A 57671-nucleotide genomic window follows, 5' to 3' on the forward strand; every position below is an offset into this window, starting at 1 on the left:
CCTGCACCGATCCGGTGCAGGGCCCCTCTTCTGTCGTCGGGTCAGCGGTTGATCACGGTGTGCGGATGCGCGTACGGCAGTGAGTCCGCCGGCAGCGGGAACTCGGTGTCCTCGCCGAACGGGGACAATCCGCCCGCACGGCTCGACGACAGTTCGGTCACGGCGCTATCTCCATCGGCGGTTTCGGGCCACCCTGGATCCACGTACTGCTTCTTCGAATTGTTAGCCACGGTGCCATTTTGACAGGAGCATTCGGCGACGTACAGCCCAGGTCTCTAATCTGATAGTCGATGACCGACACCGACGACACCACCGCGAGCACCAACGGCACCGCAGCCTCGTCCCGCGGCGCCGCGACCCTCGCGGACTGGCTGGCCGCGCGCAGCGACGCCGAACTGACGGATCTGCTTCGCAAACGCCCCGACCTGGCGGTTCCACCGCCGGCCACGATCGTCGTCCTCGCCGGCCGCGCCGAACAGCGGGCATCGGTGGCCCGCGCGGCCGACAACCTGACGTCCCTGGACTTCGGCATCCTCGAGCTCCTGGCGCTCGAACGGGCCGACGAAGTCGCCGTGCCGCGGGCCACCCTGCAGGACGCGGTGGGCTCGCGGGCGACGAAGAAGACCGTCGACGCGACGCTGGACGGCCTGCGGTCCGTGGGGATCGTCTGGGGGGACAAGACGTCGCTGCGTATCGTTCCCGCCGTCGTGGCCACCATCCCGTGGCGGGTCGGGCGCAGCGCCGAGCCTGTCGAGACGCTCGACGAACCCGGGATCACGGCCGCGCTGGCCGGACTGCAGAGCGTCGAGCGGGACATCCTCGAGACCCTGTCGAAGTCGAGTTCGATCGGACGGACGCGTGACGCGGCTCCCGGAACACCCCCCGACCGTCCCGTCCAGCGGCTCCTCGCCGCCGGGCTGCTGCGGTGGATCGACGACGAAACCGTCGAACTGCCCTACCAGGTGCGGCAGGTCCTGCGCGGGGAGGCCGTCTTCGACCCCACGTCGCTGGCAGCGCCCACCGTGACCGGCCGCAAGCACAAGCCGGCCGACATCAACGCCGCCGCGGCAGGTGAGGCGCTCGAACTGGTTCGTCACTGCGAGGACGTCGTCAAGGCTCTCGGCGAGGTGCCGGCGCCTGCGCTGCGGGCAGGTGGTCTCGGTGTCCGCGAACTGCGGCGGATCGCCAAGACGTCCGGCATCGACGAGAACCGGCTGAGCCTACTCGTCGAGCTGCTCTCGGCCGCGGGACTGATCGCGAGCGGCACCCCGGACCCGGCCCCGACGTCCGACAGCGGGGAGAACTACTGGGCTCCGACCACCGCGGTCGACAACTGGCTCACTGCGCCGGTCGCCCGGCGGTGGCACGCCCTGGCCGCCGCGTGGCTGGAACTGCCGCGCATGGCGTGGTTCATCGGCATGCGCGATGCCAACGACAAACCGGTCGCCGCCCTGTCCGAGGAAGTGCGCGCGCCGTCCGCGCCGCGCGACCGGCAGGCGATCCTCGGGCTGCTGGCGGAGTTGGGCAGCGGCCACTCGGCGGATCCCGCGGAGGTCAGCCGGCTGCTGGCGTGGCGTCGCCCCCGCTGGGGTGCCCGGCTGCGGGTCCACGCGGTGGAACGCACCCTCGACGAGGCCGCGACGCTCGGACTCGTCGCCCGCGGCGCGCTCAGTTCCCCCGGACGCGCACTGCTCCACGGCGGCGATGCCGAGGCCGAGATGCACGCGTCGCTGCCCGAACCCGTCGACCACGTCCTCGTCCAGGCCGACCTGACGGTCGTCGCCCCCGGCCCGCTGACCCCCGATCTTCTGGAGCAGATCACCCTGGTCGCGGACATCGAGTCCGCCGGGGCGGCGTCGATGTACCGGATCAGCGAAGACAGCGTCCGCCGCGCCCTCGACGTCGGGATGACGGCAGCCGAACTGCACAGCCTCTTCGCGACCCGGTCACGCACACCCGTCCCGCAGTCGCTGTCGTATCTGATCGACGACGTCGCGAGACGGCACGGCCGGCTCCGGGCGGGCGTCGCGGCGTCGTTCGTCCGCTGCGAGGACCCCACGCTGCTCGCGGAGGTCCTGGCGTCGCCGGTGGCTTCATCTCTGGCCCTGCGCGCGTTGGCACCGACGGTGGCGGTGTCGCAGGCACCGCTCCGGGAAGTGCTGGGCGAACTGCGGGCGGCCGGTTTCGCGCCCGCAGGCGAGGACTCGTCCGGCGCCCTGGTCGACCTGCGCCCCCGCGGCGCCCGGGTCCTGACCCGGCGCAAGGCTCCCGCGGGCCGCACCCCGGCTGTCGCCACGGACGCCCAGCTCGACGCGGTCGTCCGGACCCTCCGCGCCGGTGACCTGGCGGCGTCGGCCAAGGGGTCCGGCAGCGTCCGGTCCGACGGGTCGCGGGCCAGCAGCGCCGCGACCATCGCCCTGCTCAACGCCGCGGCGCGGGAACGCACGAGCGTAACGATCGGTTACGTCGACGCGCAGGGCGTGGCGACGCACCGCATCGTCGATCCCGTGAGTGTCGGCGGCGGTCAGCTCGACGCGTTCGATCCGGCGAGCGGCGCGGTCCGGCGATTCACCCTCCACCGCATCACGTCCGTCGCCCGCGTCGTCTGACCCGTGAGTACTTGTCAACCACGGGCGGTTAACAAGTACTCACGGGTCAGATAACGATTCTGCGCAAACGCCCAGGAATTCCGGGGCGCGCAATACCGTGATGCTGGTATGTACCTGGCCGGGGACGACTACCAGGAGGCAGAACCGTGATTTGCACAGCAACGAAGCCGTCACATGGCTGGTTACGAGGCGTCGTCCGGCTCATGGTTGCCGTGGTGATCCTGCCGCTGGCGTTCGTCCTCGTCGGCGGCGGAACGGCCTCCGCCGACCCGTACAGCCGTCTGCGCGAGCACTGGGTCGACGCCCCCGGCGGGGTCGGGCAGATCAAGGTGCGGATGTGGCTCGCGAACAACGGCAGCAACAAGGCCCTCTATTTGCTCGACGGCCTCCGCGCGACCAACGACGTCAGCGGGTGGGAACACGAGACCAACGCCGCGTGGCTGTCCGACCACGGGATCACGGTCGTCGAGCCGGTCGGCGGACAGTCCAGCTTCTACACGGACTGGTACGCGCCCAGCAACACCAACGGTCAGCCGTACACGTACAAGTGGGAGTCGTTCCTCACGCAGAACCTGCCCGACTTCCTGGCGAACAATTACGGCATCAGCCGTACCAGCAACGCCATCGCCGGGCTGTCGATGGGCGGCAACGCGGCGTTGATCCTCGCCGCCTACCACCGCGACCAGTTCACGTTCGCGGGCTCGATGTCGGGGTATCTGAACCTGTCGGCGCCGGGCATGCGTGAGGCGATCCGGTTGGCGATGCTCGACTCCGGTGGCTACAACTCCGACTGCATGTGGGGCCCGCCGTGGGATCCGGCGTGGCTCCGCAACGACCCGTTCGTCGCGGCGCCCCTCATGCGCGGGCTGCCGATGTGGATCTCGGCGGGCGCTGGCCTCCCCGGCCCGCACGATCAGCCGCAATCCGCCATCGACGTGTTCAACGTCGGAACCGGCATGGGCCTCGAGGCCATCGCGCTGGCCCAGAACCGTGCCTTCCAGGTGCGGCTCGACACCCTCGGCATCCCCGCGCACTACGACTTTCCGGCGACGGGAACCCACAGCTGGGGCTACTGGCAGGACCAGCTGTGGGCCATGTTGCCGATGATGAAGGCGTCGATCGGCGCCTGACCATGGCCTCCGGCCCCGTGAGTACTTGTTAACGTCCCGCGGTTAATAAGTACTCACGGGCGGCGAAGCCGCATAGGCTCGCGCCGCGGTGCTCAACCGGTGCGCCGCCGGGACAGGTTCTCGGTTGCGAGCCGGACGCGTTCCTCCGTGGCCAGGTCCAGTGATGCCGTGGCCTCGTCCAGCAGCAGGATGTCGGGGTCCACCAATTCGGCGCGGGCGAGGGCCAGCAACTGACGTTGCCCGGCCGACAGGTTGCGCCCGTGCTCCCCGATCGGCTGCAGGTAGCCGAGGGCGAGCCGGGACACCATCTGGGGGCCCCGACCGCTCGGCTGGCGGCCTCGACCTCCGCGTCGGTCGCGTCCGGGCGCCCATAGGCGACGGCGTCGCGGACGGTGGCGCCGAACAGGTGCGGCTCCTGCGGAACGACACCGAGTCGCTGCCGGAACGACGCGAGGTCCAGTGACCGGGTGTCGATACCGTCGATCCGCACCGCGCCGTCGGTGGGGTCGTAGAACCGGGCGAGCAACTTGAGCACCGTCGACTTGCCCGCGCCGGTCTGGCCGACGAGGGCGACCGTCTCGCCCGGTTCGATGCGAAGCGCCACCCCTCGCAGCGCCTCTCCCTTGCCGGATTCGTACGCGAAATGGACGTCGTCGAACACGATGCCGCCCTGGAGGCGGTCGAGGACGATCGGCTCGCCCGCCTGCGGCGTGGTGGTCGGTGTCCGCATCAGACCCCGCAGTCGGCCGAGTCCGATCACCGCCTGCTGGTAGCCGTCGAACACCTGCGAAAGCTGTTGCACGGGAGCGAAGAACAGTTCGACGTAGAGCACGAAGGCAATCAGGGTGCCGACGGTGAGGGTTCCGCGAGCTGATCGGTCGCCTCGAGCTGAAGCCGGGTGGTCTTGATCGACACGCTGAGCGAGGTTCCCTCCGGAACCTGATCGGGCACAGCGTCATCGAGAGCCAGCCCGCCGGAGGAACCGGAGGTGCAGGACGCGAGCCCGAGCGCCACGACGCCGGCGAAGGCGGTGCGTGTGAGGCGGCGATACCCGGCGGAAGACACGAGTGAACTGGACATGAATGATCCTTCGAAGGATGTGATCTCCGGTCGGGCACACCGGACGTGGTCGGTCGAGTGCCACAATGGAGCGAGAAAGGAAGAACAGAAAGGTATTTCGAGCGTCCGCCGAGGTCAGCGCGGAGACGTCAGATGCGACCCGGTCGCGAGCGGCGACAACAGGACTCGGAGCAACACGAGGATGTACGCACGCTGTCCGCCATGGTGGTGTTCACACCAATATCCTTGCGATCCAGTGCAATCGACGTCAACATAGCTTCCCACCGAATTAACTCCGGACCTGTGATACACGTCACGATATGCCGGCCAACGGCCGCACGAAGCTGGTGAGAGGCGCCCGGTAGAGCTCCGCGAGGATCACGGAGCCGGCGGATAACGGCAGTGCCCGCCCGGGAAAACTGGTGGACAACACGGACCGTGAGGGGTCGTCACACGTCGCCGACGACTCCCCGACTGCTCGCCGAACCGTGTCGAGAGAACCCGGAATCCGGCTCACGCCTTGGTCGCAGACGATCAGGACCTCCGGATTGAACAGGTCGAGCAGACGCGCTGCGACCACCCCCACGGAGTGCGCCCGTTCCTCGAACAGTGCCAGTGCCGCCGGCTGCCGACGTCGACCCGCGTCGAGAAGGTCGCCGAAGATCGGCCGCTCGATGATGCCGAGTTGCATCGCCCTGCGCACCAGCACCCGATCCGACAGGGTGGCCTGCACGCATCCGGTACGTCCGCAGGTGCACTCCTCGACACTGTTCTCGACGGGCACGTGCGCCACCGCGCCTGCCGCCGCGCGAGGACCGTGGTGGACCACGCCTCCGGTCGCGAATGCGGCGTCCACCACGTTCCCGACGAAGAGCTGCACCACGCTGTCCCGCGCCCGCGGCTCCCCGAACAACACCTCCGCGTCGATGAGGGCGCGCGCGTGCGAATCCATCCGGACGTCCAGACCGGTGCGGTGCTCGAGATCCGCCCTGACCGGGTACCCGTTCCATCCCGGGATCGGATGCTCAGGCACCACACCCGATTCCGAGTCGATCCAGCCGCCGGCCGCGAAACCGACGCCGATCGGGACGGATACGTCGCCGTGTCGGGCGGCCAGCGCCTCGAGGGTCGTCACCGCGTTCCGCAGGATCTCGGCCGGTCCCAGCCCGAGGTGCGGATCACGGGATCGCGCCAGCACCTGCCCGCGCAGGTCGAGCAACGCTGTGGTCACGTGGGTCATCGCCAGATGGATGCCGTAGACGACGAAACGGCTGTCGTCGAGGTCCACCGGGACGTGTGGCCGTCCCAGACCGGTGGGTCCCGAGATCTCCGGCAGTTCCCGCAGTAGACCGCGTTCGACGAGCTGTGCGCTGGCGGTGGTCACCGTCGCGGGTGAGAGCCCGGTGACCCGTGCGATCGTGCTGCGCGCGACCGGCCCGCGGTCGAGGACGGTGCGCAGCACCGTGCCCGCGCTGGCGCCGGAACGGCCGGCACCACGCCGGGTGTCGGGCTGGGTTCGCGCCATCGTTCCCACCTTCCCCGTGCGCAGTGATCTCGGTAGATCTCGAACGCTAACGAAGGGGAACGTGCAGTTCAACGGACTCGATTCCCGTGAATTTAACTCCCTGTGAGTACTTACTAACGTCCCGCGGTTAACAAGTACTCACGCGGCGCTAGCCACCCAGATTGACCTCGATGCAGTACGTGCGCTCGGGTTCGGAGAACGCGATGGGGAATGCGGTGTCGAACTCGTTGCACAGGGTTTCGTCGTTCTCGCCGTCCGCGCGTCTGACGACCTTGACGGTCTGCGTGTCGGTGCAGTCGGACGGCACGATCCGGCCGTCGTCCTCGAGCAGGTAGCAGGACCCCTCGATCATGTTCGGAACGAGGCAGAGCGTGGTCTGCACGCCCTCGTCCTCGCTCACGAGGGTGTAGGAGAAGTAGTCTTCCGCGCACTGGACGTCGCCGTCGTTCTTCTGCGCCACCTCGTACGTGGCCTCGCTGTCGGAGCAGTCCCGCTTCTCGTGTGAGGTGTCGGCCGCGGTCGTCGACGCGGATTCGAAGAACAGGCAGTCGCCGACGTCGAGAGCGTTCTTGTCGGCGCTCCTCACGGCGAACACACCGAACGCGGCGATGGCGGCGAGAATCACGACGGCGACGACACCGAGAGTGATGAACAACCCCTTCCGCGATTTCTTCGGCGGCGGCGGGTACTGGCCGGGCGGATACTGGCCGGGCTGCTGCCCGTACCGGCCCGGCGGGTACTGACCGGGCTGCTGCCCGTGCTGCCCCTGCGGGTACAGCTGCTGCGGGTACTGCCCCTGCTGGTAGGGCTGCTGCGGCCCACCTTGCGGGTACGGTTGCTGCGGGTTGTTCGGCGGTTCGCCGGGGACGTTCGGATCGGGACGGTTGGGGTCGTCGGGGGGCTGGGTCATCGCGAGCCTCGTCTCTGGGTCGATCCATCCGGCTGCACCTCAATTTAGGCCCCGACCGCCGCGGATGTGCAGGTATCGCGCCGCGTCGGAGGCTGCGACGTGGCGCGGTGTCGCTCAGATCAGGACAATGGACAGGCTGGCTACATCCGGCACCGCATTTTCGAGGAGGCTTCCGTGACCGACGGACCGTTGATCGTCCAATCCGACAAGACCCTGCTGTTGGAGGTCGATCACGAACGCGCGAACGACGCCCGCCAGGCGATCGCGCCGTTCGCGGAACTCGAGCGCGCGCCCGAACACGTCCACACCTACCGGATCACCCCGCTGGCCTTGTGGAACGCGCGCGCCGCCGGACACGACGCCGAGCAGGTGGTCGATGCGCTGGTCAACTTCTCCCGGTACGCGGTGCCCCAGCCGCTGCTGGTCGACATCGTCGACACGATGGCCCGGTACGGGCGGCTGCAGCTGGTGAAGAACCCGGCCCACGGTCTGACGCTGGTCAGCCTGGACCGCGCGGTCCTCACCGAGGTGACCCGGCACAAGAAGATCGCCCCGATGCTCGGTGCCCGGGTCGACGACGACACGGTCGTGGTCCACCCGAGCGAGCGCGGCCGTCTCAAGCAGTTGCTGCTCAAGGTCGGCTGGCCGGCGGAGGATCTTGCCGGGTACGTCGACGGCGAGGCGCACGCCATCGACCTGGACTTCGACGGCACGTCCCCCGGGTCCGCGGACGGCCAGTGGCACCTGCGCGACTATCAGGAGATGGCCGCCGACTCGTTCTGGGCGGGCGGGTCCGGCGTCGTCGTCCTGCCCTGTGGTGCGGGTAAGACGATGGTCGGTGCGGCGGCGATGGCCAAGGCGAAGGCCACCACGTTGATCCTGGTGACGAACACGGTCGCGGGACGGCAGTGGAAGCGCGAGCTGATCGCGCGCACGTCGCTCACCGAGGAGGAGATCGGCGAGTACTCGGGCGAGCGCAAGGAGATCCGCCCGGTCACGATCGCCACGTACCAGGTGATCACCCGGCGCACCAAGGGCGAATACAAGCATCTGGAACTGTTCGATTCCCGCGACTGGGGTCTCGTGATCTACGACGAGGTGCACCTCCTGCCCGCACCGGTGTTCCGCATGACCGCCGACCTGCAGTCCCGTCGACGCCTCGGCCTCACCGCCACCCTGGTGCGCGAGGACGGCCGTGAGGGCGACGTGTTCTCGCTGATCGGACCCAAGCGGTACGACGCGCCGTGGAAGGACATCGAGGCGCAGGGGTGGATCGCGCCCGCCGACTGCGTGGAGGTGCGGGTGACGCTGACGGACGCCGAACGGATGTCGTACGCGGTCGCCGAACCCGATGAGCGGTACAAGCTGTGTTCCACCGCGCACACCAAGATCGCGGTGGTGAAGTCGATCCTGGAACGGCACACCGACGCACCGACGTTGATCATCGGCGCGTACCTCGACCAGCTCGACGAACTGGGTGAGGCGTTGAACGCCCCGGTCATCAAGGGGTCGACCAAGAACAAGGAGCGGGAGGAACTGTTCGACCGTTTCCGGGCGGGCGAGATCCAGACGCTGGTCGTCAGCAAGGTCGCGAACTTCTCGATCGACCTGCCGGAAGCGTCTGTCGCCGTTCAGGTTTCGGGTACGTTCGGTTCTCGCCAGGAGGAGGCTCAGCGTCTGGGCCGCCTGCTGCGACCCAAGCACGACGGCGGCCAGGCCCACTTCTACTCGGTGGTGGCACGCGACACGCTCGACGCCGAGTACGCCGCCCACCGGCAGCGCTTCCTCGCCGAGCAGGGGTACGCGTACCGGATCACCGACGCGGACGACCTGCTGGGCCCGGCCATCGGGTGACCGCCTGCCACCGGACCGGGGCCTCTAAGCTGGGGCCGTGCGACATTTCGAGTTCACCGTCGACCGGCCCTACGCGAAGTCTGTCAACCAGACGTTCGCCGACATGCGACGCCTGCAGGTGTCGGCGATCGTGGTGGCGCTGCTGTTCGCGGCCGCCGCTGCCGGTCTGATCCTGCTCGCCCACCCCTGGTCGATCATCCTCGGTGTCGTCGTGGCGATCGCCGCGCTGACGTCCGTGTGGGTGGCGTTCTGGGTGCCGAAGAAGGTCGGCAGCATCGAGGAGTTGTACGCGAAGAGCCCGCTGGTGCCTGCGGTCGTCTCGGAGGTCCATCCCCGCGCGGTCACCCTGCTGTCGCTGATCGACGTCGCGAAGCCCTCGGCGGGCCGGGTGTCGTACGCCCTCGTCACTCGCAACGTTCCGATCCGGACCGGTCAGAAGCAGCGGGTGGGCGACAGGGTGCCGTCCGTCGCACTCCTGAACGACCGCAGCACCCGCAACGACGCCGACACGTGGGAGATGGTCAGCCCGATGCCGATCGCGTGGGGCACCCGCGACGCGGCCGTGCGTTCCCGCGCGGAGGACGCCATCGATCAGGTCGAATGGGATTTCCTGCAGAGCCGGATCCCCGAGTCCGAGCAGATCCGGACCAGCCCCGAGCAGCGAGTCGCGGTGTCCGAGCACGACCTTCCGGAGGGCCTGCGCTGATCGGCCGCTAGTCGGGCCAGCCTTCGGCCGGTTGCCGCGGGTCGCCTGCGAGCAGGGCGGCCACCCACGAATCGCGCCGGACGCCGCGCTGCACGAGCCCGGCGCGCTGGATGCCCTCGAACCGGAAGCCCACCCGGCGGGCGACCGCCGCCGAGTCGAGATTGCCGACAAACGCGCGCCATTCGATGCGTTCTAGCCCCAGGCTGTCCGGCCGGAACGCGAAATCGCACACCAGGTTCACCGCGGTCGTCATGAGACCCCGCGACCGTGCCGCCGGCGACAGCCAGTATCCGATCTCCGCCGCCGTCACGTCCCGAGCCATCAGTCCGATCATCCCCAGCACGGGACCGTCCTCGCGTTCGCGCAGCGCCCAGGTGGGACTGCGGTCGGCCCAGCCGGACGGCACCGTCTGCCGCACGAACTGCTCGGCGTCCGAGCGGCCGTACGGCGCGGGCATCGTCGTCCATTCGGCTATCGACGCGTCGCTGCACGCCGCGCAGATCTCGTCGACGTCGGTGACGACCGGCGGGCTCAGCCACACGTTGTCGGCGGCGAGGGTGACGACGAACATGCCCGCCACTCTATGCCCGGTAACGCGGTCCGCTGATCAACGCAGCGCGGGCAGCACTTCGTTCTCGAACAGTTCGATGCCCGAGGTGTCGTACGCGGCTTCGGGGAAGTAGAAGATGCCGTAGGACATGCCCTGCTCCTTCAGCACCGACAGCTTCTCGACGATCTGCTCCGGCGTTCCCACGCCGGGCATTCCGCGGAAGGCTCCCAGCGCACCCTCGGCGGCCTCGGCGCCGACGTGGGGGGTGAGCCGGTCCTTCAGGGTGAGCAACCGCTGCTCGACCTCCGCCTCGGTGGTGCCGATCGCGACGTTGTAGTTGGCCGAGCGGGTGATGGCGTCGAAGTCGGTGCCGACGGTGTCGCAGTGCTTCCGCAGGATCTCGGATTTCTGCGCGAAGCCCTCGGGTGTGCCGTCGAAGTTGGTGTACTGCGCGTACTTTGCCGCGATCTTCAACGTCACCTTCTCGCCGCCGCCGGCGATCCACAGTGGAATGCCGCCTTCCTGCAACGGAAGTGGGCGGACGATGGCTCCGTCGACCTGGTAGTGCTTGCCTTCGAGGGTCGCGGTGCCGTTGGTCCAGGCCTGACGCATGATCTGCACGCCCTCGTCGAGTCGGCCGAGACGCACACCGGCGGAGGGGAATCCGTATCCGTACGCTTTCCACTCGTGCTCGTACCAGCCGCCGCCGATGCCCATCTCGACGCGTCCGCCCGAGATGAGGTCGGTGGTGGCGGCGACCTTCGCGAGGTAGGCGGGGTTGCGGTAGCTCATCGCCGTACACATCTGGCCGAGACGCACCCGCGAGGTGACCGCCGCGAACGCGGACATGAGGGTCCACGCCTCGTGCGTGGCCTCCTCCGTCGGTGCCGGGACGGTATGGAAGTGGTCGTAGACCCACAGCGAATCCCAGGACGAACCCTGATCGGCGCGCAACGCGAAGTCGCGCATCACCGACCACTGATCCGAGGGATCGATTCCGACGAGATCCAGTCGCCAACCTTGAGGAACGAACAATCCGAAGCGCATGAAACGAATGTACCTATGCTTCCTGTTTTTCGAGCGGTGAGGAACCGGGCTCCGACGCGGTCGGCGGTGGCCACGGGGAATAGACCGGGATGAACCGGAACAGGAGTCCGGCGCCGACCAGCGCCGCTGCCCCGATCGCGGCGACGGCAGCCCCGAGCGGAACCACCGCGGCGAGCGTGCCGACGCCGAAGGGTCCGGCGAACATGCCGGTGTCGTGGGTGAGCCGCCAGGCGGCGAGGAATTCGGCGCGCGTCGCCGGTGGGGAGATGTCGGCGCCGAGCGTCATGATCACGCCGTTGCCGAGCCCGTTGCCGATTCCCATCAGGACGGCGACGACACCGATCGACAGGAGGTCGTGCGAAAACGGCAACGCCAGGTAGGACGCCCCGATCACCAGAAGCGACGGCACCGCGATGAACCGGCGGCCGTACCGGTCCATGAAGTGTCCGGCCGGATACGAGCACAGCAGATCGACCGCCGCTCCGACTCCGAAGACGAGACTGACCTGGGCGGCATCGAGTCCGAGATGGGCAGCCCACAGTGGCAGCACCGCCTCCCGCGAGGCGCGGGCCGCCCCCATCAGGAGCGACCCGGCGCCGAGCGTGGCCAGCAACTTCCGGTGCCGGCGCACAATCGACGGCAGCGTCGCGTGGGTACCGGCGGTGCCTGCGGGGCGCCTCGGCGGGTCGGGGACTCTCGACATCAGCCATCCGGACAGCACGACGCCGACGAACTGCACCATGAATCCGCCCCGGGCGCCGACCACAAGGATCACGGCGGCACCGAGCAGCGGTCCCACGAAGAAGCCGAGCCGCCACATCGCCGCGAACGACGACATCGCCCGGGCGCGCAGCCCGATCGGCACGGCGTCGGCCAGGTAGCTCTGGCGGGCCAGCCCCCACACGGCGTTGGCGAGCCCGGTCAGCAGTGCGCCCACACCCAGCATCCACGGTGTCTGCGCGAGCAGACAGACCAGCACTCCGGCGGCGCCGACGGTACTGCCGCCGATGATGGACCGCCGCTCCCCGAACCTGGCGACGATCCGGCCCGCGGGCAGGTCGCCCAGGACGGCGCCGAGCCCGACGACCGCGACGATCAGCCCGGACACGGCCACGGACGCACCCAGTTCGCGGGCCGTCAGTGCCATGACCGGGGCGGCGGCCCCCTGGCCGATGCCGAAGATCGCGGCGGGGACGAAGACGGTGGTGACGAGAGGTTTCAGACCGGTCTCGCCGCTCATGCGCTCGCTTCGTCGACCGCGCCCGCGAACCGGTTACCGACGTCCGTGAGACCGTAGTGACCGCGCAGGGTGGTCGCGGTGTACTCCGTCCGGAACAGTCCGCGCTGCTGCAGGATCGGGACGACACGGTCGACGAAGTCGTCCAGTCCGCCGGGCAGGTAGGGCGGCATGATGTTGAAACCGTCGGCCGCGCCCTGCTCGAACCACGTCTGCAGTTCGTCGGCCACCTGTTCGGGCGTGCCGGCGAACGTGCGGTGCCCGCGTCCGCCACCGAGCAGCCCGATCAGCTGCCGGACGGTGAGCGAACCGTCCGCGGCGAGATCCTTCACCAGCTGGTAGCGGCTCTTGTTGCCCTGGATCTCGTCCAGCGGCGGAAGCGGCGGAAGCGGGGCGTCGAGGGAATGCTTCGTGAGGTCGACACCGAGCATCGTGGACAGCTGCCGCAGCGAGTACTCGGGCGAGATCAGGTCGGTGAACGACTGCTCGAGCGCCTTCGCCTCCTCCTCGGTGTCCGCGATGAACGGCACGATGCCGGGGAGCACCTTCAGGTCGCCGGCATTGCGGCCGTGCTTGACGACACGCGCCTCGAGGTCGCGGTAGAACTCCTGACCCTGCTCCAGGGTGCGCTGTGCGGTGAAGACGGCCTCGGCGTACCGCGCGGCGAACTCCTTGCCGCTCTCGGACGAGCCGGCCTGCACCAGCAGCGGCCGCCCCTGGGCGGACCTCGGCGAGTTGAGCGGCCCCTTGACCCGGAACCGCGGCCCGTCGTGGTCGATGGTGTGGACCTTGCCGGGGTCGGCGAACACGCCGGTCTCCGGGTCGAGCACCACCGCGCCGTCCTCCCAGCTGTCCCACAGGGCGAGCGTGACGTCGACGAATTCCTCTGCGCGCTCGTACCGTCCGCTGTGGGCGGGGATGCCGTCGACGCCGAAGTTCGCCGCCTCGTCCGCACCGGCCGAAGTCACGATGTTCCACCCTGCCCGGCCGCCGCTGATGTGGTCGAGCGACGTGAACTTGCGTGCCAGGTTGTACGGGTCGGAGTAGCTCGTGGAGGCCGTGGCGATCAGTCCCACGTGTTCGGTGGCGACGGCGATCGCCGACAGCAACGTGACGGGCTCGAAGATCGCCTGCGTGTTGTGCTTGATCCGCGGTCCGACGGCGAGACCGTCCGCGAAGAACACGGAATCGAGCTTGCCCCGCTCCGCGATCCGGCCGAGTTCCTGGAAGTGTGCGACGTCCAGAACGCGGTGCGCCTCGGTGCGGGGATGGCGCCACGCCGCCTCGTGATGTCCCACACCCATGAGAAAGGCGTTGAGGTGGAACTGGGAATCCTGTGACATGTGGAGTTTCTTTTCCGGTAAGTGACTAGACCCGCCAGCGGGACAGCCTGCGTTCGATCAGTACGAGAACGGCGTTGAGCGTCAGCCCGAGAACAGAGATCGCGACGATGCCCGCATACATGTTGGGGATCTGGAAGTTGAACTGGGAGGCGGTGATCAGGTAGCCGAGGCCTGCCTTGGCCCCGACCATCTCGGCGGCGATCAGCACGAGGATCGACGACGCCGCCGCCATGCGGATTCCGGTGAAGATGGTGGGAACGGCGGCGGGCAGCACGACCTTCTGGAACAGGCGCACGGGCGACAGTCCCAGCGAGGACGCCGACTTGATCAGCAACGGGTCGACGGTGCGCACACCGGAGATCGTGTTCAGCAGGATCGGGAAGGTGCACGCGTAGATCACCAGGGCGATCTTGGACTCCTCACCGATGCCGAGGATCAGGATGAACACGGGGAGCAACGCCAGCGCCGCCGTGTTGCGGAACAGCTCCAGGATCGGGTTCAGGAAGTCCGACACCGGGCGGTACCAGGCGATCGCGATGCCCAGCGGGATCGCGATCACGACCGCCACGAAGAATCCGATCAGGGCGCGGGAGAGGCTGGCGGACACGTGCTGCCACAGCTCACCGCTCTTGAGCAGATCGAAGAATGCCTCGACCACCGTGGTGAACGGGGGAAGGAACACCTCGTCGACGAGACCGACCCGCGGAGCGATCTCCCACAGTGCCAGGAAGGCGACGATCGCGACGGACGGCTTGAGGATCCGCCAGGCGATCGGACGCAGTGCCGCACCGGCACGCTGGACAGCACCCGGCTGCGGCGGGGTGGAAGCGGGCGACGGAGCCGAGGTCCCGGGTCGATCGATTGCGACGGGAGCTTCCGGTGACGCGAGTGCGCTAGACATGTGCTTCCTCCTTCTCGATTACCTGTGCACGCTCCACTTCGCCGTGCAGCAGCGTCCAGATGCGGTGGCGGTAGTGCCGGAACTGCTCGTTGGACCGGACGTCCTCGCCGCTGCGGTCGATGTCGATGTCCACGAACGTCTTCACCCGGCCGGGCCGCGACGTCAGGACGGCGACCCGCTGCCCGAGGTAGATGGCCTCGTCGATGCCGTGCGTGATGAACAGGATGGTCTTGCCGGTGGCCTTCCAGATGCGTAGCAGTTCGTCCTGCAGCGACTCACGGGTCTGCGCGTCGAGCGCCGCGAACGGCTCGTCCATCAGCAGCACCTCGGGATCGAACGCGAGGCTGCGGGCGATCGCGACGCGCTGCTTCATGCCGCCCGACAGCTCGTGCGGGTACCGGTCGCCGAAGCCCTTCAAGCCGACGAGCTCGAGGTAGTGCTCGGCCAGTTCGCGCCGTTCCTTCTTGGGCAGTCCCTTGGCCTCGAGCCCGAATTCGATGTTGTGCCGGGCCGTCCGCCACGGCAGGAGTGCGTACTGCTGGAAGACGATTCCGCGGTCGAGACCGGGCCCGGTCACCGGCTGCCCGTCGAGCAGGATCCGGCCCGACGTGGGGGTGCTGAGTCCGCCGAGCAGGTCGAGCAGCGTGGACTTCCCGCAACCACTCGGCCCGACGAGGACGAGGAATTCGCCGTCTGCGAGATCGATGTCGATGTCCTCGATCGCGGTGAACTTGTCCTTGGACCCTCGCACGTCGAACTGTTTGGTGACGTGCTCGAGGCGGAGCTTGGGCGTCTGAACCCGATCGGGGTTCGAGGCGGTGGTGCTCATTTCTGTCCTTCCAGTACTTCTCCGTCGGGCCCGCTCTCGGGCTGGAACGTGCCGTTGGCGTACGGGTTGAATTCGTTGGTGTAGAGGTCGGTTGCGGTCAACTTGCCCTCGTCGAGCTCACCGTTGCGGACGAGCCAGTCGATCCAGGTCTGCAGTTCCTTCTCCTGGATCACGGCCCCGGCGACAGGAATCCCGGAGCTGCGCCAGTAGTCGATGGCCTCGTCGCTCTCGTTGCGGCCACGCTTGTCGATGATGCTCTTGAACCGTGCGACGACCTCCTCACGCGGAGTCACCTGGGTCCATCGGATGGCCCGGGCCGTGCCCTGCACGAAGTCCGCAACGGCGTCCTTGTTCTTCGCCAGGAAGTCGTCGCGCACCACGTAGGTTCCGTAGCTGAATGCGCCGAACAGATCCCGGTCCGTGAACAGCGGCCGGATACCCCCACGCTCCTGGGCTGTTTCGCGGAAGATGCCGTTGATGGCGGCCACGTCGATCTGACCTTCGCGCAGGGCCGTTTCGTTGTTCACCGGCGGAACCACGGTCAGCTCCACCTGTTTGATCTCGTCCTGGGTCAACCCCTGCTGGGCCAGCCACTCCCGGACCAGGAACTCGTGGTGCGCACCGAGCGTGTTCATCCCGACCTTCTTGCCGATCAGGTCGCGCGCCGAGCGAATGGGGCTGCCGTCCAGCACGAAGTATCCCGTGTACTCGCCGGCGTCCGCGCCGTAGGAACTCAGCACCGACGTGATCGGTGCCCCGGCGGCATTGAGTTTGACGACGGCTCCGTTGAACGCCGAGCCGAACTCGATGTCACCGGTGGCCGCCGACTGGATGTCCTGCGGGCCGCTGGTGGTGTCGCCGACCCATTCGAGCGTGATCTTGTCGTAATACCCTAGGTCCTCGGCGAGCTCGTGGAATCCCACGTCCCCGGCCCACCCCTGGTAACGCAGGACCGTCCTCCCGTCCTCGATGGTGGCGGTCTCCGACGAGCCGGCGCACCCCGCCACTCCCGAGGCCAGCGTGAACAGTGCTGCGGTTGCCGCGAGGGCGCGCACGGCGCCGCGCCGGAAGTGGGACATCGACATCACTTTCTTCTCGTGGGGATCTGGGGTGGAGTTCACTTGGCGGCCAGCGCTTGTCCGTCGGGGCCGCTGTCGGCGGGGTACGTGCCGTTGGCGTACGGGTTGTACTCGTTGGTGTAGACGTCGGCGGGCGTGAGCTTGCCGTCCTCGAGTTCCCCGTTGCGGACCAGCCAGTCGATCCAGGTCTGAATCTCCTTGTCGGTGATCACGCCACCGGGACCCGCCACACCCGGCGTCTTCCAGTAGTCGACGAGGTCGGTGGTCTCGTTGCGGCCGCGCTTGGTGATGATGTCCTTGTACTTCGCGATCACGTCGTCGCGCGGAGTCGTCTGGGTCCAGCGGATCGCGCGTGCCGTGCCCTGCACGAAGTCCGCGACGGCGTCCTTGTTCTTCGCGATGAAGTCGTCGCGGAACAGCAGCGAACCGTAGGTGAAGGAACCGAAGATGGATTCGTCGGTGAACAGCGGGCGGATGCCGCCGCGTTCGACCGCCTTGTCGCGGAACACGCTTCCGAGCGTGCCGACGTCGATCTGACCCTGCCGCAGCGCCTGTTCGGTGTTCACCGGCGGAACGACGGTCAACTCGACCTGCTTGATCTCGTCGGGGGTCAGGCCCTCCCGCGCCAGCCACTCACGCACGAGGAACTCGTGGTGCGCGCCGAGCGTGTTCATCCCGACCTTCTTGCCGATCAGGTCACGTGCCGACGTGATCGGGCTTCCGTCGAGCACGTAGTACCCGTTGAACGTCTCCTTGTCGGAGCCGTAGTAGCCGATGACGGACGTGATCGGCGAATCGGCCGCGGCCAGCTTCAACACCGCACCGTTGAACGCGCCACCGAAGTCGGTCTGCCCCGTGGCGGCATTCTGGATGCTCTGCGGCCCACTGGTGGTGTCGCCGATCCAGTTCAGTTCGACCTTCTGGTAGTAGCCCAGGTCGGCCGCGAGTTCCGGGAACGAGACCTGTCCCGTGGTCCCCTCGTAGCGCAACACCGTCTTTCCGTCGGCTGTCGTGGTGGTCTCGGAACCGGAGCACGCGACAGCAAGGCTGGTGAATGTGAGAAGGGCGGCCGCTGCGGCCAGAGTCCGCGCGAAACGTGGACGAATCATCGAAGGTCTTCCTAGTGTGTGATGCCCGCCCACGACGAAGCGGCGGGTCCTGCGAGCGCACTCCCGAACCCGCCCGGCGGACGCCGGACGGGTGAGCAGGACGTGCAGAAGAAAAAGGGGTGCGAAAAAGCCAGGTCAGCTACGACAGCCGAAACACTGGAACATGGCAGACTCCCTGGACGTGGTGTGGTCGCCACACCATACGTCCGGACCCACCACCAGGGTCAACGGTTACGCACACGACGGATTTTATGTCTGGACCGCACGTAGGATATCGGCATGCCCACTGCGACGCTGGTAGACGAATTCGAGTCCCACCGGCCGCATCTGCTCTCCGTAGCGTACCGGCTGACGGGAAGCGTCAGCGACGCGGAGGACGCCGTGCAGGAGTCGTGGCTACGACTCGACGACGCGGACGCCGCGAACATCCGCGACCTCCGGCCGTGGCTCACGACGGTGGTCGGGCGGATCTGCCTCGACCGGTTGCGGTCGGCCGCGGTGCGGAGGGAACAGTATGTCGGCCAATGGCTTCCGGAACCCATCGTCACCGGACTGTCGCCGTCAGCCGAGCCGGACCCGCTGGAAGCGGTCGTCCGGGACGAGGACAACCGCCTCGCCGCGCTGATCGTGCTCGACACGCTCACCCCTGCGCAACGGGTTGCGTTCGTGCTGCACGACGGTTTCGGGGTGCCGTTCGACGAGGTAGCCGGGATTCTCGGAATCGAGACGCCCGCGGCGCGTCAGCTCGCGTCGCGGGCCCGCAAGGCCGCTGCCGCAACCACACCCGCCGTTCCCGACGAGGAGCATGCGCTCGCCGTGCAGCGACTGCTCGAGGCACTCGCCGCCGGCGACCTCGACGCGGTGGTCGCGGCGCTGCACCCGGATGCCCTCGTCATCGGCGACGCCAACGGCACCACGAGCACCGCCGTCAACGTCATCCGCGGCGCGGACAAGTTCGCCCGCTTCTTCCTCGGTCTCATCGAACGGTACGGGCCGGCGGTGTTCACCGTCATGCAGCCGGTCCTGGTCAACGGCCAGCTGGGCTTCTTCAGTGCCGCACTCACCGGCGACGAGGCCCACCGCAGCTCGCCGCCGCGAGTGGGTGGGTTCACCGTCCGGGACGGACTCGTCTACGCGGCGTACGACATCGCCAATCCGGAGAAGTTCGGCGGGATCAGGCTCCCGGGCCTTCCTTCGTGACCGCGGCGTCGTCGGCCCACGGCACCCGGCACGAATCGGTGCCGAAACCCTGCTCCGTGATGCCCAGCGCCGAGTACATCCGGGCGCGCATGTTCTCGATGCCGATCTGGTAGGACAGTTCGACGACACCGGCCCGGCCGAACCGGCGCTCGAGGTCTGCCACCTGTTCGTCGGTGACCGTGGTGGGCGTCGCCGTCATCGCGTCGGCGTATGCGATGGCCGCGCGCTCGTCCTCGCTGTACGCGGGCGAGTCGGCGTAATCGGCGATGTGCTGGAGCCGCTCCACGTCGAGGCCGTCGAGGCGTTGCAGCATCGTGCCGAAGTCCACGCACCACGAGCAGCCGATCGTCCACGCCACGCGGTAGACGGCGATCTCCCGCACGTTCGCGGGAAGCACGGTCGACGCCTTCTGCACCGCCAGCTCGTGCCGGGCCGACGCGACGAACAGCTTGCGGTGATGGGCGAGCACGGTGAACGGCTCGGGCACCTCGTCGAACTTGTGGGCAGCATATTTGTAGGCGACCTTCACCAGCGGGCTCGCGTCCGCCGGGGCCACTGCGGGAATGCGGGGCATTGCGTCCTCCATCGTCACCGGGCGCCCTTCGCGCGCCGTCTACAGAGAAGACGAGACAGCCCCGCAGAACGTGACGCGGCCCTGTGCAACCCTCGCCGCCACACCGACTACGCTGCAGTAATGCCCGCAACGCCGCGCAACCGCACCGTCCAGCGCTTGCAGCCGTTCGCGTCCACCATCTTTGCCGAGATGACGGCGCTCGCCGTGCGCCACGACGCCATCAACCTCGGCCAGGGTTTCCCCGACACCGACGGTCCCGCGTCCATGCTCGACACCGCGCGCCGAGCCATCGCGGACGGGCTCAACCAGTACCCACCCGGCCCCGGCATGCCCGTGCTCCGACACGCTGTCGCGGCCGACCGCCTGGCCCGGTACGGGCTCGACCACGACCCCGACTCGGAGGTGCTGGTCACCGTCGGCGCCACCGAGGCCATCAGCGCCGCCATTCTGGGGCTGGTCGAACCGGGTGAAGAAGTGGTGCTGATCGAGCCGTACTACGACTCCTACGCAGCGTCGGTCGCGCTGGCGGGAGCGGTGCGACGCAGCGTGCCGCTCGCCCGCTCCGGCACGAAGTTCCTCGTCGACCTCGACGCTCTGCGAGCCGCGATCACACCGAAGACCCGGATGCTGGTGATCAACACCCCGCACAATCCGACCGGCACCGTGTTCACCCCGGAGGAGATCGCCGCCGTCGCGGAGCTGGCCTGCGAGCACGACCTGCTGGTTCTCAGCGACGAGGTGTACGAACACCTGGTCTTCGACGGCCGAACGCACACCGCCCTGGCCACTCTGCCGGGAATGTACGAACGGACCGTCTCGGTGTCGAGCGCCGCCAAGACGTTCAACGTCACCGGGTGGAAGATCGGCTGGGCGTGCGGTCCGGCGGAACTGATCGACGCCGTCCGGACCGCGAAGCAGTACATGTCCTTCGTCGGCGGCGGACCGTTCCAACCCGCGGTGGCGCATGCGCTGAGCCACGAGCAGCAGTGGGTGAAAGAGCTGCGGGACAGTCTGCAGGCCAAGCGGGACGTGCTCTACGACGCGCTCGTCGCGTCCGGTCTGGAGGTCCATTCGGGCGGCGGCACGTACTACCTGTGCGCCGACATCACCGCGATCGGCGAACGCGACGGCATCGACTTCTGCCGCAGGCTCCCGGAGCGCATCGGCGTGGCCGCGGTGCCGGTCAGTGTGTTCACCGACCATCCGCAGCCGTGGAACCCGCTGGTGCGGTTCGCGTTCTGCAAGCAGGACCACGTGCTCGAGGAGGCGGCGCGGCGGCTCCGGACCCTCGGGGAGCCCGGATCGTGACTGCCCGCACCATCCCCGCCGACTTCGTCCGGCGATCGCTCGAGCTGTCGGCGCGCAGTGGGGTCGATCTCTCCCCCGCGCTGTCGGCGGCGGGAATCACGACGGCGTCGCTGGAGGATCCGCTGGCCCGGTTGACGCCGACCCAGGTCACCGCGTTCACCCAGGCGGTCTGGCAGATCACGGGCGACGAATTGTTCGGGCTCGGGCCGGCCCCGGTCCCCCGCGGCACGTTTCGGCTCGTCTGCCTCGCGCTGATCCACACCGCGGATCTGTCCGCCGCTCTCGAGCGGATGGCCGACATCCTGCGCGCCCTGCCGTCGCTGCCCGCGCTGCACATCGGTCCCGGTGTCAACGGCGGAACCCGGATGACCATCGACATCCGCCCGGCCGCGGCCGAACGGTCCACCGAGGACGTGCAGTCGTCGCTCGAGGCGACGCGGGTGACCACCGATTTCCTGCTGATCCTGCTTCATCGTTTCGCGGCGTGGCTCGTGGGCAAGAGGGTCCGGTTGCTGGCAGTGGAACTGCCGTATCCGGCGCCGCTGCCGCACCTCGCCGAGAACTACGATCACATCTTCGGTGTCCCCGTGACATTCGATTCCGACCTTCCCGCAGTCGAATTCGACAACGCCGTCATGCGGGCGCCCATCATCCAGACCGAGGAGACGCTCGAGGACTACCTCCGAGAGTCACCGACGCTGCTGATGTCGGAGCGTGACTACGACAGCACGGCGTCGGCGCAGGTGCGCCGGGTCCTCGAGCTGGGCATGAAAGGCCGGACGTCGACGGCCGAGGACATCGCGGAGATGCTGTCGATCAGCGTCCCCCACCTGCGCCGCCTGCTCCGGCAGGAGGGGACGTCGCTGAATCAGCTGCGCGAGGAAGTGCTCCGCGACGCCGCCGTGGCCGGGCTCCGACGAGGCGAGACCGTGGAGGACCTGTCGGCGCGACTCGGCTTCTCCGAGCCCAGCGCGTTCCGTCGCGCCTTCAAACGCTGGACCGGCAGCACCCCGAGTTCCTACCGCGGAGCGTGACAGCGCGTCAGCTGACGCAGAACTCGTTGCCCTCGGGGTCTGCCATCGTGACCCACTCGCTCGGTCCCTGGCGGCCGCGGTGCAGCACGGTGGCGCCGGACTGCTCCAGCTTCTCGGCGACCTCGTAGCGGGCGTCGCCGACCCTGATGTCCAGGTGGAGCCGGTTCTTCACCGTCTTCCGTTCGGGAACCAGCTGGAACAGCACGCGCGGGCGCTCCGGGTGCTCCGGATCGCGGATGGCCTGGCCCTCCCGCCAGACCAGGACACCCTCGAACTCCATGGTGTCGGACTCCTGCGCGTGGCCGGCCTGGACGAGCCCGCGGATGAACTCCTCGTTGCTCGGCTCCACCTCCCAGCCGAGCGTCTGCGCCCACCATTTGGCCAGGGTATGCGGGTTCTCCGAGTCCACTGTGACTTGAAATTCATATCCCATGGCCCGACGGTACAGCGGGGCACCGACAGGTCCCAGTGAGCCGAATCCCGGCACCTGCCGGTGTCAGGGTTTGACGAGGATCCGGATGGGGTCTCCCTCGTGGTTCGCGAGCTTCTCGATGCCCTTTGCGACGTCCTCGAGCGGGATGATCTCGCTGATCGACCGTGACAGGTCGAGGCGGCCACGGGACACCAGTTCGGCGAGGGTTTCGATGTCCACGTTCTTGTAGCCGAGGTGGCCGAGTACCTGCTTCTGGGACAGTCCGAACTGCGCGGTGGTGCCCACCGAGGCCTCCTGGGCGCTCAGCCCGACCGCCACGAGTCGGCCTCCCACCGTCAGGCAGTCGAGTGCCTGCTCGAACGTCACTGTCAGTCCGGCCGCGTCGAACGCGACGTCGAGCATCCGGCCGCCCGTCGCGTCGGCGACCTTCTCCTTCAGGTTCTCGTCCCGGGAGTCGAATGCGTAATCGGCCCCGAGCTCCAGGGCACGTTCCCGCACAGCGGGATTGATGTCGAACGCGATCACGGGGACAGCTCCGACCAGGCGCGCCAGCTGCACGATGTGGGTGCCGACTCCACCCACGCCCCACACGCCGACGGTCTCCCCGACCACCACCTTGCCGGTGCGCACGACCGCGCCGAACGGCGTCGACACCGCGTCGGCGAGGATGGCCGCCTGCTCGAACGGAACGTTGTCCGGGATGCGGGTCAGTCCCCCCGCCTGCGCCACCGTGTATTCGGCCCACGCGCCGTCGTAGGCGAACGCCATCAGCTGGATGCTCAGACAGTTCGTGAGGTCCCCGCGGCGGCAGTTGCGGCACGCAAAGCAGGGCCGGCCCGCGGACGGCACGACGCGGTCTCCCTCGGACCAGCCGGTCACTCCGGCACCGAGTTTCGCGATGGTGCCCGACGCCTCGTGGCCCTGCGTCACCTCGGGCAGGAGCGCGGGGAACGTGCCGTCGATCAGGCTCAGGTCGGAATGGCAGATGCCGCAGAACTCCACTTTGACGAGCACTTCACCGGGTCCGGGTTCCGGAATCGGAACATTTTCGACCGCAATGCTTTTCGTGTCGGCATGGAATCGCTGCGCCCGCATGGTCTCGGCCATCTCTCACCCTTCGTCGTCGTCGCTTCCGACGGTACCCGCGAAACATGCTCATGCGTGCATAATTCAGGCCACTGCCGGTTCAGACCGTCGCGGGCCGCGTCCGGTCGAGAGCGAGGTGAACGGCGAGGCCGCCGAGGACGCTTCCCATCACGAACTTCTGCGCACGCAGCCACACCGGGCGTCCGGACAGGAACGCCGCGACAGTTCCTGCGACGCAGACGATCAGCGCGTTCACGGTGAGCGCGACCACGATCTGCACGGTGCCCAGCAGCAGGCTCTGCAACCACACCGGCCCAGCGCCGGGGTGGACGAACTGCGGGATCAGCGCCAGGTACATCACCGCGATCTTCGGATTGAGCAGGTTGGTCGTGAGCCCCATCAGGAACAGCCGGGCGGACGAATCCCGGGGCAGCCCGCGGGCAGGCGCGAACGGCGCGTGCCCGCCGGGCCGCAACGCCTGCCACGCCAGCCAGCCCAGGTAGCACGCGCCCGCCAGCTTCAGCGCGGTGTACGCCTGCGGGACGGCGGAGAACACCGCCGAAATGCCCAGTGTCGCAGCAGCCAGATAGCACAGGAATCCGAGAGCGACCCCGGCCAGCGAGACCAGCCCCGCCGCCCTGCCCTGAGTGATGCTGCGCGAGACCAGATACACCATGTTCGGTCCCGGTGTGAGAACCATGCCGAGGGCGATCGCCGCCACTCCGAGTACCGCCGCCGAATCGATCATGCCCGTGACGATCCCACCGCGGCGACGCGCCGTCGCGGTCCAGTCCGGCCTCGGTGGACCTGTGTCCGGGTTGCATTCGTCGACGACCAGTGGGAACGTCGGAAGAGTAAAGCGTTGTCCAATCCGAAAGGGTGAAACACGAGTTATGCGTACGGCCGTAGCCGACAACTACCCCACGAGGGACCGCAACGAGTGCACGATGACCGTCCGCCAGGACCCGGTCACCTGGTCGGACCAGAAACGGGGTGATACCCGCTCCGGTCCGCTCACCGCGAATCAGATTGCCGACTACGACAAACGCGGATATCACTCCGCCGAGTCGATCATCCCACCACGCGACGTGTTCAACCTGGTCGACGAGATGACCCGCCTCGCCGAGACCGATACGCTGCGCGGCGACGGCCGGGTCGTGCGGGAGAACGGCGACGGCGCCGTCCGTTCCGTGTTCGACGTCCACCGTCTCAGCGACGTCGTCGACGAGATCATCCGCCGCCCCGAGGTGGTGGGTATCGCCCGGCAGATCCTCGGTTCGGACGTCTACGTCCACCAGGCGCGACTCAATTTCAAGCCCGGTTTCTCCGGCGGCCCGTTCTACTGGCACTCCGACTTCGAGACCTGGCACGCCGAGGACGGCATGCCCACTCCTCGCGCCGCGAGTATCTCGATCGCGCTCACCGAGAACTACGGGCACAACGGCGGGCTGATGATCATGCCCGGATCTCACCGCGCGTTCGTGTCGTGCGCCGGCGAGACCCCCGAGGACTACTACAAGGAATCGCTGGTCAGCTACGTTCCACCCACGGGTTCGCCCGATCAGCCGACGCTCACCCGGATGGCGAACGAGTACGGCATCGACATGATGACCGGACCGGCCGGCTCCGCCACCGTGTTCGATTCCAACTGCATGCACGGTTCGAACGGCAACATCACGCCGTTCGCGCGTTCCAACCTCTTCATCGTGTTCAACAGTGTCGAGAACACCCTGACGGATCCGTTCTCGGCGCCCGCCCCGCGCCCCGACTACCTCGGTAGCCGGGATTTCACCCCCTTGCGGTAACGAGCACCATGACGTACCGCGGCCCGCTCCCTGACGTCGGAGCGGGGCCGCGGTCTGTCGATGCCGCGAAACCCGTAGCCTTCGCGCCGTCCTGCATGCGACGATGACTGGGCACGGTTCGACCGCCCGGCCGGGCGCCGGCCGAACCTTCATCTCCCGGAACGGGGAATGATGTTTGCCTACATCGCGCGCACTGTCGTCGCACACCCGTGGCACGTCATCGCGACCTGGGTGGTCGCGGCAATAGCCGTCATCCTGTTCGCACCGAGTCTCGACGACTACACCACCGGCAACCAGCAGACGTTCCTGCCCAGTTCATTCGAGTCCTCCGAGGCGCAGGCCGTCGGAAACGAATACTTCCCGAGCCTGTCGGGCGCCACCGGCAGCCTGGTGGTGGTCCGCGCCGACGCCGCCCCGCTGTCACCCGCCGACCAGCAGACGGCGCTGAATCTCGCGACCACGCTTCAGAATTCGGCGATCCCGGGAGTCGTGAGCGTGCAGGGGTCGCCTGCGTCGCTGTCCGCCGACGGGAAGGCCGCCGCACTGCAGGTGGTGTTCGACGGACAACCCGGCGACGACCAGGTCAACGACGCCGTGCCGGTCATCCGGGGCGACGCCGAGCAGCAACTGAACGGCACCGGCCTGGTGAGCGGGCTGACCGGGAACGCGGCCATTCAGGTCGACACCACCGCCGCCTACGACAACGCCGACAAGGTCATCACGATCGCCACGGTGATCGTCATCCTCACCCTGCTCGGCCTGATCTTCCGCAGCCCCGTCATCGCCGTGCTGCCGGTTGTCGTGATCGGTGTGGTGCTGTCGGTGGTCACCGGACTGACCGCCGTGCTCGCCGATCTGTTCGACTTTCAGGTCAGCACGTCGCTGCAATCCATACTCGTGGTCGTCCTCTTTGGTGTCGGCACCGACTACATCGTCTTCCTGCTGTTCCGCTATCGCGAACGTCTCCGGCAGCAGGCCGCGGCGGGGTCCACCACCGACACCCATCGAGAGGCCCTCGTGTTCTCCACCGACGTCGTCGGGCGCGTCGTCGCGTCGTCGGCGCTCACGGTCATCGTCGCGTTCGCCGCCCTGCTACTGGCGAAACTCGGCTCGCTCACCACGCTCGCGCCGGGACTCATCGTCGCCGTGGCCGTCATGCTGGTGACGGCGTTGACGCTCATCCCCGCCGTGTTCACCGTGCTGGGCCGCCACCTGTTCTGGCCGCTCGGACCGGGGCACGACAGCCCCCACACCCCGTTCGCCTCGATCGGCGCCGCGATCGGGCGCCGGCCAGCCGTGTTCGCCGTCGCGATCGGCGTCGTGTTGATCGCGCTCGCCTCCTTCGCGTCCGGCTACAAGTCGACGTACAACACGCTGGGGGAACTGCCCTCCGACACGCCGTCACAGCAGGCCTTCGACACCCTCGATCAATCCTTTCCCGCGGGTGCGCTGAGCCCGACCCAGGTGTACGTCGTGGCTCCCGGACCGCTGGATCCCGCGTCGCTGACCCCGCTCGTCACCGCTCTCACGCAGGTGCCGGGCGTGTCCTCGGTCGCCCCGCCGCGACCCAGTCAGGACGGTCGAGCCGCGCTCGTCAACGTCGTACTCGCCGACGACCCCTACTCGAACGCGTCCCTCGACCTCGTCGAGGGACCGATCCGCGACGCCGCCCACGGAGCGGTCCCCGGCTCGGAAGTCGTTGTGGGAGGGCAGACATCCACGTTCGTCGACGTCCGCGCGCAACTCGCGGCGGATACGCGCCTCGTGTTCCCCGTCGCCGCAGTCGCCATCGCGCTGATTCTCGCCCTGCTCCTGCTCGCCGTGCTCGCCCCGCTCAACCTGCTGGTGTGCGTCGCACTCACGTTCGTCGCCACCCTCGGCGCCGTGGTGATCCTGTTTCTGCACGGCCTCGGCTACGACGGGATCGACTTCTCGATTCCGATCGTGCTGTACCTGTTCGTCGTCGCGATCGGCACCGACTACAACATCCTGCTGGCCTCGCGACTGCGCGAGGAATTCCGCAACGGGTACACCCCGCGTGAGTCCGCGCGGATCGCCGTCTCCAACGACGCTCCCACGGTGGCCGCCGCCGGTCTGATCCTGGCGCTGACCTTCGCTTCCCTGACCCTCACCGGACTGGCCAACCTCGCCGAACTCGGCTTCGGTGTCGCGATCGGTGTCGCCATCGCCGCCTTCGCGATGGCCCCGATGCTGGTACCGAGCCTGGCGGCACTCGAACGTCGCGCCTTCTGGTGGCCGAGCAGGCAGAAGGCGACCGTCGACACCGGCGACGACCGCGAGCCTGCGGTGCCGCGGTGACAACCGCCGCCGTTCCCCGGGCTTCCGTGTAGACGCACCACTTCTCCGCAGCCGCACTCCTTCCAGGGCCCCAAAAGTAGTGCGCGAACCAAGAAGGGGTGCGTCTGAGCGGCGACTGCCGCCTCGAGAAAACAGTGGGAACATACGTTCGAATATCGGGTAGCATGGCGGCATGACTTCCGCGGATGCGCGGTATGCGCTCCAGGCCTCACTGTTCGACGACGCGTCGTTCGGTGTCGATCTAGGCGCGCTCGGGTCGACGGTGCAGCGTCGCATGCTCACGGCGGGAGCGTGGGTCGACGTGCGGCCTGGGTGGCTGACCGGTTCCGACGAGCTGTTCACCACGCTCGCGGAGACGGTGCCGTGGAAGGCGGAGCGGCGCCAGATGTACGACCGGGTGGTCGACGTCCCACGCCTCGTCCGGTTCTACCCGGAGGGTGAGCCGCTCCCCGACCTGCTGCTGGTCGCGGCACGCGACGCCCTGAGCACGCATTACCTGCCCGAACTGGGCGAGAAGTTCGCCACTTCCGGACTCTGCTTCTACCGCGACGGCTCCGACAGCGTCGCCTGGCACGGCGACGACACCGGCCGGAGCCGCACCGAAGACACCATGGTCGCCATCCTCTCGCTCGGCGCCGCGCGTCCGCTGCTGCTGCGTCCGCGCGGCGGCGGGCACTCGATCCGGTACTCGCTCGGCCACGGTGACCTGCTGGTGATGGGTGGTTCCTGCCAGCGCACCTGGGAGCATTGCGTACCGAAGAGCACCCGCCCGCTCGGACCGCGGATCAGCGTGCAGTTCCGCACGAGAGGCGTGCGGTGATCACTTCCGACGTGCGGCCACTGCCTGCGCGAGACGGTCCAGCTGCGCCGCCGTCGTGTTCCAGTCGATGCACGCGTCGGTGATGGACTGGCCGTACGTGAGGTCCTCGGCCTTTCCGAGCGTGAGGTCCTGACGACCGGCTTCGATGAAGCTCTCCACCATCACACCGACGATCCCCTTCTCGCCTTCCTCGAGCCGCACCGCGATGTCGTTCAGCACGTCGACCTGCCTCTCGTGGTTCTTGCTGCTGTTGCCGTGGCTGGCATCGATGACGACCCGCTCCGGCAGACCGCCCTTGCGCAGCCGGGCGAGCGTGTCCGCCACCGTCTCCGCGTCGTAGTTCGGTCCGTCGCTGCCCCCGCGGAGGATGACGTGGCAGTCGGGGTTACCGACCGTGCGGATCAGCGCGGCCTGCCCGTCGAGGTCGGTGCCGGGGAACACGTGGCTCGCCGCGGCGGCGCGGGTGCCGTCGACCGCCACCTGCACGTCCCCCTCCGTCGAGTTCTTGATCCCGACCGGCATCGACAGCGCGCTGCACAGCTGGCGGTGCACCTGGCTGGCGGCGGTGCGGGCACCGATCGCGCCGTACGTGACGAGGTCCGCGATGTACTGCGGCATGATCGGGTCGAGGAACTCGCAGCCGACCGGCAGGCCGAGCGAGGACACGTCGAGCAGCAGCTTGCGGCCCATGCGGATCCCGGTGTCGATGTCGAACGTGCCGTCCAGATGCGGGTCGTTGAGCAGGCCCTTCCAGCCGAGCGTGGTGCGCGGCTTCTCGAAGTAGACCCGCATCACGATGTGCAGGTCGTCGCGCAATTCCTCGGCCTTCGCGGCAAGCCGGCGGGCGTAGTCCATGGCGGCGTCCGGGTCGTGCACCGAGCACGGGCCCACCACGACGAGCAGTCGATCATCGTCGCCGTTCAGCACGTTCACCGTGTCGGCGCGGCCGGAGCGCACGGTCGCGGACGCGACGTCGTCAGGGGCGTGTTCGAGGCGCACGACCGACGGGGCCACCAGCGGGCTGATGCTCGCGGTGCGCTGGTCGTCCAGCCGATCAGTGCTGGTAGTGGTGTCGAGGGTGACAGTCATGGGTTCGGGTTCCTGTTCTCAGGCCGGCCCTCGAAGACTGTGGAGATTCCCGCGAGCCGGTCTGTAATCCGGCTCTGGGGTGGAAGAAGTCAGCGCGTGGTTACGCCGACCGGCCCACCCGGGGCCGGCCTGCTAAACCAGAAATATGCGCGCTGCATGGCGCCCACAGTAACGGCTGCCCCCGATCGGCGCCACACCTACCCCTGGCCCCTGACATTTGTCACGGTGAGGTCGTGACGGACGTGTGGGGGTCGGCGGCCGTCGGGATCGCACGCTGATTGCATGACATCGACAGCGCTCCACACCTCCACGAAGGCCTCCGCGTCGCCGGCTCCGGCAGTCAGCCTGCGCGGCGTCCACAAGAACTTCGGTGACGTTCACGCCGTCCGGGGCCTGGACCTCGAGATCCGGCCCGGCGAGATCGTCGCGTTCCTCGGCCCCAACGGCGCCGGCAAGACCACCACCGTCGACATGGTCCTCGGATTGTCCCGCCCCACAGCCGGTGAGGTGTCCGTCTTCGGCACCGATCCGCGCACCGCGATCGCGCAGGGTCTGGTCTCGGCGGTCATGCAGACGGGCGGCCTGCTGAAGGAACTGACCGTCGAGGAGACCGTCCGGCTCACCGCGAGCCTGTTCGCCGACACGCGGCCGGTCGGCGAGGTCCTCACCCGGGCCGGCATCGCCGATCTCGCAAACCGGTTGGTGGGCAAGTGTTCCGGAGGTCAGCAGCAGCGACTGCGGTTCGCGATGGCACTGCTCTCCGATCCCGAGCTGCTGATCCTCGACGAGCCGACCACGGGCATGGACGTCGAGGGCAGGCGGGACTTCTGGTCGGCGATCCGCGCCGACGCGGACAGCGGCCGGACCGTCGTCTTCGCGACGCACTATCTCGAGGAGGCCGACGCCCACGCCGACCGGATCGTGCTGGTGCGCAAGGGAAAAGTGGTGGCCGACGGCACCGCTGCCGAGGTGAAGGCATTGGCCACGGGACGCACGGTGCGCGCCCACCTCCCGGGCGCCGACAGGGAACAGCTGTTCGCGATTCCCGGCGCCGACAGCATCGAGGTGCGCGGTGACAGCGTCCTCGTCCACTCGACGGACACCGACGCCGTGGCCCGCCACCTCCTCACGCAGACGCCTGCCTGCGACCTCGAAATCGTCTCCCGAGGACTCGAAGACGCGTTCATCGCGCTCACCTCCGACGACTCCGCCACGGAAGGATCGAACTGATGACCACCCTCGCCGTACCCCGCCGCGTTCCCCCGCTCGGCGGCCTCAACGCCACCCTCCTCGGACTCGAACTGCGCCGGCTGCTGCGCAATCGGCGCACGATGATCATCACTCTCGTCATGCCGGTCGTCTTCTTCCTCATCTTCGGCCTGAACCCCAGCTACTCGGGTGAGAGCGCGGGCAACGGGAACGTCTCGGCGTACGTGATGATCAGCATGGCGCTGTACGGCGCGATGATCGCGACGACGAGCGGCGGCGCGATGGTGTCGGTGGAACGGGCGTCGGGATGGAGCCGGCAGTTGCGGCTCACCCCCTTGTCCCCCGGGGTCTACATCTTCGTCAAGGTGCTCGTCGCGATGATGCTCGGGCTCGGGGCCGTCGGCGTCGTCTACCTCGTGGGCGCGTTCACGTCCGTCCGGATGGACACGTCCCTGTGGTTCGCGACGGCCCTGATCACCTGGCTCGGATCCGCAGTGTTCGCCGCGTTCGGCCTGTTCATGGGGTACCTGCTGCCGAGCGAGAACGTCATGCAGATCCTCGGCCCCGGGCTCGCCGTGCTCGGCTTCGCGGGCGGGCTGTTCATGCCGCTTCAGGACGGTTCGGTGTGGGCGTCGATCGCGCAGTTCATGCCCACGTACGGGCTGAGTCAGCTGGTGCACGCACCGCTCACCGGTGAGGCGATGCAGTGGACGTGGCTCCTCAACGTCGCGGTGTGGCTGGCGATCTTCGTCGGCGGTGCGGCGTGGCGTTTCCAGCGCGACACCGAGCGAGTGTGACGGCGGTATCGTGACTGCCGTGACCACCCCCGACGGCCCCGTCGTGACCAGGCGATGGGGCCGTTTCGGATTCATTTTCGCCGCCGCGTGGACGGTCTTCCTGTTCCAGCCGTTCCTCGACGGGTGGGCCGCCCGCGATCAGGTCCGGGGCTGGATCGGGATGATCGCCACGCTGGCATTCGCGGTGACGTACCTTGCGATGTTCCGGTGGTCGCATACCCGGCGCGCGCACAACGAGTTTCGGCCACCGCTGAACCAGGCGGTACCGCTCGTGTTGGCGTTGTTCGGGCTCGCAGCCGTCATGGTGGTCGCCGTCGGGTCGTCGGGGCTGTCCGCCGGCGTCTTCCTCGCCGTCTCCGCGGTCATGCTGTTCCCCGCGTGGCTCGGCGGGCTCACCGCGCTGACCGTCGCAGTTCTCGTGGAAGTGATCTCCACGGTGATGGACTGGGGGTCGGGCACCGGGCTCTCGCTGGGCGTGTGCGCGGCAGCATTCGCGATGTTCGGGGTGACCAAGCTGATCAACCGCAACATCGAATTGGTCCGGGAACGGGAAGCGAGCGAACGACTCGCGGTGCAGGAGGAACGCACCCGGATGGCCCGCGACCTCCACGACATCCTGGGGCACTCCCTCACCGTCATCACCGTCAAGGCCGAACTCGTGGGCCGGCTCCTCGACATCGACATCGACCGGGCCCGCACGGAAGTGGCAGACCTGGAACGCCTTTCCCGCGACGCGCTCGCGGACGTCCGGCAGGCCGTGCAGGGAATCCGGGGGCTGTCGCTTCCGGTGGAGATCGCCCGGGCCGGGGAAGCGTTGCGGTCGGCCGGAATCGAGGCCGAGCTGCCCAACAGCACCGAGTCGGTGCCCACCGGCCTGCGCGAGTTGTTCGCGTGGACGGTCCGCGAGGGTGTCACCAACGTGGTCCGGCACAGCGGCGCGACGCACTGCTCGGTCACGGTGGGCGAACGCGAGGTCACCGTCGTCGACGACGGCGCCGGCTGCGCCGAATCCGTGCACGGGAACGGGCTGGTGGGCCTGCGGGAGCGCGCCGCGGCCGCCGGAGCCCGGGTCGTCATCACCCATCCGCAACCGGGCGGGTTCTCGTTGCACGTGCTGAAGGAAGAGGTCCCGTGACGATCCGGCTGCTGCTCGCCGACGATCAGGCACTCGTCCGCGGTGCCCTCGCCGCCCTGCTCGACCTGGAGGCGGACCTGACGGTCGTCGCGGAGGTCGGGCGCGGCGACGAGGTCGTCGCGGCGGCGCGCGAGCACTCCCCCGACGTCGCGCTCCTCGACGTCGAAATGCCCGGCCTGGACGGGATCGCCGCGGCCACGGCACTGCGGACCGAGATGCCGCAGACCCGCATCCTGATCGTGACGACGTTCGGTCGTCCCGGGTACCTGCGCAAGGCACTGCAGGGTGGTGCATCGGGGTTCGTCGTGAAGGACACCCCGGCCCGGCAGCTCGCCGACGCCGTCCGGCGCGTCCATGCCGGACTGCGCGTCGTCGACCCGGCTCTCGCCGCCGACAGTCTCGTCAGCGGGGAATCACCGCTCACCGACCGGGAGACCGACGTGCTGCGGGCGGCGCGGGACGGTGCGCCGGTCGCCTCGATCGCTGCCGCACTGTTCCTGTCGGCAGGCACGGTACGCAATCACCTGTCTTCGGCGATCGGCAAGACCGGCGCCAGCACCCGCGCCGAGGCCGTCCGCGCCGCGGAGTCGAACGGCTGGCTGTAGGCCCTCCGGGCTCGTGCGCCTTTTTGGTAGTTGGGGCTACCAAAAAGGCGCACGGGCCGAAGGCCTATGCTGGCCGGTGCAGCTGGTTCGCCCGGCACGGTCGTGAGGAGCCCCGAAGACCGCACCTGGCGTCGAAGCACGTCGGCCTCCCCGGAGTCCGCGTGTGAGAGGGAACCCGGTGATAATCCGGGACTGTCCCGCAGCGGTGAGCAGGAACGACCGCCGTCACCATGCACTGGGCAACCGCCTGGGAAGCGACGGCCACTAGGTCCGGTGTGATGTCACACCGGCTGCCTGCAAGTCCGAAGACCTGCCGACTGTGTCGGGCACGCCGTGCCCGACGGTTACCGCCTCGTGGATTGGGCGTGTAGACCTTCTCGCGCTGCAGCACGTCCCTGGGCTCGAGAGGTGTACCCGTTTGCCGGCGGTAGCCGTACCGCGTACGCAACTGGAGATACCGTGACATTTTCTTTCACCGCGACCGTGCTGGGCTCACCTCGCATCGGTCCGAATCGCGAACTGAAGAAGGCCGTCGAGTCGTACTGGGCAGGCCGCCTCGACGCCGAAGCGCTCGACGCGCTCGCCCGGGATCTGCGCCGTCAGACCTGGACGAGCCTGCGCGACGCCGGCCTCGACTCCGTGCCCGTCAACACGTTCTCGTACTACGACCATGTGCTGGACACCGCGGCGATGCTCGGCGCACTGCCCGACCGTGTCGCCGGCATCGAGAGCGACCTCGACCGCTACTTCGCCGCCGCCCGCGGCAACGACACCGTCGCCCCGCTCGAGATGACCAAATGGTTCGACACCAACTACCACTACCTGGTGCCGGAGATCTCCCCGACGACGACGTTCGCCCTCGACCCGTCGAAGGTGCTCCGCGAACTCGAAGAGGCACGTGCCCTGGACATTCCGGCCCGCCCGGTGGTGGTGGGTCCGGTCACGTTCCTGCTGCTGTCGAAGGCTGTCGGCTCGGACGCACCCCTCCTCGACCGCCTCGACGAACTCGTCCCGCTGTATGCGGACCTGCTCGGTCGGCTCGCCGACGCGGGCGCCGACTGGGTGCAGATCGACGAACCCGCGCTCGTCGCCGACCGCACACCGGAGGAGATCGCGGCGGCCAAGCGGGCCTACGACCGGTTGTCCGCGCTGGAGTCGCGACCGGCGATCCTCCTCGCGTCGTACTTCGGCAGTCTCGGTGACGCACTCCCCGCCATCGCCTCGACCGGTGTCGAGGGAATTGCGATCGACCTGGTCGCCGGATCCGACACTCTCGCCACCGTTCCCGATCTGACCCGCAAGCACGTCGTCGCCGGCGTCGTCGACGGACGCAACATCTGGCGCACCGACCTGGACGCGGCACTGGCGTCGCTCGGCACCCTGCTGGGCAGCACCGGTTCGCTCGCCGTCTCGACGTCGTGCTCGCTGCTGCACGTCCCGTACACGCTCGACGCGGAGACCGGACTCGACAAGGCGCTGCGGTCGTGGCTGGCGTTCGGTACCGAGAAGGTCCGCGAGGTCGTCACCCTCGGCACCGCACTGACCAGCGGTCGTGAATCCGTCGAGGACGAGTTCGCGCTCGCCCGCGCGGCGGCGTCCACCCGCAGCACCGACAGGCGTCTGCACGACGCCACGGTCCGTGCCCGGCTGGACGCGCTCACCGCGTCCGATCCGGGGCGCAGTCCCGCCGCGGAACGTCGGGAAGCCCAGTCGGCGCTGTCGCTTCCGGTGCTGCCGACCACCACCATCGGCTCCTACCCGCAGACGACGCAGATCCGGGTCGCGCGCGCGGCGCGGCGCAAGGGTGAGATCGACGAGTCCGAGTACCTGAACCGGATGCGCGCCGAGGTCGCCGATGTGGTTGCGCTGCAGGAGAAGCTGGACCTCGACGTGCTGGTGCACGGCGAACCGGAACGCAACGACATGGTGCAGTACTTCGCCGAACAGTTGGACGGGTTCTTCGCGACGGACAACGGCTGGGTGCAGTCGTACGGCAGCCGCTGCGTCCGCCCGCCGATCCTGTACGGCGACGTGCGACGCAGCAACCCGATGACCGTCGAATGGATCACGTACGCGCAGTCACTCACGCAGCGTCCGGTGAAGGGCATGCTCACCGGTCCGGTGACGATCCTGGCGTGGTCGTTCGTGCGCGACGACCAGCCGTTGGCCGACTCGGCCAACCAGGTGGCGCTGGCCATCCGCGACGAAACGGTGGACCTGCAGGGCGCGGGCATCCGGATCGTCCAGGTGGACGAGCCCGCGCTGCGCGAACTGCTGCCCCTGCGGGCCGCGGATCAGCCGGCGTACCTCGACTGGTCGGTCGGGGCGTTCCGTCTCGCGACGTCCGGGGTCTCGGACTCGACGCAGATCCACACCCACCTCTGCTATTCGGAGTTCGGTGAGGTCATCGAGGCCATCGCGAGGCTCGACGCCGACGTCACCTCCATCGAGGCCGCGCGCTCGCACATGGAGGTCCTCGACGACCTCAACGCCGTCGGCTTCGATCTCGGCGTCGGCCCGGGCGTGTACGACATCCACTCGCCGCGGGTGCCCGGTGTCGAGGAGATCGCGGCGTCGCTGCGGGAGGCGCTGAAGGCGGTGCCGGTGGAACGGCTGTGGGTCAACCCCGACTGCGGTCTGAAGACCCGTGGTCCCGCCGAGGTCGAGGCGTCGCTGCGCAACCTCGTCGACGCGGCGAAGCTGGTCCGCGCGGAGCTGTAGGCGGCTCCGCCGCCCGTGAGTGGTTGAGGAGTCTCTGGACTCGTCAACCACTCACGGGGCCGAAGGCCCTGCTCTGCGACGGATTCTCACCGAACCGGCGACGGTAGGCGGCCGCGAAGAGGCCGAGGTTGACGTATCCCCACGCGCCGGCGATCGAGGCGACGGTCTCGCCCGGCGATGCGGTGAGCAGTTCCTCCCGGATGCCCTGGAGGCGCTGCTCACGCACGTACTCGGCCGGGGTGGTGTTCAGGTATTTCCGGAACGACCCGGACAGGGTGCGGACGCTGACACCCACCGCGTCGGCGATGTCGGAAGCGGTCGGCAGTTCGCGGGCGTACTCCCGGATGTATTGGACGGCGTGCCGCACATAGCCGGGCGCCGCCGGGCCGGTGGACCTGTCCGGGTCCACTCCGGCGCGAGCCGCCCATTCGGTGAGCAGGTGCCCGACCAGCAACTCCTGCAGGTTGAGTCCGATGCGCCCCTCGGTGGCGTGCCCCGGTAGCTCTCCCGTCGTCCGCATCGCGTAAGCGAGCAGCGCCTGCCAGCCGGATCCGCCGCCCCCGATGGCGCATTTGCGTTGCCATAGAAGATCTCCGGGGTCGAATCCCCACCAGCGCACAGCCGTGTCCGTGAGCAACGCATGGGGAACGGTGAGATTGAGCTGGACGTGGTCGGGCGAGAACTCGACGAGGTAGTCGACGCGACTGCAATCGGCGACGAACGTGTCACCTGCCGGTGTGTCCGCGGTGGCGTCGTGGTCGAGGTGGTGCCGGGCGTTGCCCCGGATGGTCGTGAGAACGAGCGCGTTTCCTGCGTCGGACGAGAAGTCGCCGACCGAGACGGGGATTCCGTAGGAGAACCGGGTGACGGTGATGTCGCCGATCTTCGTGGAGTACATGCTCGACCGGGGTGACAGCCCGACACCGAGCGGACGCACGACGTAGGGCATGTACACGCGGTCGGACCAGAGTTGGATCTCGCTCCAGTCCTCCGACGCTCTGCGCTCGGCGGCCGTCGGCCGTCCCACCGCAAACGGATCCAGCACGACCATGCGTCGAGTATTCCACCCGCACGAGGCCGAAGGCCCATTGCTTATATCGTGAGTATGTGCTCATAATATGGGTGTACCTGTGACGCCAGTCACTACCCCGCCTCCTCGATAAGGACGCGCACATGTCAGACGTAGCAATCCTGATCAACACCACGGTCGCCGTCGCGGCGGTCGTTCTGATGATCGTGCGTTTCAAGTTCAACCCAGTGGTGTCACTGGTCGTCGGATCCGCCTACCTCGGACTCACGACGGGACTCGGCACGGCCGAAACGGTGGAAGTCATCAGCACCGGTTTCGGCGACATCATGGCCGAAGTGGGACTTCTGATCGCCTTCGGCGTCCTGGTGGGCGCCATGTTGAAAGAAATGGGCGCGATCCAGCGCCTGGTCGGAACACTTCTGCGGGTGTTCGGGCCGAAACGAATGCCCTATGCGATGTCGCTGACGATCGCGACGTTGCTGCAGTCCATCTTCCTCGACGTCCTGCTCGTCATCTCCGCCCCGCTCGCCCGCAACCTCGCACCGAAGGTCGGCCGGGTCGGGACCGCACGCATGGCCACCGCCCTCGCCATCGGCCTGGAGTGCGGCATCGTGCTGATGGTTCCCGGTGTCGGCGCCCTCGCCCTCGCCGGACTTCTCGGTGTGCCGCTCGGCAAGATGCTGATCTTCGGCTTGATCCTGGTGATCCCGACCGTGGCGATCTCCGTCGCGATCATGTCGTTCCTGTTCACCCGCGGTTGGTGGAACCCGGAGAAGGACGAGGAGCACTTCCATCAGACGGTCGTCGACGACGAAGAGGACCAGTGGACCGACGGCGGCAGCGGCGGGACCACCCCTCGGCCCGATGCCGGCGGACGCGTCGCCCAGGCGCAACGCACCGCGACCGTCACCGAGGTCACGGCCGAGCGCGCGGCGCACGACCGCCCCCTGATCCTGCTCCTCGCTCCGCTGCTCGTCTCCCTCCTGCTCATCGCGACCGGCGCGATCCTGGACATCGCCGAGATCAGCAATCCGGTCGTGTCGTTCGTGTCCGAGCCGCTCATCGCGCTGCTGATCGGACTGATCGGCACCAGCTTCGTCGGACGGCTCAGCATCGGCCAGCACCGCGTCCAGAAGGCGATCGCCAGCGGTTTCAGCGAGAGCGGCCAGATCCTCATCCTCACCGGCGTCGGTGGGTCCCTCGCCGCGACCATCGCCGCGGCCGGTCTCGGCGACATCCTCGGCAAGTACTTCACCGCCAATCACGCCGCTCCGCTGCTGATGGTGTGGGTGATCGCCGCCGTCCTGCACGTCGCCGTCGGCTCGGTGACCATCTCCGCGATCACCGCCGCGGGCGTCCTCGCCCCCATCGCACCGACCCTCGGCCTCGACCCCGTCCTCATCGCCCTCGCCGCCGGCGCCGGCTCCCTGTTCGCGGTGCATGTCACCAGCAACACGTTCTGGCTGCTGCAGTCCTTGATGGGTCAGACCACACGAGGCACGCTGAAGACGTGTTCGGTGGGAGTATCGGTGGCATCGGTCGTCGCAATACTGCTCGTCCTGCCCATGAGCCTCGTTCTCTGAGCGTCACTATCAGTTAAGGATCACCATGTTCTCCGACAACACCATTCGGCCCCTCGACGGGGTTCGGGTACTCGAGCTGGGCAACTACATCGCCGCTCCGACCGCGGGCCGGATGCTTGCCGACTTCGGGGCCGAGGTCATCAAGGTGGAGCGCCCGAAGACCGGCGACGAACTGCGCAACTGGCGGCTCTACTCCGGCGACACCTCGATGCTGTACCGCACGATCAACCGCAACAAGAAGTCGATCGTGCTGGACCTGCGCACCGAGGAAGGCAGGCAGCTCGTCCTGGACCTCGCCGCCAAGTGCGACATCCTGCTGGAGAACTTCCGGCCCGGCACCCTGGAGAAGTGGGGCATCGGACCGGACGCGTTGAACGCGGCCAATCCGGACCTGGTGATCACCCGCATCTCGGCGTTCGGGCAGACCGGGCCGATGTCGCAGCGCCCGGGGTTCGCCGCGGTCGCGGAGGCCGCGGGCGGATTCCGTGAACTCGTCGGCGACCCGGACCGGCCACCGGTGCGGGTGGGGGTGTCGATCGGTGACTCGATCGCCGGCCTCTACGCGGCGTTCGGGGCGGTGATGGCCCTGTTCCAGCGTGAGGCCGCGAAGGTCGCCGGAACCCAGGGTCCGTCCCTGCCGCATCGGATCATCGACGTCGCACTCAACGAATCGATCCTGTCGATGATGGAATCGCTGATTCCCGACTACCTCGCGTACGGCATCAAACGCGAACGCGTCGGCGGCCGGATGGAGGGTATAGCCCCGTCGAACGCGTACATCTGCAGCGACGGCGACAGCATCATCATCGCCGGCAACAGTGACGCCATCTTCCAGCGCTACATGGACACCATCGGCCGCCCCGACCTCGGCGCCGACCCGGATCTGTCCACCAACGCCGGACGGTGGGCGCGCCGCGACGAACTGGACGCGGCGATCGGTGAGTGGACGATCCAGCACTCGCGCGAGGAGGCGCTGAAGGTCCTCGATGCGGCGGGGGTGCCGTCGGGTCCGATCAACACCGCCGCCGACATCTGCAGCGACGAGCAGTACGCGGCCCGCAACATGATTCAGCAGTTCACCGTCGACACCGGTGAGGCCGAGCCGAAGCAGGTCGGATTCCCCGGCATCGTCCCGGTGATCGGCGGCAAGTCACTGCCCATCCGCAGTGTCGGACCGGACCTCGGCGAGCACACCCGCGAGGTCCTCGAAACAGTGCTCGGCAAGACCCCGGAACAGATCGACTCCATCGTCAACGACACAGTAGGTGGCCTCTCATGACGCAGTCCTTCGAATCACGCGCCCTGCTCCGCGACGTCACCCTGCGCGACGGATTGCAGTTGACGGGCAAGATGCTGTCCACCGCCCGGAAGCTCGAGATCGCCCGGCGGCTCCTCGAACTCGGCGTGCCCGCGCTCGAGATCGGGTCGATGGCCCGTCCCGACCTCGTCCCGCCGATGGCGAACACCGTCGAGGTGATCTCGGAGCTGACCGCGGAGGAACTGGACCACTGCTGGGTGTGGGTGGCGACGCCCCGGCACGTGGAGAAGGCCGCCGCCGCAGGCGCACGCCATTTCCAGTACTGCTTCTCCGCCTCCGATTCCCACAACCAGGCGAACATCGGTCGCTCCACCGAGGACAGCCTCGCCGCGATGCCCGCCGCAATCGAACTCGCGCAGGAGGTCGGCGGCAGCATCCAACTGTGCATCGCGACGTCGTTCACCTGCCCGTTCGAGGGCCGGGTGCCGGAGCAGCGGGTGATCGACATCGCCAACGATCCGCGCGCCCACGGCGCCGTCGACGTCGTCGTCTGCGACACCCTCGGCCAGGCCGTTCCCGCCGAGGTGTACTCGCTCGTCTCCCGGGTACGGCTCGAAACCCCGCAGCGGGGCATCGTCTTCCACGGCCACGACACCTGGGGGCTGGGGGTCGCGAACAGTCTCGCCGCGGTCGCGGCCGGCGCCATGACCGTCGACGGCGCCCTCGGCGGACTCGGCGGCTGCCCGTTCGCACCCGGCGCCAGCGGCAACACCGCCAGCGAGGACCTGCTGTTCGCCACCCGCCCGGACTGGCTGAACCCCACCACATTCGGATCGCTCGTGGAACTGTCCGAGAAGACGCTCGCCGAACTCGGCGAAGCCAACCGGTCCAAGGCCGCGCAGGGCGCACGCTCCAATGCCACCGCGTTCGAGTGGGTCATCGGCGGCGGCCGATGAGCGGCGCCCGGTTCTACGTCACCACTCCGATCCCCGAACCCGCTCTCACGCTGCTGCGCGCTGCGGGCAGCGTCGATGTCCCCGACGAGCTTCCGGACGCTGCCCGGCTGCGGGAGGTCTGCGTGTCCGGCGACTACGACGTGGTGGTGTCCCAGCTTCGCGACACGTTCGACGCCGACCTCCTGGCCGTCGCGAAGATCCGCGGGATCTCCAACTACGCGGTCGGGTTCAACAACGTCGACATCGGTGCGGCCACCGCGAACTCGATACTCGTCGGCAACACACCCGGTGTGCTCACCGACGCCACCGCCGACGTCGCGATGCTGCTGATCATGGCCACTGCCCGCCGCGCCGTGGAGGCCGACACGTTCGTTCGCGCCGGGCGGTTCACCGGATGGGAACCGAACCTGCTCCTCGGCCAGGATGTTTCGGGACGCACGCTCGGTCTCGCCGGGTTCGGGCGGATCGCGCGGGCGACCGCGAAACGGGCACTGGCCTTCGGCATGCAGGTGCAGTTCTGCCCCCGGCCTCCCGGCGACCGGCCGGTGACGGACGAGGAGCTCGGGGAGTTCGCCGGACTCGTCACCCACACCGACTGGAACTCCCTCGTCGCCACCAGCGACTACCTGTCGCTGCACGTCCCCCTCAACGCGCAGACCCGCCACCTGGTCGATGCGGGCGTGCTGACGGCGATGAAACCGTCCGCGATCCTGATCAACACGGCCCGCGGTCCCGTCGTCGACGAAACCGCCCTCGTCGCCGCCCTGAAGTCCGGGGAGATCGCCGGGGCCGGGCTGGACGTCTACGAGGACGAACCCGCGCTCGCCCCGGGACTCGCGGAACAGTCGAACACGGTGCTGCTCCCCCACCTCGGCAGTGCCACGGTGTCGGTGCGCGCCGAGATGGCGAGGCTGTGCGCCGAGAACGCTGTGGCCATGGCGCAGAACCGGATTCCCCCGCATCCGGTCAACCCGGAAGCGTGGAACTCATGACGGTTCTGATCGCCCCCGACAGTTTCAAGGGCACCTACACCGCAGGCGAGGTCGCCGACGCCGTCGCCGGCGGGGTCGAGTCGTCCGGCGGTGCCCCGATCAGGCTGCCGGTCGCCGACGGCGGCGAGGGCACCCTCGACGTTCTCACCGTCCCCCTCGGACTGCGTCCGGTCACCACCCGCGCCCGCAACCCCTGGGGCAGCCCGTGCCGGCCGACGTACGGACTGTCCGACGACGGGACCGCGGTCATCGAGATCGCCGCAGCCTCCGGGATCACCACGCCACACGACGGCCCCCGCGACCCGATCACCGCCACCACCTACGGCACCGGGATGCTCGTCGCCGATGCCGCCCGGCGCGGTGCCCGGCACATCGTCGTCGCGGCCGGCGGGTCCGCCACCACGGACGGCGGCACCGGGGCCATCGCCGCCATCGAGGCGGGCGGCGGACTCCGGGGCGCCGCCGTCACCGTGCTGACCGACGTCACCACCCGGTACGTCGACGCCGCCCGAGTGTTCGGACCGCAGAAGGGCGCCGACGCGGGCGCCGTGCAGGTCCTCACGCGGCAACTCGAGGCGAAGGCGCGGGCTCTGCCCCGCGACCCGTCGAGTGTCGACGGGACCGGTGCGGCAGGCGGGTTCTCCGGCGGGATGTGGGCGCGGTACGGCGCCGAACTACGCTCGGGCGCCGAGTACATCCTCGACGTGACCGGCTTCGACACCCTGGCCGCGGACGCGTCGGCGATCGTCGTCGGCGAGGGCAGGCTCGACGGGCAGACGAAGGCGGGCAAGATCATCTCCGTGATCCTCGCCCGCGCGGGCACCACCCCGGTGTACGCCGTCGTCGGCTCCGTCGGCGACGATCTCGGCGACTACCGGTCCCGGTTCGCCGGCGTCCTCGTCGCCACGGACGCCGTGGCCATGCACGAAGCCGGCCGCGCGATCGCGGCGCAGCTCATGACGGGTAGCGGCCACCCAGCGTCCGGGTGACCTGCTCGGCGCTGCCGACGAGCAGATCCACCCATTTCTCGCACTGCTCGCGTGGCATGCGCAGTGTCGGCCCGCTGATCGCCAAGGCACCGATCACGTCGGCGGACGAATCGAACACGGGCGCAGCCAATCCCGAGGCGCTGTCCTCCCGCTCCCCCGCGGTGATGGCGTACCCGTCGGCCTTGGCCTGGTGGATCAGTTCGCGCAGCACCGCGGTGTCGGTGACGGTGCCCTCGGTCATCGGCTCGATCGGGCCGGCGAGGACCTGTTCGGTGAGGTCCGGGTTCCAGGCGAGCAACACCCGGCCCGCCGAACCCGCGGGCAGGGGGACGATCTTCCCGACGTACATGTTCCGGCGCAGCGCGTGCTCGGTCTCCGCGATGGCCACACACACGCGGTAGCCCTGCTCGACCCGGAAGAAGCTGGCGGTCTCGCCGGTGGCGTCGCGGATCTCCTTCAGCACCGGCGTCACGACAGTCAGCACGTCGAGTCCCTTGGTGGCCGTCGCGGCCCAGAACGCCATCTTCACGCCGATCCGGATCTGGTCGCCGGTCCGGTCGAGGAATTCCTGCGCCACCAGGTTGCTGACCAGCCGTTGGACCGTCGACGTCGGCAGACCCGTCGCCTGATGGATCTCGCCCAGCGTCATCGACGGCCGCGACAGGCTGAACGCATCGAGGATCTCCGTGATCTTGCTCAGCACCAGCAACGGTTGGTGCTTGGAGGTCAATTCGCCGTCTTCCGCTCGCATGCCCTCGACGATAGTCGCCCTCACCAGCACGTGAGTGCCAACGAACGGCGGAACACACTTCGGCACTCACCTGGGGCGAATTTACTGTCGCCACACGGGCGGGGATGTGGTACCTATTGAAGATGCTCGAATTCGACTCGACGAAAGGCGCATGAGCGCCCACCGAGACATCTCTCCGGCACAACGGTTCGGGGAATTCACCCGCGCGTTCGACGCGCCTCGCTCGGCATCCCGGCGGTGCCGCGACCCCTCTACCCCCGGACGGGCACTTCGTGGTCCCCTATTTGTGATGCCCTACAACGACTTCGAGAAAGGAGGTAACCGTGAAGTTGGCTGAGGCACTGGCCGAACGTGGCGATCTGACGCGTCGGGTGGAGCACCTCAAGTCGCGCATCCTCACGAATGCGCGTCATCAGGAGGGCGAGTCGCCGGCGGAGGACGCCGCGGCGCTCCTCGTCGAACTCGAGAAGGTCCTGGACCGCCTGGAGGTCCTCGTCCGAAGAAATCAATCGAACGAATACCGCTGCGCCACTGGGCGACGCGAGCATCACGGACGCACTGGCCCGCCGGGACATGCTGCGCATCCGGCACCGGGTGGTGTCCGCCGCCGCGGATGCCGCCTCCGGTCGTGAGCAGGATCGATACGGTAGGCAACTCCGCTCCGAACTCGTCTTCGTCGCGGCATTGCCCGTCCGGGATCTCCGGCGGACGGCAGACGATCTCGCCCGGCAGATCCGGGAAATCGATCTGCAAGTGCAGAAGGAGAATTGGGAAGTCGAGTTGCTCGACTGAACAGGCTGGGTAGTAGGTAACCGCCTCGGAAGCGAGCACACACCGCGAGTCGACGGTAATTCGGCTCTTCTCCGGCGTGGAGGGCAAACGCTCCGGGCACACACCCGGATCACACTGCAGCCCTGCACACCGCACAGGTGACAGTGCACGACGCACAGCTCATCACCGGGTGCTGATCCGAGACGGCGAGGGCGGGCAAGGGGCTACCCACACACGTGAGTGGCAGAGCGTGCCGAAGCACACTCTGCCACTCACGTCGGGGATCAGCCGACTACGAGGTCCAACTCGTCGTCGGACACTCCGACCGCGATGCTGCCACCCTCGACGAGGACGTCGTCGAGCAGCAGATCGGCGATCCGGTCGTCGACAGCCCGTTGGATCGACCGGCGCAACGGTCGCGCCCCGAACTCGGGCTGGTGTCCGTGCTCGGCAATCCAGTCAACCGCGTCCTCGCTGAACGAGATCTCGATGCCCTTGGACTGCAGCCGCTTCCGGCTGTCGTCCAGCAGCAGGTCGGTGATCCGGTGCAGCTGCTCGGTGTCGAGCTTGCGGAAGATCACGATCTCGTCGATCCGGTTCAGGAACTCCGGACGCATCGACTCGCGCAGCCGGCCCATCACCCGATCCCGCAGCGGCTTCTCCGAAGCCTCGGCGTCACCGGTGCTGAAGCCCAGCGCACCCGACTTGCTGGAGATGATGTCGGATCCCAGGTTGCTGGTCATGATCAGAACGGTGTTCTTGAAATCCACCGTCCGGCCCTGACCGTCCGTGAGCCGACCGTCGTCGAGCACCTGCAGCAGCGTGTTGAACACGTCGGGGTGTGCCTTCTCGATCTCGTCGAGCAGGATCACCGAGTACGGGTTCCGGCGGACCTGCTCGGTGAGCTGTCCCGCCTCCCCGTATCCGACGTAGCCGGGAGGGGCACCGACGAGCCGGCTGACCGTGTGACGTTCACCGAACTCGCTCATGTCGAGTCGAAGCATCTTGTTCTCGTCACCGAACAGCGTGGCGGCCAGCGCCTTCGCCAGTTCGGTCTTGCCGACACCGGTCGGTCCGAGGAACAGGAAGCTACCCACGGGACGATCCGGATCGTTCATGCCGGTGCGGCTGCGGCGCACCGCCCGGGCGATGGCCCGCACGGCGTCGTCCTGGCCGATGACACGACGATGCAGTTCGTCCTCGAGCCGGCGGAGGCGTTCCTTCTCCTCCTCGGTCATCTGGCTGGCCGGGATTCCGGTGGCCCGCGACACGACCTCGGCGATCTGCTCGGCAGTCACCTCGGGCGTCACGTCGTTCGTGCCGACCGCCTTCCCCTCGATCCGGGCCTGGACCTCCATCGTCTCGTCTCGCAGTCGCGAAGCCTTCTCGTACTGCTCGTCGGCGACGGCCTGTTCCTTGGCCTGCTCGAGTTCCGCGAGCTTCGCCCGCAGAGCCTCGACATCGACGCTCGGCATCCGCAGCCGCAACCGGGCTCCGGCCTGATCGATCAGGTCGATCGCCTTGTCCGGCAGGAAGCGGTCACCGATGTAGCGGGCCGACAGCTCGACGGCCGCCGTGATCGCCTCGTCCGTGTAGCGGACGCCGTGATGCTCCTCGTACCGGTCACGCAGACCGGACAGGATCGCCACCGCATCGTCGACACTCGGCTCCGCCACCGTCACCGGCTGGAAACGGCGTTCGAGCGCCGGGTCCTTCTCGATGTGCTTGCGGTACTCGTCGAGCGTCGTCGCACCGACGATGTGCAGCTCACCGCGGGCGAGCTTCGGCTTGAGGATGTTGCCCGCATCCATCGCGCCGTCGGCGCCGCCACCGGCACCGGCGATGGAGTGGACCTCGTCGATGAAGACGATCAGCTCGTCCGAGTGGGCCGAGATCTCGTCGATCACCTTGTTGAGGCGTTCCTCGAAGTCGCCGCGGTACCGGGTGCCCGACACCATGCTCGACAGGTCGAGCTGGACGATGCGCTTGCCCGTCAGGCGGTCGGGGACGTCGCCGTCGACGATGCGCTGGGCCAGGCCCTCGACGACCGCCGTCTTGCCGACGCCGGCCTCACCGACCAGCACGGGGTTGTTCTTGGTGCGGCGCGACAGGATTTCGATTGTCTGCTCGATCTCGTCGGCGCGCCCGATCACCGGGTCGACTCCGCCGCCGCGTGCGCGTTCGGTGAGGTCGAAGCCGTACTTGTCGAGTGTGGGGGTCCCCGAGTTCGAGGACTCCTCCTCCACCGATCCACCCTGCACGGCGGTCTGCAGGCGCTCCGGGGTGATTCCCTCGGACGCGAGCAGGCGTCCGGCGGCGTGGTCCTGATCCGCGGCGAGCGCCAGGAAGAGGTGCTCGGGATCGATGTAGGTGGACCCGAGGGCGCGCGCGAGTTGGTGCGCCTCGAGCAGCGCCGTCTTCAGCGCGCCGCTCAGTGCGGGTGTTGCAAAGCCTGACGTGTCACGGCTCTGAGGCAGACGCAGTTCGACGGCATCGGCTACGGCCGACGTGTCGGCGCCTGCGCGGCGCATCAGAGAAGTGACGGGTTCGTGTTCTGTCATGACGCGCAGAACGTGGAGTGCATCGAGTTCCGCATCGCCACGACCTGCGGCGAAACGGGCAGCAGCAGCCATGAGCTCCTGGGTGGAGCGACTCATGAGCCGACTGATATCGATGCGACCTGGGCCCTCCGGCCCGAAGAATGCTGGCATTCCTCAGCCTCCTATAAGTTGAGCGTTACTCACTCAACTAACGTGCCAACCCTGCGATCAATTCCCAAGTGGGATGGATGTGAGCTCGATCACGAAAGTCTGTGGCGGTGCCGACCCAGTCCAACGACGACAGGAACCCGGATCTTCCCGCTCACGGCAGGGTGCGTCCGAGAAGGTCGAGCACTCGGGTCGCCTGGTCGCCGGTGGGATCGGGATCAGGGCGGAAGTCGGCGACGCTGACTCCCACGAGTCGAGGCGACCGCGCCAGTGGCGCGACCACGTCGGCGAGTTGATCCCAGTCGAGGCCTCCCGGCTGGGGGTACGTCACCGCATTGAGCGACTCGGGGTCCAGCACATCCAGGTCGAGGTGCAACCAGACCCCGGTGCCTCTGCCGGCCAGCCATGCGGCAGCCTGCCGACCTGCGGCGACGGCGTCACGCACGACGGCCGGCGCGTCGATGCTGCGCAGGTCGGATGGCAACCGGACCAGTTCGGCGGCGGACGCCGCGTCCAGGCCCTCGGTGCGATGACCGATCAGAACGGTGTCGCTCGCCCCCACCATCGGGGGCGTCCCGGCCAGCGTGATCAATGCCTCGGCGCCGACTCCGGTGAGCACCGCAAGCTCCGCCGCCGACCACCAGCGGTCGCCGGCCCGGCAGGTCCGTCATCGCGACCGCCAGATCGTCCGCCAACGCGTGAGCGGCCCGCACCGTCTCGGACAGTGCGATCACGCCCGTCCGTTCGTCCCGGTCGGTGCGGTCGATCACGGTCGCGGCGTCGCCGACATCCCGGCCGGAGCAATCCCACGGTACACCCAGCATGAACCAGCCGGCAGCGTCCATTCCGCCATGCGCTCCGCACCCGTGCGCCTTTTCGGTAGCGGGAACAACCGGAAAGGCGCACGGGCGCGAAGCGCCTGGTTCTACGCTGAACTGGTGGTGGCTCTCGTTCGAGCGGTCCGGCGGCTGGCTCTGGGACGCCCGCTGCGCAGCGACGACCTCGGCGAGCAGTTACTGACCAAGCGACTGGCGCTGCCGATCTTCGCCTCCGACCCTCTGTCGTCCGTGGCGTACGCGACGCAGGAGATCCTGCTGATCCTGTCCCTGGGCGGTCTCGCGTACTTCTACCTGACGCCGTATCTGGCGATCGGGGTCGTCGTACTTCTCGCCGTGGTCGCCCTGTCCTACCGCCAGGTGGTGTACGCCTATCCCAGTGGGGGCGGCTCGTACGAGGTGGCCACCAAGAACCTCGGTCCGTCCGCGGGGCTGACGGTGGCATCGGCACTGCTCATCGACTACGTCATGACGGTGGCGGTGTCGGTGTCGGCCGGCGTCGACAATCTCATCTCCGCCGTGCCCGCGCTGAACACGCACCGGGTGGCGCTGGCCGTGGCGTTCGTCGTGCTGCTGACTGTGATGAACCTGCGCGGGATCCGCGAATCCGGGACGACGTTCGCCTTCCCGACGTACGGGTTCATCGCCGGGGTGATGATCCTGATCGTGACGGGATTCGTCCGCGTCGCGGCCGGCTCGACACCCGTCGCCGAAAGTGCCGGGTACACCATCGAACCGGAACTGTCCGGGCTGACCGGTCTGGCCCTCGTGTTCTTCGCGCTGCGCGCGTTCTCGTCCGGATGTACCGCGCTGACGGGTGTCGAGGCGATCTCCAACGGGGTGCCTGCGTTCCGTAAACCCAAGAGCGCCAACGCCGCAAAGACACTCATGGCGATGGCGGCGACGGCCATCGTGATGTTCGCGGGAATCACGGCGCTGGCCATCGTCACCAAGGTGCACGTCGCGGTGAACCCGTGCGATCTGATCGGGTTCGCCGGAAACTGCGAGACCGATCCGCAGCGCACCGTCATCGCCCAGATCGCGGCGGCCGTGTTCGGCGGCACCACCAACATCGGCTTCTTCTATGTCCAGGCCACGACCGTGCTGATCCTCGTCCTCGCCGCGAACACCGCCTACAACGGTTTCCCGCTGCTCGCCTCGGTGCTCGGCCGCGACCGCTACCTCCCCGTCCAGCTGAACACTCGCGGCGACCGGCTGGCGTTCAGCAACGGCATCGTGCTTCTCGCCGTCACGGCGGGTGGATTGATCGTCCTGTTCGACGCGTCCGTCACCCACCTCATCCAGCTGTACATCCTCGGCGTGTTCACGTCCTTCACTCTCAGCCAGGCGGGCATGGTCCGGCACTGGAACAGTGTGCTGGCAACCGAATCCGACGCCCGCGAACGTCGTCGCATCCACGGCCGGCGGGCCCTCAACGGCACCGGCGCCGTCCTCACCGGCACCGTTCTGATCATCGTCACGATCACGAAGTTCACCCAGGGTGCCTATCTCGTAGTCATCGCCATGCCGATCCTGTTCTTCCTGATGCGCGGGGTGCGGCGGCACTACGACCGGATCGCGGCGCTTCTCGTCGTCGACGAGGACAGCTTCACCCTGCCCTCCCAGGTGCACACCATCGTGCTGGTGTCGGTGCTCAACAAACCCACCGCGCGGGCCCTGGCCTACGCCCGCGCCACCCATCCGACGACGCTCGAGGCGGTCACCGTGCTCAGCGCCAACACCGGAGAACTGCAGCGGGACTGGGAGAAGTACGAGGTTCCGGTGCCGCTGAAAGTCCTCGAATCGCCCTACCGTGAAGTCACCACCCCCATCGTGGGGTACGTGAAATCCGTCCGGAAGCGGATCCCGGACGGCGTGGTCACCATCTTCATCCCCGAGTACGTGGTGGGCCACTGGTGGGAACACCTGCTGCACAACCAGAGTGCGCTGCGCCTCAAGGGGAGGTTGCTGTTCACGTCCGGGGTGATGGTCACGAGCGTGCCGTGGCTGCTGGATTCGGCCACCCGGGCCGGATCGCCGCTCGGCAAGCCGGCGCCGGGCGACATCCGGCGTGGGCTCCCGCCCGCCGCCGAGCTCAGCGGAAAGTCGACTTCAGGTACTCCGTGAGACCGTCGACCGCGACCGGACTCTGCCGGAATCCCAGATAGCCGTCCGGACGGACGACGAACGCGGCGGAACCCTCCGCGCCGTACGCGTGCGCGAACTCGCCGTCGCGGTCCCGGACGAGGGGAAGCACCGTTTCCCCGACATCGGCGGAAGGCGACGCGACGAGGTACGTGTCGACGAGTCCCTGGGTCGCCGCCTCCACGGACGTCGCCGCGGCCTCGAGCAGTTCCAGCCCGCGCGCGTCGACCGATTCGTCGGCGTACAGCAGCAACGTGTGGTTCCGTCCTGCGAGGAGAGTGAACAGCCGGAGGGGAAACGCGACCGCGGCACGGGTCAGCCCACGGGCGTCCGGTGCGCGGCTGCCGGGCGTGAGCGCCGCATTCGACTCCGGCTGGGCGACGATCGGACTGTCCGCGTAGCTGATGAGGAGTTGAGCTTCGCGTCGGATCACGTAGTCGGGATCCGACGACCCCGCCCCAATTCCCTCCCGGGCGCTCCGCACGGTGCGTCCCACCACCTCCTCGCCGACGGGCCGCCGTTCTGCGTCGTAACTGTCCAGCAGATCGGAGGCCGCGGCACCGGACACGGCCAGCGCGACCTTCCACGCCAGGTTGTGGGCGTCCTGGATGCCGGTGTTCATGCCCTGCGCGCCGGTCGGCGGATGAATGTGGGCGGCGTCGCCCGCGACGAACACCCTTCCGCGCCCGTACGAGTCGACGATGCGGTGGCTGATCCGGAAGACGGAGGACCAGCGGAGGTTCGACGCCCGCGTCGGTTCGGGCGACAGGCGGTCGAGCACGGCCTGGATGTGGCTCAGCTCCGGTTTCGGTCCCGCTTCGAAGCCGTGCGCGATCTTGTCGGCCGCCAGGGTGCCGGTGCCGGCGAGGTCGCTGGGCACCAGCATCGACATCCGGTAGCGCCGGCGCCCGGGTAGCGGAATGCACACGAGCAGATCGTCGGTCTCGCCGTCCGTCTGATGCATCGACCGGATTCCGTAGCCACGTGGCATGGACCAGTCGACCTCGACGTCGCCGAGCATGTACTGCTCGACGAACGCACCGCCTTCGAAGGTGAGGCCGAGGCCCTTGCGGACGATGCTGTGGGCGCCGTCGCAGCCGAGAAGATACTGGGTTCGAACGGTGTCGTCGCCGTCCGCGCCGGTGACCGTGGCGACGACGCCGTCGTCGTCCTGCTCGAACGCCGTCAGTTTCGTACCTCGTTCGATCGTGGTTCCGAACGTGGCCAGGTATTCGGTGAGGATGCGTTCGGTCTCGTACTGGGGCAGACCGATGAATCCGAACGGGACGTCGCCCGGTAACGACAACTCCAGACGGGCGACCTCGTCGCCGTTGACGTACACGATCTGCCCGCGCATCTGGATCGCCGCGTCCAGGATGTGCCGCAACAGGCCCATGCTCTCGAAAACCTCGAGGGTGCGCGGTTGGATTCCCACCGCCTTCGCGTACTGCGGTGGCTCGAGCAGGGGATCGATGATGCGGCAGGCGACACCTCGCCTGCGCAGTTCGATCGCCGCCGTCAGACCGACCGGACCAGCTCCGACCACCAATACCTCGGGATGCACCACAAGACACCGCCTCGTCAGCAGGGACCGACCACCGACCAGTATGCGGGACCGACGATGCACTTGACCGGTGTTCGGGCCAGACCCCGATCCTTCACTCTCGCGCGGTGTGGAGTCTCGGCCGGTGAACGGCTTCCCGGGCCACCAGTTCGATCGTGACGGCCACCGCACACGTCTGCGCGAGCAGCAGTCCTACGAGGACGAGGATCTGGACCGCCCCGGCCTGGACGGCGGAACCGCTCGCGAGAAGCACCCCGACGAACGCCCCCGGCAAGGTGACCAGCCCGACGGTCCGGGTCTGATCGAGTCCCGGGAGCAACGCGTCCGAGGCCGCGGACCGGATCACTTCCATGCGGGCATCGCGGACGCCGAGTCCGAGACTGAGCCCCGCCTCCACCTCACCCCACCGTTGTTCGACCGCATCGAGCGCGCGTCGCGCGGCGAGGGAGGTGGCCGTCATCGCACCGCCGAGCACGATTCCGCCGACGGGAACGATTGCGACACCTTCGAGCGGAACCACCCGGCTGACCAGCATCAACGGCACGACGATACCCACACCCGCAGCGAGGGACAGCGCCAGCCACGCGGCCGAACGCCCGGCTCTCGCGCGCCGAGCGGACGTTCCCACCGCCGCCGCGAACATCACGGCCAACACGAGGATCGAGGACCACAGATGCGCGAGAGCCGCGGCCAGGATGAGGGACACCGCGGCGAGCTGGGCAGCGCCGCGAATCGCCGCGGCCGGCACGACGAGTGGGCTGCCGAGGTTAGTGACGCGGTAGACAACCGCCGCGCACACGACCATCACGGTGCACAGCACAGCCAGTCCGACACCGGGATTCGCCAAGGACGTACTCACCCGGCTCAGTGTTCCTCACTTCCTGGCCGCGGGAATACCGAGAGTGACCGTTATGCCGACGAATCCCGGGCCGTGCATGCGACCATGGATGGAGTCGACGCTCTACGCCCGATGACGCTGACCGGAGGCCGTGGCGATGGACGACCGGGCGAACACAGCGCACCCGCGGGTCGTGGTCGAGACCGAACACGGCCGGACGAGCTACGGCGCGGGCAAGGCCGTCCGCATCGGCCGGGATCCGCAGCTGGAGATCACGATCGTCGATCCGGTGGTGTCGCGCGAGCATGCACGGCTCACCTGGGACGAGGGATGGCAGCTGGTCGACTCCGGCAGCAAGAACGGAATCTACGTCGACGGTGCGCGCCGAGAAAAGGTCTCCGTCACGAACCCCGTCGTCGTCCGCCTGGGTGACGCGGCCGAGGGGCCGGCCGTGCGGATCTCGGTCGAGGACCCGGACGCCACGCGACAGGACGTGGGCGCTCGATGGGACGAATCGACGATCGGCGTAGGCGCCCCGAGCGCTCCGCCCCCGACCCCGCACGAGGCGGTCCCGAAAGGATCCCTCACGGTGGGACGGTCGCCCGACAACGACATCGTCGTCCGGGACGTGCTGGCCTCACGCCATCACGCCATCGTCCACAACGTGACGTCCGGCCTCGAGATCGACGACCTGGGGAGCGTCAACGGAACGTTCGTCGGAGGCATCCGGGTGTCGCGCGCGCAGCTGACCGACGGCGACGTCGTCACGATCGGCAACACCGATTTCAGCGTGCAGGAAGGCAGGCTCGTTCCACGGCAGGCGGTGGCTCCGACCGCAGGCGGACTGCGGGTGGACAGCGTCGGACTCACCATCGAAGGCGGGCGTCGGCTGCTCGAGGACGTCACGTTCACTGCCCAGCCCGGCAGTCTCACCGCGGTGATCGGCCCCTCCGGCGCGGGAAAGACCACGGTGGCCACCATCATCTCCGGTTCGGAACGCCCCACGGAAGGTGTGGTCGAGTTCGAGGGCCGCAGCGTGCACGCCGAATACCAGGTGCTGCGCTCCCGCATCGGAATGGTCCCCCAGGACGACGTCGTGCACCGGCAGTTGACGATCCGGCAGGCGCTCGGCTACGCCGCGGAGCTGAGGCTGCCGCCGGACACCAGCCGGACCGACCGCGAGGAGGTGATAGAGACCGTGCTCGACGAGCTGCAGCTGTCCGAACACGCCGACACAAGGGTCGATCGGCTGTCCGGCGGACAGCGCAAACGCGCGTCCGTCGCGATGGAGTTGCTCACCGGCCCGTCCCTGCTCATCCTCGACGAACCGACGTCGGGCCTCGACCCTGCGCTCGACCGGCAAATCATGGCGACGTTGCGCCGCCTCGCCGATTCGGGCCGCGTCGTCGTCATCGTCACACATTCGCTGTCGTACCTCGAGATGTGCGATCAGGTCCTGCTCCTCGCACCGGGCGGCAAGACCGCCTACGTGGGCCCACCGGACAAGGTCGGGGCCGCGCTGGGCAGCACCGATTGGGCCGACATCTTCGCCCGCGTCGCGGCCGACCCCGACGGGGTGTTCGCCGAGTACCGCGCCACCCGCCCCGCCGTAGAGGTGCCACCACCGAGCCCGCCCGGACCTCTCGGCAGTCCCGCGCACACGTCGCGGCGCAAGCAGCTGAGCACCGTCGTCCGCCGGCAGGCGCGGCTGATCCGCGCCGACCGGGGGTACCTGATCTTCCTGTCCCTTCTCCCGTTCGTGCTCGGCGGCCTGGCCGTGCTCGTGCCCGGCGACACCGGATTCGGTCCGTCGGGCCTCGACGAATCCGGTGAACTCACCCAGATCCTGGTCGTGCTGATCCTCGGCGCCGCCTTCATGGGTTGCTCACTGACCATCCGCGATCTGGTCGGTGAGCGCATGATCTATCACCGCGAACGCGCCGCCGGGCTTCTGCCGTCCGCCTACCTGACGGCGAAGATCGTCGTCTTCTGCGCCGCCGCGATCGTGCAGTCGGTGATCATGGTGATGATCGTGTTCGTGGGCAAGGGCTTTCCGGGCCGGGGCAGCGTGATCCCCTCCGGTTCCGTCGAATTGATCGTGGACATCGCCGTCACCACCTGCTCCTGCGTCCTCGTCGGATTGGCGTTGTCGTCGGTGGCACGCTCGAACGAGCAGGTGATGCCGATGCTGGTGGTCACGATCATGGTGCAGTTGGTGATGTGCGGAGGATTGATCACGATCACCGGACGCGCCGTGCTCGAACAGGTGTCGTGGCTCTTCCCGTCCCGCTGGGGGTTCGCGGCCGCCGCCTCGACAGTGGACCTGCGCACGAACGCCACGGGCACCGAACCCGACACGCTCTGGCAGCACACCGCATCGTGGTGGCTGCTCAATATCGCCATGCTGGTGCTCATCAGTTGCGTGCTCGCGGTCGTCACCTACAGCCGGCTCCGGCTGCGCCGTCCCCGCCGGCGCTGAAACAGATGCTGCGGTGTTCTACTCGTCTTCGAGACCCGCCGGTGCGCCGACGCCGAACACATTCATCATCTGAGACAGGGTCCGGTAATAGCCGACCAGGACCACGAGTTCGAGCAATGCCGAGTGACCGAGGCCGGCTTCGAAACGACGAAAGTGCTCGTCTCCGAGGGTGTCGGCGCCCGCGAGCAGACGACGGCACACGTCGTACGCAGCCTGTTCGGTGGTGTCTTCGGAACGGAACTCGCCGCTCCGAAGTGCCGTCGTCTCTTCGGCGCTCAACCCGACGGCGTGTCCGACCCGTTCGTGGGCATAGCGTTCGAATTCGCTCTCCGTTGCGGCAGCGACCGTGAGTATCGCGATTTCTCTGATCCGGGCGGTCATCGCCGTCCGATAGCGCACCGCACTCCCGAGTTCCTGCAGCGCAGAACCGAGTCCGGGCACGTGCAACATCAACCCGAAGGGGCCGTTGAGCCTGCCCTCGTCATCCTGAAGCGCGAACAGCTGGGGCCCCTGTGCGCGCGGACCCGTCACGATGCTGTCGTACAACGCCTTCTGCTCGACGTCCAACTCGGCCGGTCTCAGGGTTTTGATCCGTGAATCTGCCATGGAATTACCATCTTTCAAGAAGAGTAGGCCGGTGAGGGGCGATGATGAGACAGAGTATCCCCGCGCCGGGGGCCCCGTAGTTCTCCGCCGACCCCGAATCACACCCCGAACTGACGCTATTCGTCCGATGGATCTCCCCCATACAGAACAGCCGATTCCCGAATACTGCCTGATCCGCCACCCTTGAGCCACGGGCCACCCCGATGAGTGGATCCCGCGACCAGACGAAGAGGTGACGGCAACGTGACAACCCCGGTCGGGCAGTCCGCCCGATACGAGATCCAATCCTGTCCCGACATCGAGTTCGGGCGTCCCGACGGGCACATCCTCCGGCTCGATCTGTCTCTGCCGATCGGCGTTGCCGCCCCCGCCGTCGTCCTCTACCTGCACGGCGGTGGTTGGATGATCGGATCTCGCAAGAGTCATGCCGCACGGGCGGAGCGGCTCGCGCGGCACGGATTTGCTGTCGCGAGCATCGACTACCGCCCCTCCACTGTGGCTCCCTTCCCCGCCCAGATCCTCGACATCGTGACCGCGATCGAGTGGCTGAAAGGTCCCGGACAAGCCTTCGGTATCGACGCGAATCGTGTCGCGCTCTGGGGCGCATCGGCAGGTGCCCATCTCGCGCTTCTGGCCACCGCCGCTCCGGCGATTCGGCGGGCACCGCACGGCGTGCCGGGTCCACCCGTGCAGGCCGCTGTCGGCTACTTCGGATGTTACGACCTCACCTCCCGCGGCGACCTCGACCGCCCGGACACCGGCTCGCCGATACCTCGGGAGATCCTCGAGCAGGACTGGCCGTCAGGTGTCCCCGCACCGCCGTCATCTCGCTACCTGAGGGCCCGATTACTGGGCGTCGACGAGTCGGCGATGAGCGATCGTGACCTCGCCGCCATCAGCCCGTTCGCGAGGGCGCACGACATCCACGTGCCGGTCTTCCTGCTCCACGGAACACGCGACTCGGTCACGTCGGTGCAGCAGAGCCTGCGGATGGCACAGGAACTTCGACGCCGCGGGGAGACGGTGCGCCTGCGCCTTCTCGAGGGCGCCAACCACGAGGACTCCGCGTTCGATACGGACGCCACGATCGCCGACGTCGCCGCGTTCCTGCACGAACACCTGGGCGGGCCCTGCCACACACCCCCGCTTCCCCACAATGCCGTACAACAAGGAGAGTGATTCGAAATGACCGCTCGAGTAATAGTCGTCGGCGGCGGACCGTCGGGTCTGACGGTCGCGACCGAACTGGCCCGGGCCGGAGTCGAAGTTGTCGTCCTCGAACGTCGAACGCAGCCGGTGCAGTCGCGGGCCGGAACCGTTCTGCCGAGGGTTCTCGAGCTTCTCGATTCTCGGGGCCTGGCGCAGAAGTTCATCGACCGCGCCGCGACCATTCGGTCCAATCCGCTGATTCCCGTGCATATCTGGGCGGGAATGCAACCCGTGGAATGGCGTCACCTCGAATCGAGGTTCGGGTTTCGGCTGGTTCTGCCCCAGAACCACACCGAGGAACTGTTGCTCGAGGAAGCGCTCCGTCTCGGTGTCGTGGTCAGGCACGGGGTGACTGTCGAATCCGTCGTCCAGCAGTCGACCGCCGTGACCGTGACCGCGGCGGCCGAGGGCGGACCCGTGAGGCTGTCAGCCGATTATCTGGTCGGCGCGGACGGCGGGCGGAGTATCGTGCGGTCGCAGCTCGGTCTCGGTTTCGAGGGCCACGGGCCGACATTCACCGGAATCGTGGCAGACCTGAGGATGGATCGGCCCTGGCCCGAAGCGCGGCGGATGATCGACAACGACAAGGGCTGGGTCACCTCGTTTCCGTTCGGTGAGAACGAGTCCATCACCCGGTTCAACATCGTGCACGCCGAGCGCAGGCACGCTCCTGCGTCGGAGCCGGTCACGGCCGACGAGGTTCGCCGATGCCTCACCGATGTTCTGGAGAAGGACCTGCCGTTCGACGATCTGGTGTGGGCGTCCCGTTTCACCGATTCGCTCAGAATCGCAACGAAATTCCAGCAGGGTCGAGTGTTCCTCGTCGGCGAATCGGCGCGCATCCACTATCCCGCCAGCGGCGTCGGGATGAACTTCTGCATCCAGGATGCGTTCAACCTCGGGTGGAAGCTTGCCGCGGTCATCAATGAACAC

49 protein-coding genes, 2 pseudogenes and 1 riboswitch (1 of these 52 running past the window's edge) are annotated in these 57671 nt (G+C 68.1%); of the genes and pseudogenes, 25 read left to right on the plus strand and 26 right to left on the minus strand.

Annotated features, from left to right (window positions below; genetic code table 11):
• Positions 1 to 41: 41 nt before the first annotated feature.
• A complete protein-coding gene (locus G9373_RS20270; protein ID WP_025431899.1) occupies positions 42 to 230 on the minus strand; it encodes a hypothetical protein in 189 nt (62 codons plus the stop codon).
• Positions 231 to 290: 60 nt separating this feature from the next.
• On the opposite strand from G9373_RS20270, the gene G9373_RS20275 reads away from it, so the two are divergent.
• Positions 291 to 2609: a helicase-associated domain-containing protein gene (locus G9373_RS20275; RefSeq protein WP_064080133.1), complete on the plus strand. Its 2319-nt coding sequence runs from the start codon at positions 291 to 293 to the stop codon at positions 2607 to 2609.
• A 146-nt stretch (positions 2610 to 2755) separates the two neighbouring features.
• Complete coding sequence (locus G9373_RS20280) at positions 2756 to 3739, plus strand: alpha/beta hydrolase family protein (protein WP_240482885.1); 984 nt, start codon at positions 2756 to 2758, stop codon at positions 3737 to 3739.
• A 92-nt stretch (positions 3740 to 3831) separates the two neighbouring features.
• On the opposite strand, the gene G9373_RS47700 is transcribed toward G9373_RS20280, so the two are convergent.
• The 5 genes and pseudogenes from G9373_RS47700 to G9373_RS20300 form a co-directional block, all read right to left on the minus strand.
• Positions 3832 to 4047, minus strand: a complete 216-nt coding sequence (locus G9373_RS47700) for an ATP-binding cassette domain-containing protein (protein ID WP_005572437.1) — start codon at positions 4045 to 4047, stop codon at positions 3832 to 3834.
• Between the two features lie 65 nt (positions 4048 to 4112).
• Positions 4113 to 4469 (minus strand): annotated as a pseudogene (locus G9373_RS47705) (ABC transporter ATP-binding protein); the annotation flags it as partial.
• A gap of 110 nt (positions 4470 to 4579) precedes the next feature.
• Positions 4580 to 4819: a hypothetical protein gene (locus G9373_RS20290; RefSeq protein WP_005561579.1), complete on the minus strand. Its 240-nt coding sequence runs from the start codon at positions 4817 to 4819 to the stop codon at positions 4580 to 4582.
• Positions 4820 to 5111: 292 nt separating this feature from the next.
• Positions 5112 to 6323, minus strand: coding sequence for an ROK family transcriptional regulator (locus G9373_RS20295; RefSeq protein WP_005255265.1), 1212 nt, complete (start codon positions 6321 to 6323; stop codon positions 5112 to 5114).
• A 148-nt stretch (positions 6324 to 6471) separates the two neighbouring features.
• The gene (locus G9373_RS20300) at positions 6472 to 7233 is read right to left on the minus strand and encodes a hypothetical protein (RefSeq protein ID WP_167116505.1); all 762 of its coding nucleotides are present in this window, start codon (positions 7231 to 7233) and stop codon (positions 6472 to 6474) included.
• A 174-nt stretch (positions 7234 to 7407) separates the two neighbouring features.
• Here G9373_RS20300 and G9373_RS20305 point away from each other — a divergent pair, with 174 nt between their 5' ends.
• Together G9373_RS20305 and G9373_RS20310 are read left to right on the plus strand one after the other, a co-directional pair.
• Positions 7408 to 9087, plus strand: a complete 1680-nt coding sequence (locus tag G9373_RS20305; protein ID WP_005244182.1) for a DNA repair helicase XPB — start codon at positions 7408 to 7410, stop codon at positions 9085 to 9087.
• A gap of 37 nt (positions 9088 to 9124) precedes the next feature.
• A complete protein-coding gene (locus G9373_RS20310) occupies positions 9125 to 9793 on the plus strand; it encodes a DUF3239 domain-containing protein (protein ID WP_133986134.1) in 669 nt (222 codons plus the stop codon).
• Positions 9794 to 9800: 7 nt separating this feature from the next.
• On the opposite strand, the gene G9373_RS20315 is transcribed toward G9373_RS20310, so the two are convergent.
• From G9373_RS20315 to G9373_RS20350, 8 genes are read right to left on the minus strand one after another with little or no spacing between them, the layout of a single operon-like run.
• Positions 9801 to 10364 (minus strand): GNAT family N-acetyltransferase, encoded by a 564-nt coding sequence (locus G9373_RS20315; protein WP_005564036.1) that lies wholly within the window; start codon positions 10362 to 10364, stop codon positions 9801 to 9803.
• Between the two features lie 36 nt (positions 10365 to 10400).
• Positions 10401 to 11390 carry an LLM class F420-dependent oxidoreductase gene (locus G9373_RS20320; protein WP_005564039.1) on the minus strand — a complete coding sequence of 330 codons (990 nt, stop codon included), beginning with the start codon at positions 11388 to 11390 and terminating at the stop codon, positions 10401 to 10403.
• Between the two features lie 13 nt (positions 11391 to 11403).
• The gene (locus tag G9373_RS20325) at positions 11404 to 12630 is read right to left on the minus strand and encodes an MFS transporter (protein WP_005255259.1); all 1227 of its coding nucleotides are present in this window, start codon (positions 12628 to 12630) and stop codon (positions 11404 to 11406) included.
• Positions 12627 to 13970, minus strand: a complete 1344-nt coding sequence (locus G9373_RS20330; protein WP_005561798.1) for an LLM class flavin-dependent oxidoreductase — start codon at positions 13968 to 13970, stop codon at positions 12627 to 12629. Before G9373_RS20330 ends, G9373_RS20325 begins: the two co-directional genes overlap by 4 nt.
• 25 nt (positions 13971 to 13995) lie before the next feature.
• Positions 13996 to 14871: an ABC transporter permease gene (locus G9373_RS20335; protein ID WP_005561797.1), complete on the minus strand. Its 876-nt coding sequence runs from the start codon at positions 14869 to 14871 to the stop codon at positions 13996 to 13998.
• Positions 14864 to 15700, minus strand: a complete 837-nt coding sequence (locus G9373_RS20340) for an ABC transporter ATP-binding protein (RefSeq protein WP_005244194.1) — start codon at positions 15698 to 15700, stop codon at positions 14864 to 14866. The genes G9373_RS20335 and G9373_RS20340 overlap by 8 nt, the downstream gene beginning before the upstream one ends.
• On the minus strand, positions 15697 to 16785 hold the full coding sequence (locus G9373_RS20345; RefSeq protein WP_054247111.1) for an ABC transporter substrate-binding protein: 1089 nt from the start codon (positions 16783 to 16785) through the stop codon (positions 15697 to 15699). The genes G9373_RS20340 and G9373_RS20345 overlap by 4 nt, the downstream gene beginning before the upstream one ends.
• Positions 16786 to 16817: 32 nt before the next feature.
• A complete protein-coding gene (locus G9373_RS20350) occupies positions 16818 to 17888 on the minus strand; it encodes an ABC transporter substrate-binding protein (protein ID WP_005561795.1) in 1071 nt (356 codons plus the stop codon).
• A 279-nt stretch (positions 17889 to 18167) separates the two neighbouring features.
• Between G9373_RS20350 and G9373_RS20355 the strand changes: the two genes are divergently transcribed.
• A complete protein-coding gene (locus G9373_RS20355) occupies positions 18168 to 19088 on the plus strand; it encodes a sigma-70 family RNA polymerase sigma factor (RefSeq protein WP_005561794.1) in 921 nt (306 codons plus the stop codon).
• On the opposite strand, the gene G9373_RS20360 is transcribed toward G9373_RS20355, so the two are convergent.
• A complete protein-coding gene (locus G9373_RS20360; RefSeq protein WP_005244202.1) occupies positions 19063 to 19662 on the minus strand; it encodes a carboxymuconolactone decarboxylase family protein in 600 nt (199 codons plus the stop codon). The genes G9373_RS20355 and G9373_RS20360 overlap by 26 nt on opposite strands.
• Before the next feature lie 120 nt (positions 19663 to 19782).
• Between G9373_RS20360 and G9373_RS20365 the strand changes: the two genes are divergently transcribed.
• Together G9373_RS20365 and G9373_RS20370 are read left to right on the plus strand one after the other, a co-directional pair.
• Entirely contained in the window at positions 19783 to 20970 is a 1188-nt protein-coding gene (locus G9373_RS20365) for a pyridoxal phosphate-dependent aminotransferase (protein WP_120659668.1), read from the plus strand.
• A complete protein-coding gene (locus tag G9373_RS20370; RefSeq protein ID WP_120659669.1) occupies positions 20967 to 22004 on the plus strand; it encodes an AraC family transcriptional regulator in 1038 nt (345 codons plus the stop codon). Before G9373_RS20365 ends, G9373_RS20370 begins: the two co-directional genes overlap by 4 nt.
• Positions 22005 to 22011: 7 nt before the next feature.
• Here the strand turns inward: G9373_RS20370 and G9373_RS20375 are convergent, their stop codons facing one another.
• From G9373_RS20375 to G9373_RS20385, 3 genes are all read right to left on the minus strand, one after another.
• Positions 22012 to 22437, minus strand: a complete 426-nt coding sequence (locus G9373_RS20375) for a VOC family protein (protein ID WP_005255234.1) — start codon at positions 22435 to 22437, stop codon at positions 22012 to 22014.
• Positions 22438 to 22500: 63 nt separating this feature from the next.
• Positions 22501 to 23544 carry a zinc-binding dehydrogenase gene (locus tag G9373_RS20380; protein ID WP_133986132.1) on the minus strand — a complete coding sequence of 348 codons (1044 nt, stop codon included), beginning with the start codon at positions 23542 to 23544 and terminating at the stop codon, positions 22501 to 22503.
• 79 nt (positions 23545 to 23623) lie between these two features.
• Positions 23624 to 24271 carry a LysE family translocator gene (locus G9373_RS20385; RefSeq protein ID WP_005255230.1) on the minus strand — a complete coding sequence of 216 codons (648 nt, stop codon included), beginning with the start codon at positions 24269 to 24271 and terminating at the stop codon, positions 23624 to 23626.
• 145 nt (positions 24272 to 24416) lie between these two features.
• Between G9373_RS20385 and thpD the strand changes: the two genes are divergently transcribed.
• From thpD to G9373_RS20400, 3 genes are all read left to right on the plus strand, one after another.
• Positions 24417 to 25328 (plus strand): ectoine hydroxylase, encoded by a 912-nt coding sequence (gene thpD / locus G9373_RS20390; RefSeq protein ID WP_133986131.1) that lies wholly within the window; start codon positions 24417 to 24419, stop codon positions 25326 to 25328.
• A 168-nt stretch (positions 25329 to 25496) separates the two neighbouring features.
• Positions 25497 to 27647: an MMPL family transporter gene (locus G9373_RS20395; protein ID WP_133986130.1), complete on the plus strand. Its 2151-nt coding sequence runs from the start codon at positions 25497 to 25499 to the stop codon at positions 27645 to 27647.
• 172 nt (positions 27648 to 27819) lie between these two features.
• Positions 27820 to 28467, plus strand: coding sequence for an alpha-ketoglutarate-dependent dioxygenase AlkB (locus tag G9373_RS20400; RefSeq protein ID WP_133986129.1), 648 nt, complete (start codon positions 27820 to 27822; stop codon positions 28465 to 28467).
• On the opposite strand, the gene G9373_RS20405 is transcribed toward G9373_RS20400, so the two are convergent.
• Positions 28468 to 29556 carry a 3-deoxy-7-phosphoheptulonate synthase gene (locus G9373_RS20405; RefSeq protein ID WP_133986128.1) on the minus strand — a complete coding sequence of 363 codons (1089 nt, stop codon included), beginning with the start codon at positions 29554 to 29556 and terminating at the stop codon, positions 28468 to 28470.
• A 282-nt stretch (positions 29557 to 29838) separates the two neighbouring features.
• Between G9373_RS20405 and G9373_RS20410 the strand changes: the two genes are divergently transcribed.
• The 5 genes from G9373_RS20410 to metE all read left to right on the plus strand — a co-directional run bounded on the left by G9373_RS20410 (position 29839) and on the right by metE (position 36023).
• Positions 29839 to 30786: an ABC transporter ATP-binding protein gene (locus G9373_RS20410; protein WP_133986127.1), complete on the plus strand. Its 948-nt coding sequence runs from the start codon at positions 29839 to 29841 to the stop codon at positions 30784 to 30786.
• Positions 30786 to 31562, plus strand: coding sequence for an ABC transporter permease (locus G9373_RS20415; protein WP_005255218.1), 777 nt, complete (start codon positions 30786 to 30788; stop codon positions 31560 to 31562). The genes G9373_RS20410 and G9373_RS20415 overlap by 1 nt, the downstream gene beginning before the upstream one ends.
• 19 nt (positions 31563 to 31581) lie before the next feature.
• Positions 31582 to 32697 (plus strand): histidine kinase, encoded by a 1116-nt coding sequence (locus G9373_RS48220; protein ID WP_240482884.1) that lies wholly within the window; start codon positions 31582 to 31584, stop codon positions 32695 to 32697.
• The gene (locus tag G9373_RS20425) at positions 32694 to 33302 is read left to right on the plus strand and encodes a response regulator transcription factor (protein WP_133986126.1); all 609 of its coding nucleotides are present in this window, start codon (positions 32694 to 32696) and stop codon (positions 33300 to 33302) included. The genes G9373_RS48220 and G9373_RS20425 overlap by 4 nt, the downstream gene beginning before the upstream one ends.
• A 125-nt stretch (positions 33303 to 33427) precedes the next feature.
• A riboswitch (cobalamin riboswitch) is annotated at positions 33428 to 33635 on the plus strand.
• Between the two features lie 126 nt (positions 33636 to 33761).
• Positions 33762 to 36023 carry a 5-methyltetrahydropteroyltriglutamate--homocysteine S-methyltransferase gene (metE, locus tag G9373_RS20430; protein WP_054247089.1) on the plus strand — a complete coding sequence of 754 codons (2262 nt, stop codon included), beginning with the start codon at positions 33762 to 33764 and terminating at the stop codon, positions 36021 to 36023.
• A 43-nt stretch (positions 36024 to 36066) separates the two neighbouring features.
• On the opposite strand, the gene G9373_RS20435 is transcribed toward metE, so the two are convergent.
• On the minus strand, positions 36067 to 37074 hold the full coding sequence (locus G9373_RS20435; RefSeq protein WP_005571800.1) for an AraC family transcriptional regulator: 1008 nt from the start codon (positions 37072 to 37074) through the stop codon (positions 36067 to 36069).
• A gap of 122 nt (positions 37075 to 37196) precedes the next feature.
• Here G9373_RS20435 and G9373_RS20440 point away from each other — a divergent pair, with 122 nt between their 5' ends.
• The 5 genes from G9373_RS20440 to G9373_RS20460 are packed head-to-tail and all read left to right on the plus strand — an operon-like array spanning position 37197 to position 42831.
• Entirely contained in the window at positions 37197 to 38636 is a 1440-nt protein-coding gene (locus G9373_RS20440; RefSeq protein ID WP_005571798.1) for an SLC13 family permease, read from the plus strand.
• A gap of 25 nt (positions 38637 to 38661) precedes the next feature.
• Complete coding sequence (locus G9373_RS20445; RefSeq protein ID WP_005255202.1) at positions 38662 to 39915, plus strand: CaiB/BaiF CoA-transferase family protein; 1254 nt, start codon at positions 38662 to 38664, stop codon at positions 39913 to 39915.
• A complete protein-coding gene (locus G9373_RS20450) occupies positions 39912 to 40850 on the plus strand; it encodes a hydroxymethylglutaryl-CoA lyase (RefSeq protein ID WP_005255200.1) in 939 nt (312 codons plus the stop codon). The genes G9373_RS20445 and G9373_RS20450 overlap by 4 nt, the downstream gene beginning before the upstream one ends.
• On the plus strand, positions 40847 to 41842 hold the full coding sequence (locus G9373_RS20455) for a D-glycerate dehydrogenase (RefSeq protein ID WP_005255198.1): 996 nt from the start codon (positions 40847 to 40849) through the stop codon (positions 41840 to 41842). The genes G9373_RS20450 and G9373_RS20455 overlap by 4 nt, the downstream gene beginning before the upstream one ends.
• Positions 41839 to 42831 carry a glycerate kinase gene (locus tag G9373_RS20460; protein ID WP_133986125.1) on the plus strand — a complete coding sequence of 331 codons (993 nt, stop codon included), beginning with the start codon at positions 41839 to 41841 and terminating at the stop codon, positions 42829 to 42831. Before G9373_RS20455 ends, G9373_RS20460 begins: the two co-directional genes overlap by 4 nt.
• Here the strand turns inward: G9373_RS20460 and G9373_RS20465 are convergent.
• Positions 42797 to 43582, minus strand: a complete 786-nt coding sequence (locus G9373_RS20465; RefSeq protein ID WP_005571793.1) for an IclR family transcriptional regulator — start codon at positions 43580 to 43582, stop codon at positions 42797 to 42799. The genes G9373_RS20460 and G9373_RS20465 overlap by 35 nt on opposite strands.
• 323 nt (positions 43583 to 43905) lie before the next feature.
• On the opposite strand from G9373_RS20465, the pseudogene G9373_RS20470 reads away from it, so the two are divergent.
• Positions 43906 to 44374: pseudogene (locus tag G9373_RS20470) on the plus strand (DIP1984 family protein).
• A gap of 263 nt (positions 44375 to 44637) precedes the next feature.
• On the opposite strand, the gene G9373_RS20475 reads toward G9373_RS20470, so the two are convergent.
• Both G9373_RS20475 and G9373_RS45930 read right to left on the minus strand, forming a co-directional pair.
• Entirely contained in the window at positions 44638 to 47064 is a 2427-nt protein-coding gene (locus G9373_RS20475) for an ATP-dependent Clp protease ATP-binding subunit (protein WP_043792739.1), read from the minus strand.
• Between the two features lie 151 nt (positions 47065 to 47215).
• On the minus strand, positions 47216 to 47680 hold the full coding sequence (locus tag G9373_RS45930) for an arginase family protein (protein ID WP_269591333.1): 465 nt from the start codon (positions 47678 to 47680) through the stop codon (positions 47216 to 47218).
• A 319-nt stretch (positions 47681 to 47999) separates the two neighbouring features.
• Here G9373_RS45930 and G9373_RS20485 point away from each other — a divergent pair, with 319 nt between their 5' ends.
• On the plus strand, positions 48000 to 50024 hold the full coding sequence (locus G9373_RS20485) for an APC family permease (RefSeq protein ID WP_043792744.1): 2025 nt from the start codon (positions 48000 to 48002) through the stop codon (positions 50022 to 50024).
• On the opposite strand, the gene G9373_RS20490 is transcribed toward G9373_RS20485, so the two are convergent.
• Both G9373_RS20490 and G9373_RS20495 read right to left on the minus strand, forming a co-directional pair.
• Positions 49993 to 51609, minus strand: coding sequence for an FAD-dependent monooxygenase (locus G9373_RS20490; RefSeq protein WP_133986122.1), 1617 nt, complete (start codon positions 51607 to 51609; stop codon positions 49993 to 49995). The genes G9373_RS20485 and G9373_RS20490 overlap by 32 nt on opposite strands.
• Before the next feature lie 91 nt (positions 51610 to 51700).
• On the minus strand, positions 51701 to 52465 hold the full coding sequence (locus G9373_RS20495) for an ABC transporter permease (protein WP_133986121.1): 765 nt from the start codon (positions 52463 to 52465) through the stop codon (positions 51701 to 51703).
• A 136-nt stretch (positions 52466 to 52601) separates the two neighbouring features.
• Between G9373_RS20495 and G9373_RS20500 the strand changes: the two genes are divergently transcribed.
• Entirely contained in the window at positions 52602 to 54923 is a 2322-nt protein-coding gene (locus G9373_RS20500; RefSeq protein ID WP_133986120.1) for an ATP-binding cassette domain-containing protein, read from the plus strand.
• 18 nt (positions 54924 to 54941) lie between these two features.
• On the opposite strand, the gene G9373_RS20505 is transcribed toward G9373_RS20500, so the two are convergent.
• Positions 54942 to 55529 carry a carboxymuconolactone decarboxylase family protein gene (locus tag G9373_RS20505; RefSeq protein ID WP_005572703.1) on the minus strand — a complete coding sequence of 196 codons (588 nt, stop codon included), beginning with the start codon at positions 55527 to 55529 and terminating at the stop codon, positions 54942 to 54944.
• Positions 55530 to 55772: 243 nt separating this feature from the next.
• On the opposite strand from G9373_RS20505, the gene G9373_RS20510 reads away from it, so the two are divergent.
• Both G9373_RS20510 and G9373_RS20515 read left to right on the plus strand, forming a co-directional pair.
• Positions 55773 to 56708, plus strand: a complete 936-nt coding sequence (locus G9373_RS20510) for an alpha/beta hydrolase (RefSeq protein ID WP_167116507.1) — start codon at positions 55773 to 55775, stop codon at positions 56706 to 56708.
• Positions 56709 to 56714: 6 nt separating this feature from the next.
• Positions 56715 to 57671, plus strand: partial view of an FAD-dependent oxidoreductase gene (locus tag G9373_RS20515; protein WP_167116510.1) — the 5' portion only. 543 nt of this gene lie beyond the right edge of the window; only the first 957 of its 1500 coding nucleotides appear in the window; it begins with the start codon at positions 56715 to 56717; its stop codon lies beyond the right edge, outside the window.

Source organism: Rhodococcus sp. A14, assembly GCF_011603105.1.
Lineage (GTDB): Bacteria > Actinomycetota > Actinomycetes > Mycobacteriales > Mycobacteriaceae > Rhodococcus_F > Rhodococcus_F opacus.

Excerpts from the sequence above, each read along its gene's own strand:
- G9373_RS20460 (WP_133986125.1), top strand. The coding sequence starts at position 41,839 with ATGACGGTTCTGATCGCCCCCGACAGTTTCAAGGGCACCTACACCGCA.
- G9373_RS20335 (WP_005561797.1), bottom strand. The coding sequence starts at position 14,871 with ATGTCTAGCGCACTCGCGTCACCGGAAGCTCCCGTCGCAATCGATCGA.
- G9373_RS20360 (WP_005244202.1), bottom strand. The coding sequence starts at position 19,662 with ATGCCCCGCATTCCCGCAGTGGCCCCGGCGGACGCGAGCCCGCTGGTG.
- G9373_RS20295 (WP_005255265.1), bottom strand. The coding sequence starts at position 6,323 with ATGGCGCGAACCCAGCCCGACACCCGGCGTGGTGCCGGCCGTTCCGGC.
- G9373_RS20475 (WP_043792739.1), bottom strand. The coding sequence starts at position 47,064 with ATGCCAGCATTCTTCGGGCCGGAGGGCCCAGGTCGCATCGATATCAGT.
- G9373_RS20345 (WP_054247111.1), bottom strand. The coding sequence starts at position 16,785 with ATGTCGATGTCCCACTTCCGGCGCGGCGCCGTGCGCGCCCTCGCGGCA.
- G9373_RS20445 (WP_005255202.1), top strand. The coding sequence starts at position 38,662 with ATGTTCTCCGACAACACCATTCGGCCCCTCGACGGGGTTCGGGTACTC.
- G9373_RS20340 (WP_005244194.1), bottom strand. The coding sequence starts at position 15,700 with ATGAGCACCACCGCCTCGAACCCCGATCGGGTTCAGACGCCCAAGCTC.
- G9373_RS20500 (WP_133986120.1), top strand. The coding sequence starts at position 52,602 with ATGGACGACCGGGCGAACACAGCGCACCCGCGGGTCGTGGTCGAGACC.
- G9373_RS20350 (WP_005561795.1), bottom strand. The coding sequence starts at position 17,888 with ATGATTCGTCCACGTTTCGCGCGGACTCTGGCCGCAGCGGCCGCCCTT.
- G9373_RS20365 (WP_120659668.1), top strand. The coding sequence starts at position 19,783 with ATGCCCGCAACGCCGCGCAACCGCACCGTCCAGCGCTTGCAGCCGTTC.
- G9373_RS20395 (WP_133986130.1), top strand. The coding sequence starts at position 25,497 with ATGATGTTTGCCTACATCGCGCGCACTGTCGTCGCACACCCGTGGCAC.
- G9373_RS20415 (WP_005255218.1), top strand. The coding sequence starts at position 30,786 with ATGACCACCCTCGCCGTACCCCGCCGCGTTCCCCCGCTCGGCGGCCTC.
- G9373_RS20505 (WP_005572703.1), bottom strand. The coding sequence starts at position 55,529 with ATGGCAGATTCACGGATCAAAACCCTGAGACCGGCCGAGTTGGACGTC.
- G9373_RS20440 (WP_005571798.1), top strand. The coding sequence starts at position 37,197 with ATGTCAGACGTAGCAATCCTGATCAACACCACGGTCGCCGTCGCGGCG.
- G9373_RS20315 (WP_005564036.1), bottom strand. The coding sequence starts at position 10,364 with ATGTTCGTCGTCACCCTCGCCGCCGACAACGTGTGGCTGAGCCCGCCG.
- G9373_RS20435 (WP_005571800.1), bottom strand. The coding sequence starts at position 37,074 with ATGGTCGTGCTGGATCCGTTTGCGGTGGGACGGCCGACGGCCGCCGAG.
- G9373_RS20325 (WP_005255259.1), bottom strand. The coding sequence starts at position 12,630 with ATGAGCGGCGAGACCGGTCTGAAACCTCTCGTCACCACCGTCTTCGTC.
- G9373_RS20300 (WP_167116505.1), bottom strand. The coding sequence starts at position 7,233 with ATGACCCAGCCCCCCGACGACCCCAACCGTCCCGATCCGAACGTCCCC.
- G9373_RS20465 (WP_005571793.1), bottom strand. The coding sequence starts at position 43,582 with ATGCGAGCGGAAGACGGCGAATTGACCTCCAAGCACCAACCGTTGCTG.
- G9373_RS20385 (WP_005255230.1), bottom strand. The coding sequence starts at position 24,271 with ATGATCGATTCGGCGGCGGTACTCGGAGTGGCGGCGATCGCCCTCGGC.
- G9373_RS20410 (WP_133986127.1), top strand. The coding sequence starts at position 29,839 with ATGACATCGACAGCGCTCCACACCTCCACGAAGGCCTCCGCGTCGCCG.
- G9373_RS20455 (WP_005255198.1), top strand. The coding sequence starts at position 40,847 with ATGAGCGGCGCCCGGTTCTACGTCACCACTCCGATCCCCGAACCCGCT.
- G9373_RS47700 (WP_005572437.1), bottom strand. The coding sequence starts at position 4,047 with ATGGTGTCCCGGCTCGCCCTCGGCTACCTGCAGCCGATCGGGGAGCAC.
- thpD (WP_133986131.1), top strand. The coding sequence starts at position 24,417 with ATGCGTACGGCCGTAGCCGACAACTACCCCACGAGGGACCGCAACGAG.
- G9373_RS20405 (WP_133986128.1), bottom strand. The coding sequence starts at position 29,556 with ATGACTGTCACCCTCGACACCACTACCAGCACTGATCGGCTGGACGAC.
- G9373_RS20290 (WP_005561579.1), bottom strand. The coding sequence starts at position 4,819 with ATGTCCAGTTCACTCGTGTCTTCCGCCGGGTATCGCCGCCTCACACGC.
- G9373_RS20375 (WP_005255234.1), bottom strand. The coding sequence starts at position 22,437 with ATGGGATATGAATTTCAAGTCACAGTGGACTCGGAGAACCCGCATACC.
- G9373_RS20450 (WP_005255200.1), top strand. The coding sequence starts at position 39,912 with ATGACGCAGTCCTTCGAATCACGCGCCCTGCTCCGCGACGTCACCCTG.
- G9373_RS20400 (WP_133986129.1), top strand. The coding sequence starts at position 27,820 with ATGACTTCCGCGGATGCGCGGTATGCGCTCCAGGCCTCACTGTTCGAC.
- G9373_RS20380 (WP_133986132.1), bottom strand. The coding sequence starts at position 23,544 with ATGGCCGAGACCATGCGGGCGCAGCGATTCCATGCCGACACGAAAAGC.
- G9373_RS20275 (WP_064080133.1), top strand. The coding sequence starts at position 291 with ATGACCGACACCGACGACACCACCGCGAGCACCAACGGCACCGCAGCC.
- G9373_RS20330 (WP_005561798.1), bottom strand. The coding sequence starts at position 13,970 with ATGTCACAGGATTCCCAGTTCCACCTCAACGCCTTTCTCATGGGTGTG.
- G9373_RS20320 (WP_005564039.1), bottom strand. The coding sequence starts at position 11,390 with ATGCGCTTCGGATTGTTCGTTCCTCAAGGTTGGCGACTGGATCTCGTC.
- G9373_RS20355 (WP_005561794.1), top strand. The coding sequence starts at position 18,168 with ATGCCCACTGCGACGCTGGTAGACGAATTCGAGTCCCACCGGCCGCAT.